Raw genomic sequence first — 55,865 nt, forward strand, 5'->3', positions numbered from 1 at the left:
ACTCAACAGTGTCGACCCGTACGCCTACCTCGCCGACGTCATCACTCGCATCGTTGCAGGCCATCCGCAAAGCCAGCTCGACGACCTGCTGCCCTGGGCCTATGCCCCCGCGCCACTCAAGGCCGTGGCCTGAGAACAGCGGTTACGATCCTTCAGCGGCTGGACTGGGCTGACGGTGACAGAAGAACTGGCGGCGCCGTTGGGGTTCGAACCCACACTACCTGCTTTCAACACACAATCCTCTAATCGGCAGGGGTGCTTCCATTACACTATGACGCCACACCCCGTTCTAACGCCTGCCGTTCTGATTGTCACGAATCGCGAACACGCCGGTAGTAGACTTTCAACGCTTCGACTGACGTGGGCGCCCGTGGCGCGGCCGACCATCATGATATGGTCGAGGTCGAAAAGCGCGCCTGCGTGCCCCTCAAGCATTATTTTATACCTGGGCAACTTTCAAACTCACCCAGCAATCACAGACCATCTGAGCTATTTTCAGGGAATAACCCAGGCTTCATAAGCAGAGATCCACTCTCGCCCAGATCTATAATCGTCAGAAGACCGGCATCCGCCAAGATCTTGCTGATGCGATTACTCGCACGACCGAATATTGCCTCCAAATAAAGCAGGCGGCGATGCATGATATTAGCCCCGCGTTCGTCAAGCTCGCCCGGCCATGCGCCATCGTGAAAGAGTCGATGGATAAAGAAATCTCGCTTGCTTTTGACCCATTTAAGATATTCGAGGTTGGATGTCTGGATTCCGTGCTTGGCAAGAATGGAAATCAAGCTGCCTAGCGTTGAGCTTTGTAAGTTCGATTGCTTTTCTAAAAGCTTCCGCCATGATTCTGCATCATCTCCCAATACTGTCGTAACTTTTATCTTATCGCACATTAGCATGACGCTAGTTATTGTACTCTCTAGATTCGATATTGCGATAAATGTAGAGCCGATTTGGTAGCAGTAATGAATACGTATTACATTCAAGTCGCTTTCGTCTGCCAACAGCGTTCGCAACATTTTTGCGGTCAGCGTTCGCGTTTGCATTGTTCAGACTTTCAGGCAATTGACGATCAAATTGGCTAACGCGTCCCATAGTGCCGTCAGATGCTCAGGTGAGGGCGCAAAGTCTTTCGAATGGATGTAGCGGTGCAGGGTGTCCGCTGAAAACAGGCGATCATCGTGCTGGAATTTCTTCATCTCCTTGAGATACTTGGCGTCGATCTTTCCCTTCTCGTGAAGGTCCTCCGCGACCTTTAGAGCGCGTGTCGCAAGCTTGTCGCTCAGAACGACCAGCTTCGTTTGCTCGATGTAATTATCAATCGAGAGTTCGAGCAGGACCCGCAATAGCACCGAGATAGCATTGGGATGCTCGGTGAGAACCAAGCGAAACTGCAATTCCTCCCAGATCGCGCGAACTCGCTGAAGGCGTCCCGGCCACGGAATCCCGTAGTCGGTTCGACTTATCAAGTTGACTCTTCGCATCGGTGCGGGCTCTGGAGCCGAACGGGGTGTTGGAGGATTTGGGGCGGGATGCGGCGCCACTTTCGGCTTTGGCTTTACAAGGCTATCTTTAGCGCTTGGCAGTAAGCAGTCCCCCTCCAGCCTATCCAAATAGGCTCGCTTGCCTTCGACGTCCCATATATCTCCCAGCACAATCTCGCGTTTCGCAAGATCGTCCGCAATGCGTTGCAGCGCCTTCAGTACGACAGGTTCTTGATGTGTATATTCGAAGCGCCCTCGGTTGATGCTGAAGCCAACTCGGTTGCGGAAGGCTTCCGACGACAGAAGCCGGTTCATTGTTGAACGTGGCAGTTTCCGACGGGATGGGGACATGCCTGCAGCTGCTAAACGCGTTTCGACTTCGTCAGCTACACTGACCGCATTTCCCTTCCCGGTGCGATTCACAAAGTTGGCCTTCATGCGGTCATCCCACGTGCTCTGACCTACACCGGATTGGCTGCCCGTGTGGCGGCGAAACAGGATGTCGTCGACACGGTCGCGGTCCGGTTCGATTTGACACATGATTTTATCGGACGGACCTCCTTTCCACTTCTCTTTGAGAGTAGAGAAAAACTGCTGAAGCTCCGCGTTTGGCGCGCGTCGTGGATCTTCGAGGACCTTAAGGCACGTAACCCGGCGATTGCCGTCGAAGACGACAAACTTATCTCCATCGGGCGATACGAGGGGCGACTCATACACCTCACCCGCCTCAACAATATCGCGGGCAAGCGCTTTCATGTGCGCTTCTCTGTTGTTGAATAACCAAGCAATGGCAGCGGTCTCGTTTTCGAGTTCACCATGCCTATCATTCGCCCGATTGATCGTCAGATCAACGACAGGCAGAAGTCTGTAAGCCATTCGCCCCTCATCTTATACATGTTATATCTATACTTTTATGATAGAAGATTAATACCGGGCAACAATTAGACGTCAGCGATACCGAGCTCAACACTTCAAAACTTAGGTGGTGAAATCGGGTAGACCGGCTGCTGGAAGGGTGCTGGTGCAGGGTCGGGATTCATTTCTTCCCAGATGGTCACGAAAACTTGTATGAGCGCGATTAACCCCACTACTGCCGTAAGTCCGGCCAAAATCCACTGAACCCGCCTGTTGTCTTCGTGTCGACGCTCTTCCTGCTCATACTGGTCAAGGGTCGTTAAACCCTTGCCGGTCAGTTTGTAGCCGCCTTGGGTGCGCTGCAGATCACCCGTTTCGGCGAGAGATCCGAGCACTAAGTCATAGTAGTTGAAGGATGCATCGCAGTTCGGGTGGTTGAAAGAACGTGTCCCATATAGGGCCGCCATAAGCCCGTTAGGGCCGGTCACGTAGCTTTCCTGGGCGACGGAGTTTTCGAGAAAGACCCTCAACACGCGTATATGGTCACGACGAGCCAAGCGACGGCGATTATAGAGTGCCTGTACGCTCCAGTACCACGCTACTTGTATTTTCGGGATACGTAACGTCGTGCTGATCAAAAACCAGATTGGCGAGTTATATCTGAACTCGAAACCATTGTAATAATACAACGCCTGCAAGGCGTATTTTCGTAACTCCGTATTAGATATGGCGTGATCGAGCCCCGTCTCTCCGGGCTTAACACCATCGAAGCTTAGGCCTCGCACACCATCGGGTAGTAATTCGCGAAAGAGGAATGCCCAGTGGTCGGGTGCGGCTTTGTCTAAGAGACCAAGTTTGAAAAAGTCGTTGTTGTAGGAATCCGGCGCAGAAACTGACACCTCCCCGGAAGCAGGCCGCGAAGCGACTTTCGCCATCGCTCGCCGATAGACCTTGATTTTGAAACACTCACTCCAGTCCATATCCAACCCGCCTATGGATCAAAAATGCTTCAAGATTAGCCGCTGGTCGCCCCGTCAAGCCTGGGAGGACAGCAATGATTGATATCGATGCTCTCAATTCTTTTCGCCATTGCTAAAGGATTTCTCTAGGTAGTCGAGAGAGATACGCAGAGCGTCGCTGCCGTTTCCTGTTAGGGAAGCTGGATCAGTCGAAGCTGCCGAGGAAGTGCAAAATGAATGCCAATCTTCCTGTACCGACAATCGAGCAGCTCGCACGGATGGCACCGGAATTGAACGCTTGGACCCGCATGGCCGCTCGCGCTTACGGCATGTATTCGGGCACCAACGACGCGTTGAAAAAACGCGAGACAAGATTGCAAATGCGAAAGAGCGCGACAACGAGATTCGACAAGAAATGATCATGATGACCGCGGTTCGGCTGTTCGCTGTCATGGACCGCGAGTCCGAAATGTCTTTGCAATCAGCTTACCGGTTTCTCAAGCACCCCAACGCCCTGGAAGAGTTGGCGCGGTGCTATTCCGGAAAGCAGCTTCCAAGCACAGACGTTAAGTCTACGTGCGCCCAAGCGCTCGATAAATTCTTGGCCGTTTACCGGCAAGTGGATTTCAAGAGCTTTGGCCGAATCCAGTCATTCCGAAATGGGCAGATCGCTCATCTGACTTGGCCGGAAGTGAACAAGGCAAATGTCACATATGGCGAAGTAGAAAAAATGGTGCGCGCGTGCCGCGAACTGGCAGGCCACCTAACTTTAATGATCTCTGGAAAAAATGACTGGCCTGAAGACTACCTCAACGAGGCGCACCATGAGACTTATGAATTCTGGGTTGCGGCCATTCAACAAGACGCCAACGGCCGACTGGATCCTAGAACGGGGAATTAGCTAAAGACTGCAATCCCAAACCAATGGGAATGTAACTCGGAACGCGGCAAGAAGACAGCGACTTGGAAGGGAACTACGGAGAGGGGAGATGTGCTTTCCGCAAGCACATTACTGGCTAATGGAGCTCTAAGCTCCAATAACGCCTCCATCAGCCCGTTCTAACCATTGAGGCAATTGTAATCCCCTATTTGGATCGAGGGGTCGACCAATTTCATCCTCTGGCCAGCGATGGGGAATCCAAGAGCGCACACCATTATCGTCGAGGACCGCAATCTGCACATATCCACCGATGGCCGCCAGTAATCCATTTTCGTCGCGACCGCAGTCTTGGCGTCCGGCACAAATCCATCGCACTGCGGCTTCGAGCAGGTCATCGCAATCATTCGCGCCCAACCGAGCCATGGTTGCTGTTGTAGGAGCACTTGACGCCCACATGAACTCGATCCGAGAAAGCGTCCACGGGGGAATGATCGTGACTTCCGTTTCGCCGGGGACCAGGCTTTCCTTCGGATAGCTCATGCAACGATATGCTTCATACTGCTGACGAAGGTCAGACCAGCCGCCAAGCGCAATGCACATTTTTGCGTAGGAAGCATGAGGAAGGTTCAACTCCTCAAGGGCTCGCTCATGAATTTCACGGCAATCATCGACCACGCCTTCGAGAAGCGAGTCGAAATCCACATACTTCCCTTCGGTTGCATATGCGAAAAACCGGCCTGCTCCCGCCATCCCCGTAAAACCCAGTATGCAAGGAAGCTCGGGCATGAGCACAAGCTTTGAAACCAAGCCAACGACGTTACCACTGACCGGCTCGGTCGCGACACCGTCACCTGCGAATACAATTGCCCCGGGATCAACCCCGACGAACACCATGCTCATGATGATTTCCTGATAGGGAGCTGAGCCGCCCCCTTGCCTTTTGGAACTGCGCAGTTGCTTGCAATATGCCGCGATTCTGGTTCATAGCCCACGGGCAATGTTGATCATGACGCCTTAACGCTCATGAATAGCGGACATGCAGCGTCTTGCTCTCGGGCTTCAGCCAATAGTTTTGGATGAAAATTGGAAATCTGCTCAGGGTGTTGGTCGATCGTGCGCAGCATCGAACGGCGTAAGCATGTGATAGGAACCTACCGGAAAACCGCTTAATGGATGCGGTACTCCTTCGTATCTTCGCCTATGTCATGGCCGAAACTTTGCAGGCACACACGAAGATGGTCGGTACGTGGCGAGGCGATGAAGGCCGACATGCGCAAAATCTGGCAGCCCGATCAGGTCTTCTTTGACCTGCTGCACGATAAGGAGGCGATCACCGGAATCGTCCGCGAGATCGCGGGAGATGCAGCAGCAAACGCGCACCTGGCCTCCCACGCCAAGGTGCAAAAGAAGATTGTTGGCGACTGCCTCTCCGGCGACCTCAGGAAGAAGGCCGAAATTGGTTTCCCCGCCACATGGAGTTTCCAGCGCGGAACTACCGATAAAAGGCTGCACGCAAAAAGGCCGCCTTTTCCTTGCCATTCGCAAACCCAGTTGGAGCGAAATATTCTAGGTCTTCAGTACAACTCGCGCAAATGGCGGTTGACAGTGAATCTCGGGAAATACGGAGCGCTGCGCATGCCGTTCATCAGATCCCAGTACATCGATCGGATCAGGGGATTGGTGATTTCGGCAGGTACGTCGTAACCGTACATTTGTGCGCCTGCCAGGACTTTCGTCGGCGTATGGGACCGCTCAAATTCCGCCCTGAGATAGCGATAAATCCCCCACCGTATTTCATTGAGATGCCATGCGACCGTGGTCGCAGATGCCATGAAGATGTTGTCCTGAAACCATTCCTGAAATTCAGGGATGACGAGATAGCATTGCCCTTCGTCGATGTCCGTTCCGTTGTCGGCGAGAATCCTACGTATCTTCCCCACGATGTCACCGAGCCGCGTGAAGCCGTGCTTGGAGATCGTCCCGCAAATCTTCAGGTAGCTCATACGCCGTACGCGCAGTGTTCCTTCACGCTCGATCGAGGGAAGCCAGACTTTTTCCACCACGGCAAACCCATCCAGCCATTGTGCGAACGTCTCGATCGAGGACGAAAGCAAACCGGTGTCGCCGGAAAAGCGGGGCGCGGATACCAGCCGGTGGAGATGGCCGAGATAAGTCTTACCGAGACTTCCTTCGCCCGTAAGTTTTACAAGGCCGAACGTTCCGTCGCGGGGAAGGGAAAGAAAGTCGGCAAGCATGATCAGGAAGAGCTTGCTGGCTTCCTGGGTTTTGAACATCAGGATCGCGTCTTCAACCCGATGGTTCTTTTCGAAGTGGGCATAGTGTACCATCGAGCCGATCAGGTCCCAGACGGCGGCCAGGGTGACGATCTCCCGGTCCAGTGGCGAGTAGGTTTTGGCTGAAGCTTCGGAAGATCCGGTCATGGCTGATCGTAACACAGCGCGGTTCGGCGTTTCTATCGAACGCGCCCTGCGGATTGCGCCTGCCCACTCATCCGAAACGATTGCGCAGGACCACGAAATCAGGCGGGTAGCAATAGGCCTCCAATGGGCAAAATCCCGCCAAGGCTAGGTGTAAAAGGCCAACTGATCCAGTGTCAGCAGGGCCTGTAGTGCCCTCACCTGCGTATAACTCTCGGCATCCGCCTCGCCATGCCCAACAGCGTGGCGCGAGCTTGCCTGGCCCGTCCGCGCCTCGGGATCGAAATCCGCAAAGGTGTGGGATTGCAGATAGCGGGCGAACGCTGCAGGAAAGAGTAGCGTATCAGGATGGCCCGATTTTCGTTCGGCAGATTCAACTGCAAATCTCAGGAGCGTCTTCAGCCTGGCTCCCTTCCCGTGCGTGTTACGATACGCATCCTGGAGGATGCCTTCAATCTCGGTCAGGGCGATTTTGAGTACGGCGACGGAATCGCCCGCGTCGAAATTGTTCAGAGCCGAGCGCAGGATGCGCTCCTTTCCGGCAAAATGCGGCTTTGCCATCCAACGGACAAACATCCGCTCGATGCGCTCAGTACCAAACGCCGCCAGCAGCTTGCTCTCGGCTTCTCCGAGCTCGAAACCCGCCTCGCAGGTTCCCACCAATTCGCCGAACTCCGCATTCAGTATTTCAACAAACGGAAACCAACCCGCGTCGATAAGCCGTCCGAAAATCGTCTCATCGGCAATGGCATCATAAAGATCACGGTACTTGAGGCGCCGAAAGAGCGTGCCAAGATCCTGCTCCATTTTCTCGATCGAAAGATCACCATCGGAGTTGAAATCGAAGAACAACGCAAAGCGCCAGCCCTCGCGGAAAATGCACAAGATCCTGTCCTCTTTGCCGATCTCTACAAGAGGAAAAGACATTGCGGTCACGTCCGCTATGTCGTTCTCAAAGACAGGCTCGCCAGCTTCAACCGCCCGTTTGGTCCGGATTTTGATCGAAACGGCGGCTTTATCCAGCCATAGATCGCCCGTGTTATCGGGATGAATAACAAGCAGCACAAAACTAGCCCTCGTCAGGCTCGCAACATGCCCGGCCTGGGCGGCGCGATACTCGATATGGGCGTTCAGGCTCTCCACGATCCGGTGAAAAGGCTTGTCGTCAGACGTGAGATAAAGCCGTGTCCAGATTTTGATGTTTGCCCCTCGCGCGCAGCTTCCGCGGTTACGCCGTTGAGCATCAACTCTGTCAGTTTGATCGGCTCGCCGACATTGCCGGTAAGTACTGCTGTGTGTCGCGGAACAGGCGGCGCGGAAGAATCGGTCATGCAGATCGCATCATATCCTTGCTTCGCTCCTGCGTAAGAGCCGCCGACCGTGTATCGCCTTCGAAAAACTCCGGGAGCATTGCCGTCGCAAGTGGAGGAAGATCGACTGGGGCAGCGATACTATCGCCAAACTATCCTCTGGCCGTGGCGCGCAAGCTAGCGGTGATCCGGCGATACACGCGGCAATATTCCGTGCGTGTCAGGCCGCTGCGCTGCCCCGCTTCGACGTGAACCACCCAATAGGATTGCCGCGCCTTGTTCTCGAAATGTCTCAATTCACCGGCGATCCTCCATGCCACGAATGAGCCCGACATGTCGCGCAAATGCAGTACTCAATCTGGGTGCAGGGACTCGACGCTTACCCCACGACCGAGGAAGGCAGGATAAAAGGGCGCACGGTGCGCTTCGGTTGGGCGGTTGTTTTTGCTCAGCTTTCTGCCGGGTTTTGCACGGCGCAGCGTATCCGTGCACCGTGCGCCTTCATATCAACGCTTTGAAATAACGGGCGTTTTTGCACGTTGTGGGCATGAGGGTCGGGGTAGAGTCCCTGGAGAAGGAACTAACGAAAAGCTCAGACTCCTCACCAAGGCGATGAGGCCTTGTGTTGAGTCCTGCCTTAGACAAATAGACCCGCTACATCGACGAGCGGTCCTGTTGTTGTCGCGCTTCCTAGGAACGGTTCCCAGGCAACCAGCTACTACCGATGAGGCATGAGCTTAGGTGGGTGCCCGGAATGCGCTTCTGTCTTTACGAAGCTCCAGAAACTCACCCTCTGCGCTTCGCGCAGTTCTGAAGCGGTTCTCTCCTTGACTTGTCGCGGCAGCGAGCTTCGATGTTCCCGAGCGACTCTGGGGACATGAAAGTATGGAGCAAACGTTCACGCGGCGGGAACTATATGAGTTGGTTTGGTCAACCCCAATTGTCACGCTTGCAGCGCGCTTCCAGTTGTCCGATCGAGGATTGGCCAAGACGTGCGCCCGGCATCAGATCCCCGTTCCGGGGCGCGGCTATTGGGCCAAAATCGAAGCCGGTCTGAGCGCCACGAAGACGCCTCTATGGAAGATAGACAATCCCGCGCTTGAGACGGTGCATCTAGGAGGACACCGGCCGGCTGTTAGTCCTTACGTCGCGTTCGCCATCGAAAGGGCGAACGACGACGTCGAGGCCTCGCGAAGAGAACGCAAACTCTCCCGCCCAACCGAGGAACCTCCCGAGAAATCTACAAGCATGCGCCAGCCGAAGCAGCTGGTCGCCTTCGAGCCAGTAATCCGACCGGATGCGGCGATCTCTGGACTTGTCTCGAAACTGAAATCCGAAGCTCCCGACAACAAAGGGGAGTTGTCGATTGCTGGCATACGGATTCACCACAGCTCGAAAACGCGGCTTGTTTCGATCCTTCATCACTTGGCGATTGCTCTGCAGGAAAGAGGCATCACATTTAGCCATAACGACAAGGGCGTTTTGGCAGCCATCGGGCCAGACGATATTCGATTAGAAATCACCGAAGAGCGGAAGAGAGAAAAGCACGTTCCGTCACCTGCTGAATTGAAAAAGAAGGCTGACTTTGAAAAGCGCCGCGAGATTGCCCAGCGAAGAGGACAGTGGCTCTTTCCGGAGAGTTTCTGGCCCGAGTACGACTACTTCCATTCGGGCAAACTAAGTTTCGACATCCAAAACTGGGCGCAGGGCGCTCGCAAGCGGTGGAGCGACGGGAAGCAGCAGAACCTGGAAGGGATGTTGGAGGGGCTTGCGGATGGCGTCCTTTTCCACTTGTCTTTTGAGAAAGCGCGGCGGGAAGAGCGAGAGGCTGATGAGCGGCGGCGCAAACACCTCGCTCATCGAAGGGAGCTTCACAAACAGCGCCAGGCGCGGGAGGAAAAGAGATTGCTTTTCCTTCGCCAACTCGCTGACGATCGAAGAGAGGCAGACGATTTACGCACCACCATCGATCATGCCTCGAAACTGATGGCGCAGGACAGTCCTGAGTACCGACGAATGATCACTTGGGCTGAGCAACGCCTATCGAAGCTGGAGGTACAGAACCAATTGGACACTCTTACGTCCAATCTGCGAGATCAGGACCTCTTTCCAGAACCGGACGAACTGTATGATCCGGAAGGAGACCCGCCTCCACCCAGATATGCGTGGGGTGACTGATGCGCTCGCCTTGCGCTACTCCTCGCCTGATCGGCGCGCCAGACGAACGCCAACACCACCGCCGTTTTCCGCAATGAATTTTATACCGGCATTTTCGAGTGCTTCACGAATGGCAGAGAGGTTGTTGCGATGGGGGACGCGCAAGCCTCGTTCAAAATCCACGACTGTAGCGCGCGACACCTTGGCGGCTTCCGCGAGTGCAGTTTGGCTCCAACCGAGCATCGCTCTGGCACCTCTGCACTGTTCGACGGAAATTTGGTCCATTGCTAAAAATCAGTCTTTTTGTTTGACTTCAGACCAGATGTCAGCTTAAATGACTGACATCGACGGATTTCGAATACACTGGCGGGACGGATGTTGACTGCATCTGCCCAGCCTGACCACGCTCAAGCTGTTTGGAAATCGGTTCATGGCTGATTCCGACAATAGCATGACTCTGCGCTTCGTCACCCGCCGGCGATTGATGATGGGAGCGGCTGCGGCAAGTACATCCGATGCTTCGGCAGGGGAGATCATGTCACACAAGTCACCGAAAGAAGACCCTTCCCTTCGTTTGTGCGAGCAGTGGCGCGAGGTTCACAGCAACACAATGGCGCTCTGTCGGAAGCAGCAAATGCTAGAGACACAACTCGTCGACGCGATTGGCTTTCCAGATAGAGATCAGGCGGTCGTTAATCTCGCCGCGCATCAAGCGCGCTGGGACGCCATGGATAACCAGATCGGCTATTCGAGAATGGACGGAATGATCCGGCAATCGGAAGCAGTCGAACGGGCTCTCCTGGACGACCTGCTGTTGTCGCCTTCCACGACAATCCACGGCGTGCTAGCCAAATTGTCGGTCATCCTGCGTGAAGCAGAACAAAGGGAAGACCCTGACGATTTTCCGTGGCCACACATCCGCGCACTGCGGCATGATCTCACCCGCCTTCATGGCTTAGACATTGCAACGGTCCTAAAATCAGAAGAGCAGCAAACCTCTCAGAGCAGGTGATGCCTTGCTGGAACGTTTCGATCGCTTTCGAACTGGTGTGCCATCTAAAGGCGAGGGCAGTCCCCATCCTGCCGACCAGCATGTCGGCAGGCAGATCGCAGCCGTGCGTATCCATTCGGACGTCTCGCAGGCGCAATTGGCCCGTTCGATAGGCATCAGCTTTCAGCAGCTTCAGAAATACGAAAACGCGCGCAACCGCGTCAGCGCTTCCATGCTCTACGAAATCGCCCGCTCGCTGGATGTTCCCGTGAGCCGCTTCTTCGATGGGCTGCCGGGCAATGACAAAGCTTCCGATTCGGTCCTGCCGGTTGACGAACGCCTGGAGTTCATCGCCAGCGCGGAAGGCAGGCGGCTTATCGAAGGGCTGATGCAGCTTCCCCCGCGCTTGCGCAATCGCGTGTCCTCCCTGATTTCTTTGCTGGGGGAAGAAATCAGGGAGAACACGCGCAGAGGATCAGACGCAGGCTAGGAACGTGGACGGGGCTTCCCGACAACACGGCAAAAGACGGTTGCTGGCGGCATATGCGCCCTTGGCGATTTTCGACGTGCGACCGATCCTTGGTGTATGTCCAAGCGGCACGCCTATCGCACCCCAAAAGTCGCAAGCGACCCGGGATCGGCGCGTTGCCTAAAGACCTCTACGCCTATGCTGAGGTCCGCGCCTTGCCGTGCATCGGACATCCTCCAAAGTTTGCGCCTGAGACATGGACAGTCACCGACGATTGGCCAAATCCGGCACCGGTCACTGAGGTCGAGATCAACCTGTTCGAGGCGTGGCTAGGCGGCCTGTTTGACGAATTCTTCGAGACCATCCCATGAAATCAGAAGGAGCAATACCCCGTGACCATGCCGCAGCGCGCCGCCCTCTACCTGCGCGTCTCGACGGCGCGGCAGGCAGAGCTTGACGTCTCTATCCCCGACCAGCGCAAGCAAGGAGAGGCGTGGTGCGAGGCACGAGGCTACAAGCTTGTCGAAACCTATGTCGAGGCAGGTGCATCCGCCACCAACGACCGCCGCCCCGAATTCCAGCGAATGATCGAGGCCGGCACCTCCAAACCAGTGCCATTCGATACTGTAGTGGTACACAGCTTCTCGCGCTTCTTCCGCGATCATTTCGAGCTGGAATTCTACGTCAGGAAGTTGGCCAAGAATGGCATCAAGCTCGTCTCCATCACGCAGGAGATGGGTGACGACCCCATGCACGTCATGATGTGTCAGATCATGGCGCTGTTCGACGAATACCATTCAAAGGAGAACGCCAAGCACGTCTTACGCGCTATGAATGAGAACGCCCGGCAGGGTTTTTGGAACGGAGCCTTACCACCGATAGGATAGCCGAAGCCATCGCCGCCGCCGAGAAGGAAACCGGCGGGAAGGCTGTCGAAACCGACATAAGGAACAGGGACGACAACGCGCACTTCGAGATCACCATCCAGAAAGGCATGGAACGACAGGAAGTTCTTGTCGACGGTCAGACCGGGCAGGTCGTGAAAACCGTCGCGAACGACGGTGACGGAAACGACGAAGGCTGATCAAGGGAATCGACCTGACCCGGCGCGGCCGGGAGACTGGCCGCGCTTTTTTGTGGAGGCAAAACGTCAAACGCCCTCGACCGACGCAATGGCAACGCAACCAAGTCGGCGAACGCTCATTTCCTCCTAAGTGTGGAGCGTTAGCGCCTGCCTGATCGGCGCGAGCCCGGCACGAGCAAAGCAGAACGATTCGGCCGTCAATAAGAGCCGCGGAGTCAATGATCGCGCAAACGGGACCCTATATTTTCGCCGAATAGAGACCTCGGTTTGGGGGGGTGATGAAGGGCACGCCGGTGAGCGCCCGATCAGGCGAAGCCGGTCGCGAAATCGATGTAACGACGCCCTTCCACGTCCCAGATCTCGGCGTTTTCCGCAAGATCTGCATGGACCTGCGTTGTCACACCAACACCGCGCGAAATCGCCTCGGATCGACGGGTGGAAATGTCTGCGTTCAACATGGATCAGTCCTTCAAAGGCAGTGCGGTTTGAGAGATGGCCGCCTCCGGCATTTTTGCTTCGTTGTTACGTCGTAAGGCCGGCGAGAGATGTTCATGGACCGCGAGCCAGCGGCCCGCGCGGTCGCGAGAGAACACGATTGTCTCGCGCTCATAGTTCGTCACATCCACGACACCGATCTTAAGTTTTGTCTCGATGGCGTGAGTGAAGATTGCCACATCGCCGAGGAGTTGGACGTTGCGGTCGGTTGAGTGGCAGCCGAGCACGCGAAAACCGTCGCGTTGCTCCCATAGCTCCCATTCTGCCTCGTAGGCTGCGCGGTCTTTCAGCACGGGCTCGATATTGTGGAAGAGGAAGGTCGCGTCGGGCGCGAAAGCTGCAAAATAGGCGTCGCGGTCATGTCGGGCGAATGCACAGACGAGCGCATCGGCGGCGAGAAGGACGGCGGATTCCATGTTGGTCATGCTGAGACGGTCTTGATGGTGCTGATGAGGGCGGCGATCGGCTCGTGCTGAGCATTGACGCGCGCCTTCAGTTCTTCGAGCGACATGGCGTCGACCTTGCAGAACTCGATGAACATCATGTTGAGGTTGTTGAAGAAGACCTCACCCACCGCTTGCGCGTCGATCGAAGGGCGCACTACGCCCCGCGCCCGAAGGGTTTCGACAAGTTGGACCACCTGTGCGCAGAGCTGCCCATCAAGTTGCGTATAGCGGCGGGAGAGCGGTGTTTCGGGCTGCTGGATGGAGATCGCCATCGCCGTGCGCCACATCTCCTTGGATAGATAGACGAGCGAGTGATCATAATACTGCTCGACCAATATGCGCAGCGCCTGTCCCACATTCAGCGGCGGGTTGGCCACGATCCGCACGCCTCCCTCAAGCACTTCCGTCACCTCCATGGCGACCGAAGCGACGAGGATGTCACCCTTGTTCTGGTAATAATTGTAGAGCGTGCCCACGGAGACCTCGGCCATCTCCGCAATGTCCTCGATGCGAGCGCTGTCATAACCCTGTTCGCGGAACAAGGTCGTCGCGGCTTCGAGAATGCGGCGGATCTTGTCCGCCTTCTGTTTTGCGCGCAATCCGGCCATCGATGCCTCTTTATGAATACACTCAAAAATAACATTGACTTAAAAAATGAACTCGTTCAATCTTTTTCTCAAGGCACCCACAAGAGTGTCTCCAACTGAGGGAGAGAGATGATGAACTCCGTTTCCGCCAACTTCGCCCGCGTCCTTCTTGTCGCCGCCACCGCATCCGGGATCTCCCTGGTCGATGCCAAGGCGCAGGAGGAATTGAACGCGCTCGTGTGGTGCGACCACACCGATCCGAGGCTGATCGAACCGTTCGAGAAGGCCAACAACGTCAAGGTCAACCTGAAGGAATACGCCGGCACGGGTGCCGCGATCTCGATCATCGAGCAGTCCCGCCCCGGCGATTGGGACGTGCTGGTGATCGACGGGGTCGACGTGCCACGCGCCATCGACATGGATATCCTCGGCGAAATGCCGGCTGACAAATTACCGCTCGGGGATCTTTTCCCGGAAGTGCGGATGAAACAGACCACGACAAGGAATGGCAAGGTCTATGCCATCACCGAAAAGTTCGGCTACAACACGATCGCGTATGACAAGACAAAGGTCGATCCGAAAGACATGGACGACTTGTCTGTCATTTGGTCGGAAAAATACAAGGGCCGCATCGCCCTCTACGACTACTACCTGCCTCTGGTCGGCTTGACCGGTGTCGCCATCGGCAAAAAGACCGCTGACCTGACACAAAATGACCTGCCTGCCATCAAGGAAAAACTGTTCGCGATGAAGAAGGTCGCCCGCCAAGTGAGCGATGTCGTCGCCTCGCAGACGGCGCTGGCAAGCGGCGAAGTGGACATCGTGGTCGGCGGCGGCGAATTCCTGACGGCGAAACTTTCGTCAGAAAAGCCCAATCTCGACTGGACGGTCCCGAAACAGGGCGCGCTGCGCTGGGCGCAGTCGATCGGCGTCTTCAAGGCTTCCGAAAAGCAAGACCTGGCCCTGAAATTCGTGCAGTATATCGTCAGCCCCGAGGGCCAGGCACGGCTTGCCACCTCGTCCTGCTACTGGGCAATGCCGGCCAATGCCAAGGCGGGCGAACAATTGACGGACAAACAAAAGACGGCTCTGCGCTGGGATAAGCAGCCGGATTACCTCAAGAATTCGCAGCTCTATCCCGTCGCCAATGCCGAAATGGACGCGGCCATGCAGGACATCTGGACGGAGATGCTGCAGCACTAGGGTTTTGACGCGGCCATCGGCGCTCCCTTCAGGGCGCGCCGATGGCCGCGGTTTTTGCTCTTAACGAAGACGGAATTGGCCCGCGCCCGACCAAGCTGGAGCGTGAACGAGTGTCATGTTCATGAACACGACTGCCCTGGAACAAGCAGAACGCCGCAAGGCCTGGGGCCTTGCCTTGCCGGCATTGCTCTGGACGGGGGCCTTCTTCGTCGTCCCCTTCGCCTATGTCGTGGCGATCAGCTTCTGGACGCGGCAAGGTCGCGAGATCGTCGCCACCTGGACATTGGACAACTACGCCGCCTTCTTTGAGAAGGCCCATTTCTTCAAGAGCCTGATCGTATCACTGGAAATCACGGCAGCGGTCACAATCATCTCGGTGCTGCTGGCCTATCCGCTCGCCTGGATCATCGCCGAGCGGGTACCGAAGAGATGGCAGCGCTTCGCTCTCATCGTTGCGATCCTGCCGTTCTGGACATCCTATGTGGTGCGCTCCTATTCGTGGCTTCTGGTGCTTTCCAAAGGCGGCGTCGTAAACCAAGCGCTGCTTGCAATCGGCGTCATCGCCGAACCGCTGGAACTTTCCGCCAACCGCACAGGCACGATCATCGGCTTCGTCCACTTCTTCGTCATGTTGCTGACGCTGACCATCTATGCCAACCTCGTTCAGCTGTCGCCGAACTATCGGCGCGCTGCTGCCGATCTCGGCGCAAACGCCTTCCAGACCTTCTGGCATGTCGTGCTGCCGCTGACCCTGCCCGGCATCATGGTCGGTGCGTTCCTGACCTTCGTTTTGTGCATCGGCGACTACATCACCCCGCAGATCCTCGGGGGCAACAACGAACTCGTGCTGCCGCAGGTGATCATGCTGCAACTCGGCAGGCGGGCCGACTTCCCGATGGCGGCCGCGCTCTCGCTGGTGCTGATGGTGATCGTCACTCTCGCCTACATCGTCTGCGCGCGCTGGCTGAAGATGGAAAGAACCTGACCAATGCGCCACCTTTCCACCGCGCTTGCCACGCTCTATGCAGGCCTGATCTATCTCTTCATCTTCCTTCCGGTCGTCGTACTCGTGCTGTTCTCCTTTCAGGACGGCACACTACCCGTGCCGCCGCTGAACGGCCTGACGCTGCGCTGGTACCAGGCGATCTTCGCCGACGGCAAGCTTATGGCAGCGCTCGGCAATTCGCTCATCGTCGCGGTCATTTCCTCTGCAGTCAGCTGTGTGCTCGGTTTCCTCGCAGCCTATGCCTTCGCCCGCCACACGCTGCGCGGCTCCGGCTTCTTGCGCGGCGTCCTCGTCGCACCGATGACGGTGAGCACGTTGATCATCGCCCTTGGTCTTCTTTCGATGCTGAACGTCACCGGCGTGCGGCTTTCGCTGTGGACGGTCGGCATCGGCCACGTGGTGATCAACATGCCGCTCTGCTTCGCCATCATCTATGCCTCGATGGGTGGACACCAGGCAAATATCGAACGGGCCGCGCGCGATCTGGGCGCAAGAGATTGGCAGGTCATCCTGCTGGTGACAGCGCCCATGTTGATGCCGTCGATCCTTGCCGCCTTCTTTCTGTCCGTCACCTTCAGCTGGGACGAGTTCATCGTCGCCTTCCTGCTGTCACGCTTCGACGTGACGCTGCCAGTCGAAATCTTCAGTTTGCTGCGCTCCGGCCTGGACCCCAAGACCAATGCGATCGGCAGCGTCGTCTTCCTCGTTTCGATTGCATTCCTCGTGGCGATGGAGATCGCCGTCTTCCGAAAGAGCGGGAGGTCCTCATGACCGCTGACGTTTCCATCCGCAACGCAACCAAGGTCTTCGGATCGTTTCGGGCTCTCGACGGGGTCTCGCTCGACATCGCGGCCGGCGAATTCATCGTGCTGCTCGGTCCCTCCGGCTGCGGCAAGACGACCCTGCTTTCCATCCTCGGTGGTTTCATAGAGCCGACTTCCGGCACGATTTCGGTTGGGGGGCGCGACATGACCCATGTGCCGCCGGCGAAGCGCCCCACCACGACCATGTTCCAGGACTATGCGCTCTTTCCGCATATGCGCCTTCTCGACAATGTCGGCTTTGGCCTCAGGATGCGCGGGATCGGCAGGCAGCAGCGGGACGAAAAGGCTCTTTCCTTTCTCGATCTCGTCGGCCTCAAAGCCTCGTCCACCAAGAAGCCGCACGAGCTTTCCGGCGGCCAGCGGCAGCGCGTGGCGCTGGCCCGCGCGCTTGCCGTCGATCCAGACGTGCTGCTGCTCGACGAGCCGCTCGGCGCACTCGACCTGAAACTCCGACGTCAGATGCAGGACGAACTGAAGGCGATCCAGAAGCGGATCGGCACGACCTTTGTGCACGTCACGCACGACCAGGAGGAGGCGATGGCGATCGCGGACCGGATTGTGGTGATGAACAAGGGGCGCATCGAAGATGTCGGCACGCCGGCCTCGATCTACATGCGTCCACGCTCCCTGTTCTCGGCCGGGTTCATGGGTGAGGCCAATTTTCTGCCGGCAGAGGTCCGCGGCACAAAAGGCAACGATACGGAGCTGGAAACCGCCCTCGGCACTCTGGTGTTGCCCGCCGCCGCTTTCGTTTCCGGTGTGCCGACGGCTGGCAGCGATGTCACGCTGTGCATCCGTCCAGAACATTTCAGCGGCGCCGGCACGCAGGTGGCGACTGTCTCGATCGGCCATGGCCGCATCACCGGCAGTGCATTCTTCGGCACGCATCACCGCTGCCATGTCGCGGCGGGCGGGTTGCAATTCACCGCGCACCTGCCGCAAGCCGACAAGCCTGACGTCGGTGCTGAACTCGAGCTGAGGCTGAAAGCGCAAAGCATCGTCGTGCTGGAGGACCGAGCAGAGGCAAAAGCGTGATGCAGCGCATCCGCCCGGTGGACTGGTACAGCGTGCGCCGCCTCGACGACGACGTGACCGCCATTTCAGAGCCTCACATCAAGGAATTCTACCGCTGCAACATCTGGCACGTGCGAGGTCGCGATCGCGACATGCTGGTCGACAGTGGCATGGGCGTCGTCTCGTTGCGCGAATGGGTACCGCTCGTGACCGAGCGCGATCTGATCGCGGTGGCGAGCCACACCCATTTCGACCATATCGGCTGTCATCACGAGTTCGACTGTCGCGCCGTGCACGCGGCCGAGGCCGGGCTTCTTGCCAACCCAACGCGTCAGAACACGCTTGCCGATCCCTACGTCACCGACGACATCTTCCACGCACTGCCGCCGGAGCCATATTGTTCGAAGTGCTATACCGTGAAGAAGGCACCCGCGACACGCATCCTTGCGGACGGAGACATCATCGACCTGGGCGACCGCCATCTCGAGGTCATCCATACACCAGGCCACTCCCCTGGAGGCATAGCGCTCTATGAGAAGGCGACGGAAATCCTGTTCTCAGGTGACATCATCTACGACGGTCCGCTGATCGAGGACACCTACCACTCCGACATAACGGACTACGTCGCCTCGATGGAACGTCTCATGGCGCTGCCGGTGCGGCTGGTGCATGGCGGCCATTTTCCGAGTTTCGATGGCGAACGTTATCGCCAGCTCATCAGGGCTTGGCTCGATGAAAAACAAAGTAGGTAACCGGAGACAACGATGCTCGACAAACGCAAGTTCTACATCGACGGCCCGGTGTGTGGACCCGCTGAAGCCAAATGACCACGCGGTGGTCAACCCGGCGACGAAACAGCCGGTCGCTGTCATCACCATGGGCACAACCGCCGATATCGACCGCGCCGTCGCAGCCGCCAGGAAGGCCTTCGCGACCTAAGAGCCCGGGAGAATTTCGTTCGGTGCCTGGCCCTACATGGAGGTCTGCTCGATCCTTGGGGGAAGGTAGGGGTCGAAGATCAGTACGGCAGGCGCAGGGACTTCGTCGCCGGACAGGCTTCATCGTACCGAAGGGCTTCAAGGCGAGTTGGATCACGCACGAAGCATCGAAGAAGATCTTCATGGCCATCGAATAGGCGACGGCGCAATTCAACAAGAGCGGCTTGATACATACATTGTGAAATTCGAACGATGCTCGATCGGGAGAATTGTCGCCGCCCACGAACCGGTTGATCCATTCTTCGCTGGTGGTCAGGAGGTTTCCTTGCTGTCCAGCCATTTTTTTGATGATCATCCTGTGTCGTTCGCGTCCGTAACTCCCGAAATGGTCGCCGTGAACCACGCGTATAGGAATCTCCAGCAAGCGCTTCATGCCGCTTACGCTGACGCCACTGCCTTCTCGACGTCCAACAGGCTGACGAGTTCGGTGATTTGGTTTGCAGCGATGCCTTGTCGGATCAGGCGCTCCACGAGGGAACGAACGAGAACTTCCATATCGTCGGCTTGTTTCGGCGTCTCACCAACCGATCGGCCTTGCGACAATAGAACATCGACCTGGCGCAACTTCGCCACGATCTCTTCAGGCTTGTGCTTCTTCAGGGGCATTCCAACGTCCTCGCTCTGGCTAAATAGCCTACTTCAGGGAGGACCACTTTTCAGGGGCAGGCCACGACAAGGTTAGCTGGAGAGCTGACCGGCGGCGGCATCAGCGATGCAATTGCTTTCCGATCGATGATCACAACTGCGCATTGTTTCAGTTTTGATGCACTCTGAAGCAGATTACACTGATGTGAATAGCAAACTGCGCTGCGCATTGAGAAGAACTGTCGACAGCTTCAAGAACCAGGGCTGCGGAATGAGGCAAACGATCATGAGCAAGCTATTCACAAACAAGGATGAGACGTCCGGCTCCCTAAGCGAACCGACCAATGACGCTGCACTCCTAGAATGGTTAGCTGCCTTAGGTAACTGGGATAGAGGCATGGGCGGACCGACTATGCCAGAACGTGTGGCTTACGGCTCTCATCCCGAACAGATTATCGATTTCTGGCTGTCGGAGCGAGGTGATGCTCCTGTCGTTATCACCATTCACGGCGGCTATTTCATGCCAGAATTTGACTTGAACCTTCAGGTGGCGATGATCCGCGCGCTTGTTCGGGAGGGGTTTGCAGTTTGCAATATCGAGTATCGCCGCCAGGGGCGTGGCGGACGGCATCTCGAGACAACGTCAGACGTGTGGTCTGCAACCGATTGTGTAGTCTCCCGTCTTGGCGTGAAGCGACTGGCGGTTATCGGCCATTCAGCAGGCGGTTATCTTGCCGAATGGATCGCGTCGCATCCTAGAGTCGACTTCGTCATGCCGCTCGGGTCGGTAACCAATCTCGCCAGTTGCGCCCAGTCGGGTCTCGATGAGGGAGCGATATCGATGTGGATTGGCGCGCAACCGCATGAAAGGCCGGATCTCTATGCAGTAGGTGATCTCACTACACGCTTCCCAACGGGCGCATCGCACGTTCTTATCCACGGTATGAAAGATTGTGTGGTCGATGTTTCGCAGAGCCAGGATTTTGCATTCCACGCCCGTCGTGCCGGGGAGGCATGCCGATTGGTAGAGCTGCCCGAAACCGGGCATTTCGGATTTCTCGACCCGCGCGATCCCGCATTCCGCGTGCTGATCAGAGAATTGCGCATCTGGAATTCCACTGAATACCCGGCGCGGTGACGTTCCGATCTGACCAGGCCAGTGCAGCTGGCGCGGTCAGGCAAAAGTCTGTTCAACGAGCGCGAACGTTGCCCGCGCAGAGGACGTCAGTGGCCGCTAGAGCTGCTGCCGAGCACGATCTGATCAGTTCGACAAGCTGAGACTCTTCATATTCTTTTCGGAATATGATCCCGACCGGATAGTCCGTCTCCGATAACTTCCACCCAAGGATCTTCAGCGTTCCCTGTTTCTCAAAGACTTCGGCAATGCTGGAAGGCATGATCCCGATCATGTTCGAATGTTTGAGAAACCCAACAGTGGCTAGCACGGAAATTGTCTCAACAGCGACCTTTGGAACACTGAAGCCAGCTTTCACCAAAGGATGTGACACAAGGCTGAACGCCCCCGTGCTCGAGGTCGGCATCACCCATTCGGCCTCGGCCGCTTTTTCAAGAAGTTCCTCACCTTTCAGATAGGCGATCGGATTGTCTGTGCCGCAGACGACGACAGTCGCTTCGTTGTAGAGGATGTGAGACGACATTTCGGACGTCATGCTGCTCGCATCGATACGTCCGACAATCAGATCAATCCGACCCTCAAGCAAGGCGTCCGTCAGATGGAGTTCGTCACCCTCTTCAACCGAAAAGCGCGTAGCCGGTCGAACCTTCTGAAATTCTCGATGCAGTTTCGGAATGAACTCAGACGTAACGACGGGAAAAGTTCCGAGCCTCACCCAACCTAGGCCGCCCGCACGGATGACCGCCAATTCGTCCCAACCCGCTTTCAACTCTGCGATAATCAGCCCTGCGCGTCGAATTAGAGCATCTGCCGCTACTGTGGGAACCAGGCCGCGCCTGTTCCTGGTGAATAGTTGGCAATCAACAATCTCTTCGATCTCTTGCAGCATTTTGGTTGCTGTCGATTGCGCCATGTTGAGCGAGCGAGCGGCGCGACCGAGGTTGGGATTGTGGCCGAGTTCAACCAAGAAGCTGAGATGCCGGAACCGCAGCCGATTTACGAACTGATTTAGTTTGCGATCCAATACTCCATACCTTTCAGGAAGAAGCGAAATAAGTTGTATATTAACACCTATGCTTTCGAGTAAAAAACCACAGTGCTGAGGTCGCAAAGTCCTTCCATCGACAAGACACGAGACCGTCCCCGCGCTTGTCGGTTTCTTGAGGAGATAATGAGATTTCCGCGCCATTGAAAGCAGCCGTCTCAGGCTGGTTCATTGCTATGATGAGCAGGGCGACGTCGGCGCAGCAGCAACACATTCTTGATTCCCTTTCGGTACGGAAACCGCCAGTGGTGACTCGTCAGGACGGTCTCCCAACCGGGGGCGGAAAAGCTGGCCGAAGCGTCGAGCGACGAGCTCGGCCAGCTGACGCCCAATGGCTACTGGCCAGACTCGATGGATGCGTCATACTCGATGACCTTCCCCTGACGCTGCCGGTATCCTGAAACAATCCAGCCTAGAACTGCGGCAATTGGAACAAGCACCAACAGCCACCGGGCGCGCTCATCCTGCGTTCCAAGGATCGAGTAGTTGATGATTGCCGTGATCAGGACGATTACGAAGGCGCCGATCGAAATCAATGGCGCCACTTTTGCGACCCAGACTCGCTGTTCCAAACCAGTTTTCACGAAAAAGGCGAAGATAGCAGCGCTCACCAGCGCAAGCATGCAAAGCAAGCCAACCGTACCCAGACCAACAAGCCAACCATAAACGACGAGCACCAAATCAGCACCGGAAATCGTGAACAGCGCGAGCAAAGTACCAACGATGACCGTGACCGCGACGAGGGCCGCGACGGGATTGCCGTGTGAGTTCGTTGTCCACAGGAATGAGGGGAGTACACCGGCGCGGCTGAGCGCAAAGATGTAGCGACCGATCATGCTTTGGAATCCGACGAAAACTGCGAGGAAACTCGACAACACCAGGATTTCCAAGGTGCGACTGTAGAAGTCACCGAGCACTTCGCGTCCGATCGTGAACAAGAAGCCAGCAGGGTCAGCCGCCGCGCGCGCTTGAACTGCATCCAGCCCGGTATAGTTTCCAAGCGCAAACGCCATCACCGTATAGAACAAGGTGATGCTAATGATCGAAGCAGCAACGGAGCGTGGTATCGTGGTTTCCGGCGTGCGGGCCTCTTCCGAAAAAACGACCGTGGCTTCCAGACCGCTGTAACAGATGATGGCGAGCAGCAACGCAACGCCAACGCCAGGGACAAAAATCGCTGAGGGGGCGAAACTTGCAAACGAAAGCGTTTGTGCCTTGAAAAGAAGCGCGATCCCCAAGGCGCCGAGAGCGATCGCCTCGCAAGCCAGAAGAGTCACAAGCAGCTTGATGCTGACATGGCCGCCGAGGACGCAGAGCACCGCGACGATTGCCAAAGCGATGAAAATGATTGTCGTTGGATTGGTCGAAATTCCGAGCGTTCCTGCCGAGACCACACCTGATATCGCGTAGAAGGCAACAAGTGAGCTTATGTAGAGAAGAAGGGTGACATAAGCTGCGGCTGTCGCAACTCGCGAGCCGAACGCCTTCGCAATATAGGAAACGTAGCCGCCGGCGTTCTTGACATGACGGCTCATGGAGACATAGCCGATCGAAAAAATGCCAAACAGCAACCCGGCAATCAAATACACCGCTGGTGTCGCCGGCCCGATCTGAGCGAATACGACGGGCATCGCGGCCGCTGTTACTGATATCGGCGCGACAGCGGAAATGACAACACAGCTGATGGCGATGACGCCGAACTGATTTCTTGCTAGGCTCGTTTTAGTGGAACCGATCGTTGTGTCTCCAGGTGATTCTTGAGCTAGAGGCGCCTGCCTCTCAAATGCATTTGACATTGATCCTCCCTACCTACCTTTTGGTAGCGCGCGATGCGCCACGTTCAAAACGCCGACGGCAGGATCAAACAATGCTGTCATCTGCCATCACCGGATGACAGGGGCAGCGACTGCGGGAGAAGGAGTGCAAGCCACAAGTCGCGCGAGGGCAACAGCACCCTCGATCACAACACCTCGAAGTATTCCTCCCCCGCAGCGGACCCGAACAGCTTAGAGGTCCTTCTGGCATTCAAGGCCAGTGTTGGTTCTCAATGACCTGCCACGTTTTTTAACGATAGATGGCGTTCTAATTTCAGAAAACTGAAACAATTGCCTTTTGTGATAGTCAAGTGGAATGTCTCAGAATCTCGGGACGCCTTCGCTCGCCCACCTAGAAAACAGCAGCAGCGCCGCTCGATGGGCACATTTTTCAGAACTGAACTTGTGATCTCGGCGTAAAGCGAAGCGGACTGGCCTTAGCCCATGAAGACCAGTCCGCTTCGCCAGGTTGACACTCGACGTTTACAAGGTCCGGTTAGCCTCAGACACCGAGGCTGACCACATTTCTCGCAATTTCTTCTTGTCCACCTTGCCAACGGAAGTCTTTGGGAGCGCGCCGACGAGCCAAACTTCGCGTGGCCATTTGTATTTGGTGAGGCGCCCCTGGAGATGTTTCATCACGCCATCATAGGTCAAGGAGTGGTCGGAAGGGACCACATAGGCGACGAGCATCTCGCCACGATACTCGTCACGAACCCCGAAGACTGCAGCTTCCTGAACCCCATTGTGCGCGTAGAGCACCTCTTCCACCTCACGGGGGTACACATTGTAGCCGGAGGTGATGATCATCTCCTTTTTGCGATCGCAAATCGTGAGATAACCATCCTCATCCACCCAGCCGATGTCTCCGGTGTACAGCCAGCCACCTTGCAGCGACTGCGCGGTTTCCGTTGGCCGGTTGCGATACCCGGTCATGATCTGAGGACCTCGCGCGCGGACCTCACCAATCTCGCCAGCGGGAAGTTCGATCAACCCGGTCTGGGTGTCGACAATCGAGACCTCCGTCTCCGGGACCGGAATTCCCACCGTCCCGACCTTGCGACGGCCTTCGGCGGGATTGTAGGTCAGCACCGGTCCTGCTTCAGTCTGGCCATAGCCTTCGCAAACCAGGCAGCCTGTGGCTTCTTCCCACTTTCGCAAGGTTTCCTCCGAAAGCGGGGCCGACCCGGACGAGCAGATCCTGAGCGACGAAAAGTCGGCGTCTGCAAAATCCTGGTGTTTCATGAATCCCAGCAGGATCGTCGGGCTCGCAGAGAGGAACGAGATGCGATGGCACGCGATATCGCGGAAAATTTCGCCCGCATCGAATTTGCGAACGATATGGAGTGTGCCTCGGCAATGTGCCGCTAGGTAGAGCCCCATTGAAACTGCATAAACATGGAAGAGTGGCGTGATGCACATCACCCGCTCGCCATCCACGGTCGGCACAAGTGCCTCTCGCTGAGCGATGTTCGAAACCACGGACCGATGCGTGAGGTTCACGCCCTTCGGGAGTCCTTGGGTGCCGCCCGTATATTGAAGGGTTGAAAGCCACTCCGGTTCCGGTAGCACGATCTCATCCCGCTCGGACGCATTGTCGCGATCAAGCAGAAGATCTCCGGGAGAGACAGTGATTCTCATCTCGCAGCCAGCGCCAGCCTTTTCGAGCGTCGCGGCAATTTCGACGTCACACAGCACGACGGTCGGGCTGGCGTCCGCAATGATGATGTCCAGTTCGGCGCTGGTGTAGGCCGGATTGAGTGGCACGAGTTGTGCACCGCTTGCCTGAATACCGAAGTTGGCGACAGCAGCATCTGCCGAATTCGCCATGATGGTGACGACACGATCGCCGGGCGCGACACCTGCCTCCCGCAGCCTGGCGGCAAGCGATGCGACGCAATTGAAATATTGCCCATAGCTAAGCGCGGCGCTGGCGCATCGAACCGCAAGCCGGTCAGGGCATTCCGCAGCCGCTACCGCTAACATATGGACGACGCTTTTCTCAATGTTCTTCATGCCCGTGACGTTCCGCTATCGACATGCACGATGAGCGCCATGGCGCTGTCTCCGGCCGCGCAGCCTGTAAACAGTCCATAGCCACCGCCACGCAGCGCAAGCTCTTCGATCAGTTCAATCACCGCCCGAAGGGCTGTCGGCGCCTGGGGGTGCCCCCAGACGAGCGATGAACCGAAATTATTCATGGTCGAGATCGGAATCCCGAAATCCCGTGCCAGGAGGACGTCGTTCACAATGAAGGGGTTGTGCGTCTTGATGCAATGAATCTGGTCGGGCCGCATCCCGGCGAGCTCGAGCGCTTTGCGCGCTGCAGGCACCGGCGCCGCCGGCATCCTCGCCTTGCCGGCCCGCGCGTTACCGAAAGACACGATCTCGATCTTGACGGAGGGGTCGCGCGAAATCTCGCGCGCCTTATCCTCGTTCGTGACAACCATGCCGGCGTTTCCATCGGCCGGATGTGTTTGGCCGCCGAAATTGACCGTGCCCTTTGGCAAAACCGGTTTTAGTGCGGCAAGCCCCTCCGCGGTTGTCGGGTAAATTCCGACGTCGCCGGAGAGAGTCGTTCTTACCTTCGTAAATCTTTTGTCCGGCACATCGAAGGGAAGGCACATGAACCTGCGCAGGAATGCGCTGTCGTCTCGCAGAGCCGCCTGATACTGCTCGTAGCGGCACAGTGTCGCTTCATTCTGCTCGGCGGTGGAAATCCCGTGCTCGGCCGCAACCGCCTCAGCGGTCTCGACCATTGCGACGTCGGCGTAAGGGTCCTTGGAGAAATTGTCGAGGATCCAGTTCTCCGCCTGCCCGGAACCGCCTTGTCCCTCCGGGTCCGGATAGTAGATCTGTGGACCGTTCGAGACTCGGTCCGCTGCAAGCACGAGAGCGGCTGACGCGTTGCCGCGCCTTATTTCGTCCGAAGCGACGGCAAGAACACGTGCGCCCGTGGAGCAGGCTTGAGTGATCGTCGGCCCCGGCACATGGTCGGCGCCAATCATGCCCAAAATCCAGGGCGCGCCATAGAAAGCGCCCTGCTGCGGAACTGTCGTTCCCAAGACGGAAAAGTCGAAAATCTCAGGACTGAGGTTTCTTGCTGCCAGTTCGCGTTGCGCAACGTGCGCCGCAAAACGCAAGCTATGAAGGTGAGCGAGAGCGCCCTGCCACCGCGCAAATGGCGTGCTCCACCAAAGACCGTAGGGGATGGCAACTTTCGTATTCGATGTCTGACGCATATCTACCTCGAATCCGCGCGGATGAACGCGCTCGTCTTCCACAGCGTAAGAACAGGTCAGATGTTACAGAACTGAAACTATCCCGCCTTGTGATCGAATTTGGGAAACACTGCCCAAAAGTTCGCAAATGGACGGCAAGGGCCGAAATATACTCGGCCCTCCCCCAGTGTCCGGGAGGAAAGCTCTTTCGTTCAGTGCACAGCGGCGCTTATTTGCCGGCCTTTTCGTCGGCAGCCAGACCGGCCTCATATTCTGCCATCAGCTTTTCACGGCGGATCGTACGCCGCATCAATCGGGTCAGGCGCTGCGGAACAAACTCAGCCGTATCTCCGGTCGAGCAGCAACCTGCATGCTCCTTCGCCGCCCTTCGGGCCGGAGGGAGGTCGATCGCCGGATTGACCCCGAAGAAGCCGCTGGGCTTGAGCTTGAACCCAAGTTTGGCGTTCGGCATCACCGGCCAATCTTCGAGCCGAGGGACATGGTGATGTCCGAAGACATACCAGACCACGATATCCTCGTTCTCGATGTTGCGGTCCTGTTCGATCCAGCGGGGTAACCCGTCCGGTCCAGGGTTCTGATTGGGGTAGCGTCCGGCGGCGAACATCTCCCCCTCGTCGAACTTGGTTACCCAAAGGTGGTTGTTCAGATAGCCGGCGCGCTTGGCGATCGACGAGTCGTCGTTGAAGAAAGGCAGAACGACTTCTGTCGGCTCGATCCGATACCCGACATTCGTACCCATGCGGTTCTTGGAGTTGGGGTTCTGGATGACCCAGGTCCTCACGGTCTCGTATTTGTGCCGACGTTGGGCTTCCTTCTCCGTCTTGAACACGGAGGTCTTGGTGACGAAGGCTGCGCCGCGCGGATTTTTCGGCCCGGTTGGTTCCGACTCGGACTCGACCTCGACCACCTGGTTTTTCGGGCCGTCCAGATTCATATCGAGGCGCGCACAGAAGAAGTGCTGATGGTAGGGGGCGTAAAGCCCCTCTTCTATCAACGTCCCGTGTCGCGGCTGCTCACCGGGAACGACCGCACCCGTCTGCACGATGCCATTAGCCTTCACCTCGAGCTCGAGCGAGCCATCCTGCCGGAAAACCCAGTAGAAGCCATATTCGTAGTTTCCGACGGTCGCGATGAAGGAGACGATCAGCTTGGTCGACCGCCTGTTTTCGACCTTTTCGGTACGGAGATCAGTGTGCTTCCACATGATCGAGTCGTCCTCCTCATGCATGCAGATCGCATTGGGGATCGACTCGATTTCGCCGAACGCATTGATGAAGTCGAAATCGAAGTATCGGATATCGCCAAGGCAATCGCAGCCAAGCGTCAGCGAATTGGTGAGGACTCCCAGACCGTATTCGCCGACGTCGAAAGCATTCTTAACCCCATTGGTGCTGGTCACGTCACAATAGGGCACAGTCATCTCGGAGATCGACGCCCGGAAACAGATCGGCCGCTCCCGCCCGGCTTCTTCGTCCATGTAGCGAACATCGTGAAGCACCAGTCCTTCACGGGCGTTAAACGACATATGGAAGCGCCAACGCTGCCAGGAAATCCCCCAGCCCTTGACGTCGAAGTTGACGCCCTTGGGCTGTGTGATGCGGATCGGCTTCAGATCCGGTCGCAATTTCTGGATATATTGCCGCTCATAGTTCCGCATGGTTTGCGGGATTGGCACCACGCCATCATCGCGCAAATCGACTACGACGCGATCGTACATGTCGACCAGGACCGTCAGGTTCTCGATCGGATGCGCGTAGATGTTGTCGTTCGCCTCTTTCCGCATCAGGAACATGCCGCGGATCAGTCGCTGGGTAGGATCCTCGTTCGAACCGAAATGCCCCGCAGTCAGCGGATCAATGCAAACGAGACCACGTTCGGCAAGCCCGAGACCTCGCTTTTCCAGCGCACGGATCACCCGTTCATCCTGTATCGCGATGAGGGTCATCTCGACGAACTCATCGGGGATGAGCATGGGTTGCCCAACTTCGCGGGTAACCTCCCATCTCGTCACCTTGCCTGAATTTAGCGACACCTCCACCTCGAGGGTCTGGCGTTGACCGCAATCGATCAATGTCACTTCGACCTCGCGGTCAAAGGCATTGCCGGTTTTGTAGCCGGCAATGAATTCCTTCGACACCTCCTTCGCCTTCATCATAACGAAGCGGGTGTCACGGTTGAACTTATCGTGCTCCTGAACGATCGTCACCGCCCGTCCGAGTTCTTCGAAGCTCAGCGGATCGAAGGGGTGCAGAACATCCGATTTCGGGTAGGTCCTGGTCTGGTTTTCGACGTCGGTTTTCATTATGTCCTCCCCTTCGGTGGCAAGGCATCGTCAGTAGGCGACGCAGACAGTCTTTTCTTCAGTAAAGAGATTAACGGCAGATCGACCGTGCTCCCTTCCAATGCCCGAAAGCTTTCGACCGCCGAAGGGCAGGTTCGGATCGAACACGCCATGGCAGTTCACCCAGACCGTTCCCACTTGGATGCGCGGGATCAGGGCGTTGATCGCCGATATGTTCTGACTCCAGATCGAGGCGGCGAGACCGTATTTGCTGTCATTGGCGAGCCCCACCAGCTCATCGATCGAGTCGTACTGCATCACGCAGATGACGGGGCCGAAGATTTCTTCGGACACGCATTCGAAGCTGTGGTCGACGCCGGTCAGAACCGTCGGGCGGATGAAGAAGCCGCCGTTGTCGGCGATGGGATCGGCACCTGCCGCAACCGTGGCGCCGGCGGCCTTACCGCGTTCGATAAACCCGCGCACACGATCATAGTGTACCTTTGAGACCATTGGGCCGACATGGACCTTCGGATCGAAACCCGAGCCTACCTTCAGATAGTCTGCAAGATCGATTATCCGGTCGAGATAGTCGTTGAAGCGCTTGCGCGGAAGATAGATGCGCGAGCCGGCGACACATTGCTGTCCATGGTTGAAGAACGTCGCCATGGCTGCGTTCGGGCCGAGAAAATCCGGATCGATGTCGTCGAGTACCAGGACCGGCGACTTCCCACCCGTCTCAACCGAAAACCGTGTCATATTTTCGATTGCGGCATGGCCGATGGTCTGGCCGACCTTGGTGGAACCGGTGAACGCAACCTTGTTGATGAGGGGATGACTGACCAGCGGCGAACCCACATCAAATCCTGTGCCGGTGACAACATTCACAGCGCCTGCGGGAAAGCCGACCTCTTCGATCAGCGTCGCAAGATAGAGCGCCGTGAGCGGCGTGTCCTCGGCGGGTTTCAAGACGACAGTGCAGCCGCAAGCCAGTGCGGGCACAATCTTCCAGAGAGCCATCAGATGCGGGAAATTCCAAGGAACGATAGCCGCCACGACACCGACGGGTTCGCGACGTGTGTAGGCGTGAAACTTCATCCCAACCGGTTCGCGGAGCGACAGGTCGAGCGTTGAACCCTCAAGCTTTGTCGCCCACCCCGCCATGTAGCGCACGAAATCAACGGCCATGTTCACCTCGACGGCTTTTGCGACCTCGATCAATTGGCCCTGATTCAGAGTTTCGATTTCAGCAATGGTATCGCCATGCTTTTCGATGGCGTCGGCAAGCTTCAGGAGCAGGCTCTGTCGATCGGCCGGAAGCAAGCGCGACCATTCGGAATCGACAAAGGCCCGGCGCGCTGCCTTGACTGCAAGATCGACATCAGTGGCATCACCGGCTTGAACCTCGCAGATCGTTCTGCCGCTGGCAGGGTCGACGCAGGTTCTGGATTTGCCCGATTTCGATTCAACCCACCTGCCGTCGATGTATATTCGCTTCGGCTTGCCGTGGACGAATTCCAAGGTCTGCTTGCTGACGACTGTTTCAAATTTCGGAACGAACATTGAACCAATTCCCTATCGCGGAGGCGGTACAGATGCTTGCGCCCCTCCAGCGGCGAAATCCACCTACAAGCGATGATTTGGTTCGTGTTGCCAGATCTATGTGTAGGCCCCTTGTTCAAGATAAGTAGTATCAACCCTGAACAAAACTGAAACTATTCGCTGTTGTGATCGACAAATGGAAAGTTGCTGGGTGCAATATCCGTTGAGGGGTTTCACACCTCGGCTGGCGATGAACATCGGACATCCGTGGGCGGGCGACACCAATGGTGGATTTTCAGATACTTGCGGAAGGTTAGGGCGATGATTTTTCACGTATTTTGGGCGCAAAATCCCTAACCTTTCCGCCCTGATTTTGCCAAGTGTCACCAACCCCCGCAAAATGGTATCGAGGGAGTTGGCGGTACGTTAGCGGCGGGATTTGCGTTTTCGCCTCGATGTCTCCGCAATGACGAACTTCATCGCGGCTTTATCCGCGATGCCGTCTTCAGCTGGATCTGCCTCTCGATCATGCTGCTCCTCGATCGGCTCTGGTTCTAAATCTGGGTCGCGGTCGATTTCGTCCAGCAGGGTAATCAGCCTCTCGACGGTGAACTCGATACGTAGCCGCAACACCTTGTCGATCACAAAGCGCTTATGGCTGTCCATCAGTTTTCCAGCGGCTCCCAGACAACGTCGAGCTCACCACCCATGTAGTCGACCGCTTGCTTGATCTTGCGGATGCATAGTTTCCGCGCCGGCGACCATCGGCTGAAGGGCTCGCCTTTTCCGCCACACACAGCATCCAGGTCACGTCTACTCATATTGAGATGGAAGGCGCGATGCAGAATCGCGTCCATCAGACGATGACCCGTAGGCGCCGGGGGGCGCCTGCCGTAACGTAGGCCGATGTATTGCTTGCGGTTGGTTACCTGGTTGATGTGCATCCTCAGCTCGGCTGCGATTGCCTTTGTGGCAACGCCCTCTTTCACGCGCTTTTTCAAGATCGCGTCCTCGGATGCGCTCCAGATGTGGATCTCCCTCCTGAGGTTACACCTACCGGCAAAGTTCTGGATCGCAGTTCTTGTCCTGTGCGGCAGCGACTTTTGAATGGTCTCTACGTCAGGCCAGTGGCTGACCACCACTTCGTGTTCCTTCAGCGTCCAGTCGTTCTGCTTGCGAACCACGCGGTGAACTCGGGTAGGTGCTGCATCAATGGTCGATAGCATTCGATGATCCTCTTGGAAGTGAAACCACCCGCGCCATCTAATGCTGATCGGCTTCTTTCTCCTGCGCCATTCGCCTCCTGGTTTTCTGCCCAACAATCCCGGTTGTGAAAAGAATTGAAAGGATTGAAGGGGACAGGCAAAGAGCCTCTCTTTTCGCTACACAATTTTCACGGCACCTGGCTCACGAGGCAGGACGCGTTGCAGATAAAAACAATCTTTGATGATTGACTAAGGTCCGTCGGCCGGGCGCACCCTAGGCGTCGGCGCTCATTGCGATGGCTTGAGAAAACCGCTTAAATCACCAATGGAGCGAAGGGGAGCCTCAGAATGTCCCGTTACAACTGGGAACGTCCACCGCGCATTTGGGAACGTCGGTGGTTTCAAGCACTGGCTGCAACGTTTGCAGTTTGCGCGATCGCATGGGCTCGCATGCACGCTTGATGCGCGTAGGATAACCGATGGGTGGAAAACTCCTGAAGGACGCTGGCGAGGCCCTATATGGACCTCGATGGCAATCCGACCTCGCTCGGGACCTGAATATCACCACCAATACAATGCGCCGCTGGCTTGTAGGGACGAATGATCTATCGCCATTTATCGCAGAACAGTTATCGTTGATTTGCCAGGAAAGAGCCGCGCTGCTCGACGACGTGGCCGAGAGATTGCAGCCCTTGGTACTTTCGACCAGGCGCCGGACGCCTACTGGCGCTTAGGCCGGCTGGCGCATCTCCCGATGCATTTACAACCAGCCGGTCGCTTCCCCAAAAAGTGATGCTGGCCTACAGCCAAAGTGCGAGCCTACACTCGGCGCCACCGCCCTACCGGACTTGATGTCGTTGTAGGAGATCATGCGACACCGCCTTCACGTCCAGTCAGCGAGTCAGCCTTTTCAAGGAGGTCTTTATGGGGGAGCAAAATATCGTTGTGGTCGTCTGGTATCGGGCGAATGAGTACGCTGCAGTCCGAGCGCTCGCAGCCGACGCTGACCGAATGGAGAAGACTTTTCAGGAGTGGAAGGTTTTCGCGGACGAAACGGTCCGCAGTCATGAAGCTGCCGGTAGAACTGTCTGGAAAGTACATTTCGACAACACCGCTTTCATGCGGTGGGCGAGCGCCAGAAACGTCCAGTCCACAGACCAGTCGCGGATTGACTGGTGCAGCCAGAAAGTCGGCAGGAGTAGCGAGCCCCCATTCTGACAAGAACAAAGCCGCAAAAAGACTGCGGCGTCGGCAGCAGGCTTGTCTAAGAAGCCCTAGTCTAGGGAAGACCTTTGCGAGAAGATGGATGCCGTCGCGCCGAAGCCAGGCAAGCGCGGCCCCTACAAAAAGGCAGTCGCCAAATGATGACTACGCCTATCGGATGGTATGTTCGGGTTTGGGTCGGCCAAGACGAAGCAGACGATCCCCCACATGAAACCGCACTCTACATCGCTGGCTTTCCAACCCCCGCCGAAGCTGAGGCGGCACTAAGGAGCGCTCGCATGAAACGAGACGAGCGGGTGGAGGTTCTAGAGGGGGAGATCATGCCGGGCATCGGTCCGCAACCCGAGCCGGGCGAAGTGAAAAGGCTTCGTGGCGCTGTCTGACTTCAAGATTAGGGTCACCACCGAATTTCAAACTGAGACATTACCCGTTTCTGGGTCTCGTTGCCGTAGCTGCAGAAATCAGCTTAGATCGCCGCTTATCCGCCCTGGGGAGGGCTTGGGGATGGAATGCGCATCACAATTGAACTGATGCTCGAGGAGTCCTTTGTGCTCCTGTGGCTTGCCGCTGGAGGAACGCAGGGAAGTCAGCCACATCGCTGCGCTGCTGAGGGGGCAGAAAAATGCTAGTTTGTTCACCTAGTCTTGACACATTTGTTGACTTATATGGCAACAATTGATGAACTATGCGGCCGTGGGAAACTCACTCCCATTGCCGTTAACTTGTCGCGACGAGAATTCGCAGAACGACGAATGTTCGGGACTCCTGAGTTCCACAGGTGGCTGAATGTCGATGTCAAGGGCGCAAAATCGATTGACCCACATGAGCTTCCGCCCAGACACCAGGCATACGATTTTATTCGAACCTTTCAGCTCGGCTCACCCTTCGCTATCGGTCGCGCGTTCAAACGCATGCGACCGCATGAAAGAGATGTCTTTGAGTTCTCGACCTACGATCTCCGCATTTTTGGCTGGTTCTATCAACGGGCGACATTCATCGCAGTCTGTGGAGACTTTATGGAACACACCCATTCGGAAGCTGGCATCTATGACAAACATCGAAGTTTTGTCGAACAGCTGCGCGCCGAGATAGATTTGGATCCACCAAAGTGGATTGTCGGAGGGAAAGAAGATGATGTCCTCAACCTTTGAACTTGATCACCCTAAGGAAGAGGCCTCCTCGCGTTTTGTGGCCGACGTGGGCCGACTTCTCCAGTCGGCGCTAGTTGAACGTAAGGCAATTTCAAAGCTCACACAGCAGGAAATAGCTGATCGCCTCGGCGTTGATCGATCGAGCGTCAACCGGAACTTTTCTGGGTATCGCAATCTGACTTTATCCAGCCTCGCCGAATTGTGCTGGGCTATGGATGTCGAGCCCCAGTTGGTCATTGAACAGATCCTGGAACCAGCTTCGTGCAATTTCCAACCGCCGAGGTCGGTACGCGTTCGCACGATGTCATCTGAGCCAATGAAAGCTGGTTCATCGGGCTCGAACACGCTGTCTTTCACTGTGCGTGAAAACGCAATTGGTGCTTGACGTGAAAAACCTGCGTTTTGAGATCTTGTTTTGCGACGATGTTCGTCAAGAGGCCAACGGAAAACACATACTCATAGGCGTGTTTGGCGCAGACATTTTACCAACCATGCTTCCCGGCGTATTACCTTTGGCTATTTATCTCCGAGTGTTCGGAATGACCAAGGGAGACCATCACTTCAGGATTACCTTGACAACAAATGACGGCGATTTGCTGGGCGAGATCGAGGGCCGAACAACTGTGTTCGACGATACAACCGCCTCGATTTTCCCATTCAGCGCTGTGGCAATTCACATTGAAAAACCCGTTGCAATTGTAGTGAACTTTTCGCTCAACGGGAGCGATCTGATACCGATTGGCGGCATCAATATTCGAGCCCCAATCGCTAATGTGTCTTCATAACCTCCCCGGCTCCGGCCAGGGTTTTCGTTTGACACCGCGACGGCTATATTCGCGCCATGTCGAAAGAGGTCTACAACCGCATCCGCGAAGGACTTGAGGAAGCTCTTGCCTGGAGCCGAGGCGAGATCGCGTTACCCGTCACCGACTATTCTACCGGATCTCCCATCACGACCGTGCGCCATCGGGGCGCACCGGTGAACATCGGAGATAGACATGCATCACAAGCGGAAGAAGCCCAAGAGCGCTAGGACCGGTTGCCTTATGTGCAAGCCGCATAAGGCGAATGGCATGTGCCCGCGACACCTCAATATGCGGATCGGCAATCTGCGGCGATATCAGGCCGGTACAGATGCGCTTCACTGCGAGCGTGTGAGCTAAGCCAGAAAAAAGAGCCCACCGGCCAAACCCAGCGTGCTTACGCAGGTTTCGCTGCAGGCGCCCCGACCGCGCCCTGCCGTCTTGATTGCACAACATCTAATGTATGCGCCGCCAGATTGCATGCGCCCCACTGTGCAGGCAGTATCCTTTTGCATACCGGTCTTGGGGGCAACCATAGACGGTTTGTGAAGCCCGCTCCTCCGTTGGATTGGAGCGGGCTTGTTGTCTAACTGTGCGTCCAAACTGTTAAGCGCGCGGCCGAATAGCTGCGATAAGCGAGCTACGCAATTGTACGGAACAACCGTCGACGCTATCAGAGATAGATAACGCGGTGTCCCAGGGCTTCGAAGAGTGCAAACTCTGCTTTGGCACCTTTGCTGCGTTCCCATCCCGGAAGAAGCGCGATCGTGTCGGCCTGCTCGCCGGAAAGCATGAGGCAGCGTTGTTTGGCACGAACTAAGGCTGCGTCTCTGGCGGCATCATCAATCGCACGGCCTCGCATCAGGCTTCGATCATCTCCGTACGGTTTCTGGCCGCCCAGATCTAAGCAGCCCCCCTGCACGTCGCCATGACGAACGGACGGTCCTTCCTCGTGCAACACTGTTGCCCACAACGATCGTTGCGATACCCCCCAGATGGGGGTTCCGACGCTTGATGGCGCCTCCTATAGTTTATCGCCTCTCAAACGTTCAGGCAGGAAGTGGACGACCGATGTATCTCTAACAGCTACTCAAGAAAAAGCTAAGTATATTGTTGATAACGATAAGGATTTTGGAGAACCTTGAGGAACGGAAATGGTCCATAAGCATTTGATTTCGACAGCAATTGTCTTTCTGGCGACTATTCCGGGAGCTCTAGCGGACGCGCCACCGACTTTGTGTGGCGCTCGCGGCTGTGACTATTTGGTTAGGAACCATGTGGGCTCCTATCCTAGCGAAAAAGAACGCTCCCAATGGGAATGTTACGATGCAAAAAGCAAAATGAGCATAAGTTGCGCGTTTATCAGAGGAGATAAAATCCGCAACTATTCAGACGTTTATCGCAAGAAGTAAGCGGTTGGGAGGCGAGAGAATGACAGCGAGCGATACAGCGCCAAAATTGCGTGTCAGCGGGTTAAGTATAGGCTTGATTGTTCTGGCCATCGCCATTCAGATTTCTCCTGCCGCGCGTGCAGGGGCCACGATTTGCGATGTCAACAAGCATGTGACGTATGGCTCGTGCAATTGCCCATCAGGAAGCACTTTGCGAACGACGTTGAATGGACAGCTGGTCTCGAATGAAATCACTTGCCTTTCCCACAAGTGCGATGCGATCTGTCTCCAAGGAGGCACCTCGACAGCCTCTGATCCCAGCTCCTCCAAGCATACGTCTCCAAACTCGGGCAGCGGGCCAAAGTGTCAGAGTGGCCGCGATCCAGGACAGTGCGTGTCACTCGAACAGAGAGGCAAAAGCGGTCGCTGGCACAACTATCGGCTGGTGAACTCGTGCAATACTCGATTTAAAGTAAAAGTGTTTGCTTGTGCGGCAAACTGGGCGGGTGGATGCAAAATTGAAGAAGAAACTGTAGGCCCTTGCGAAACGACAGGCTCTGGAAGTGAGGGCAAACAATCTTGGGATAAGGATGCACAGCTTTCACACTAGTGGCGGCAAGCGTATATTCCTTTCCATGGCGCTCAATCGCGATGACGGCCGCGTCGCTCAAAGACGCGAGAGCAGAGCCACAAGTTCGCCTTGCCGGTGGACATCCGTTTTCGCAAAGATTGTCTTGAGGCGGCTGCGGGCGGTTTCGAGCGTTATGGTGAACTCGTCCGCCGCCTCCTGGACCGACAGGCCTTTTGCCATCGCCTGTGCGAATTGTGCTTCTGAATGCGTCAATCTGAACAGGCCCTTGAGCGCCTCAATCGGCGGCGGCCGCAAATCCTGCAAGTCGATCAGGAGCAATATTACACGAGCTCCGATGAACGGAGTGCGTGCCGCCCCCGTGATCGGCAGCATGTCGATCAAGATGGGGCGCTGGCTCTCGCGTCTGATGACGATCGGCGCCGTCGGCAATGGCCTCAGGTCGCTGACACTGCGCATGCGCAGGATCAGGCGATCAAGTTCCCTTGCAGCAATTCTGTCATGAATGACCAGACGGCGATGATGAATGTGCAAATGCGGGCCGAGCAGCCGTTCGGCGGCGACGTTCATGTCGAGCACGTTGCCAAACAGGTCCAGCGCCATCGCAGGCTTGCGGACCAGCTGTAGCGCATTCGTCGTTTGCGTGAGGGCTTGCCGACCAACCGCCTTCGAAAGAGTGGCGGCTTCCGTCAGGAACTTCGGAAGCATCGCGAGAGCCGTGATTTCCCGGTCATCGAAAGGGCCTTTTTGAATCGTTCGCTGGATCGTTAGGCCCCAGATATCTGATCCCGAATAGAACCCAACACCGGCGAACCATCGCATCCTGTGGCGCTCGAAGTAGGCGTAAAGGGGATCGGCGAGCATCTCGCGCTCGCCCTGGAACAGGTCCTGATCCCGAATGACGGGCCTGCCCGAAAGAAGCAGCGGAACCCCGCGCCTCGCCCGAACGTCCGCGATATGAAGATTGTTCGCGAAATACCCGTCGACGAAGTCGCGAATGGATTCAGTTCGAGGCGCGTCCGCCGTCCGAATGTCGCCTTGCAGCAAGGTCGCGCCCGTGCTGTTCACGGCCCCGCTGATTTCCTCGATAAGAATAGACCACCGAGCGGGGTCGACAACGGCCTCTCCAAATCGCGCTGCTACGTCGTGGAGACGGGCCACATCCATCTTACCCAAGCCGGCCCCTTTCCAGCATGCGCAAGCGATAGTCTCATTAAATCAACGACTAAGCCATATTGCTCTCTGCTCCCCGAAAGTCAATTGCGCTTTTGGCACACCGTCTCGCCAGCGAGCCAAGGTGATCGATGAGGTAAGTGCAACGATCGGCAACAAAGCCGGAGGCAGAAGCGGATAGCCCGCCTTCTCGAAAACTACAAAAGGGCCATCTGGGAGAATTCATGAGACCCCCAAATGGGGGTTGTCCGATCCCGGCTCCTTAATTGACTATTCTTCAACAAAATTCCTTGCCGATGAGTGATCGGATTAAACATACAGGAGAAAAATACCATGCGCCTGAATTATAGCCATCAGTTGATTGCCGTATTTTCGGCTTTTGCTTTACTCGGTTTTTCACCGACGCCGAGCCTAAGTAAAACGTGTAGCGTCAAGTGCCTACAGAAACAGATCGGCGATCTCAAGAAGACGGTTTCCGGTTTACAAGAGACGGTCTCGGGTCTGCGGGGGGATTTCTCGAATTTGCAAGACAAGCGTGTCAAAGAATTAGAGGAGCTGACTTCGTATTTGAAGAAAACGCTCGACCATACGCAGATTAAAGAGTCCGACAATAACAATATTTGCCTCGCGCACAACACGCCCGGCCCAGGGTTCTCTACAAAAGATTGCTCGGGAGGCAGCGACGAATTCTTTGTGATCGGCTCACACTGAATCGAACGGGCATCAGCATCGACTAACGAACATCTTGGCGATTCAGAGGATTGGACGCGCGGGACAACAGATATTCTGCAATTCCGCGAAGGCCTTGCGCCATGCGATGCTTCGCTGGACGCGTCAATCGCTCGTCCGTTGCCTGCAAGGTTTCGCCCTAAATCTCTCCGCCGTCTAGCGGCGCTGATGCCAAACGCAAAAAAACCGCCCCGGCGAACCGGAGCGGGCGGATGGTAATCGGTCGCGCGAGTTGGCTACTGGTTGAAGAAATCGGCGATCTTGTCGAGCCAGTGCATGATTGCCCAAGTGATCGCCGAAGCACCGAAGCCCACAACCCCAAGGGCGCCGATGCCGCGCTGTTTCCACGCCCTGACCTCGTCAGTGACCTCCTTGGTTGAGGATACGGTAGTCTTCATGCCCACGACATCTGTTCGCAGAGAGCTGACATCATCGACAACAGCGTCCAGTCGGTGATGCATCGCCGCGCGCTGATCGTCAGCACGCGCCAATACCCGCTCGATCCCTTCCACCTTGGCCAGCAGAATCCCAAGTGTCCGCTCGTCGCTAGCTGTCATGGCTTCCACCCGCACCATTTCTCGCCCTTGGCATTGTGGGCATTGATTTCGTCAATCTCGGTGCGCGGCGTCTCGGGCTTGGCGTCTCGACGCGGCGAGTTCTGATCGCACCAGATGGAACGAGGGTCCGAAGGGAACGGGGCGTCGCGCCCGAGCGTGCAACCGGACAGCACCAGAGCGACGAAGAGGATTAGGGCTTTGCCCATCGCATCGCCTCCTTGCGCGCCTCGCCATCGGACATGCCGGTGACGCGCCGCTCGATCTCCGTTGCCTCGCGGTTCATCTCCAGCCGTTCTTCGACCGCTGCCAGCTTCTCTTTTGTCTGGCGCGAGCGCTCGGCGTTGACGCCAGACTGCCGAAGTTTCCAGCCGCCCAGAACGGCGAAGACTGCGGTGACGATGTAGGGCCAGAACTGGAGCAGGAAGGCGATCACAGCCCATCCTCCCGCCGGCGACGCAGATACTCCGTGAAGACGCCGTTGGCGACGAGCAGCCAGGGGAACCATGCCGGCGGCACGATCGGCTGCAGGATCGACGGATCAACGAAGGTGACGACAGCGGCAGCGATGCCCAGCACGGCTTGCAGTCGCGCCCAAAAGATCGTCTCGCTGTCCTTGAAGAAACGCTTGATACGCTGCCACATGACTTAGGCTCCTTTTCTGGAAAAAATCTTGGCGAGAAGGGATGCAAAAAACCCGGCTTCTGGCTGGGCTGGGATTGGGCCGCTGGTGCCGTTGGGGGGTGGAGGCGCCAGAACCGGCGGAGGCGCGCTGGTAGGCGCCGGTGGCGGCCAGGGCGTATCCTTGATCCGCGACCATTTCCGGAAAGCCTCGGCGAGCTTCCGGTCATAGGCGTTCCGGCGATACAAGGCGCCGTTGTAGCCCAGCGCGAATCCGGCCCAGTCATGGTTGCGAAGGTTATCGTCGAGCTTCTTGTCGATGATGAAGTTGATCGCGGCTTCGAGCTGGATTTCCTCGTCCTGCATCATGCCGTCAACCATGGCCTGCACGGTCAGAAAGCCGGCCGCTTCGAAGTTCTCGCCAAGAACCTGGCCGAGGCCCCACGATGCCGATTTGAGCGCGGCGGTTTCATCGATGAGCATCGCCGCCTTCAGGCGTGGATACTGGTCGCTCTCCTTGCCATAGGGGATGGCTCCCCAGGCCTTTGCGGCCAGACCAGCCCTGACGGCCTGAGCCCGTGTGGCTCCAGACAGGTTGCGATAGAAGACATGCGGCTCGAACAGGATGACCGGCCGGCCAAGTTCATCGAAACCATGGCCACGTGTCTCGACATCGAGGAAGGCATGGATTTCGTCCTCGCCGACACCGATCTTCGCGCCGAGCTTTGGCAAATCGATATCGTTCAGGCGCCGCGAAGCGCCCACGAACGTGATGTTCATGGTCTTTCCTTTCCAAGGTTGTTCGATTAGTTTCCCGACATCTCACCGAAATGCGGTGAGCTGGGGCGTGGAAACCCCTCCAAGCGACGCTTCCCGGCACAGGCTGGGGAGCGTTTCACACCCTCCCGATTGCAGTTCGGGTCGGGGAGGCATACGTGTATGTCCAGGGCGAAAGCCTAAAGGCGTATGCGGTCGTCGCTTGGCGGCTTTCCAACTCCCCGATCCAGATTGGGGGTGGGTATGCTTGAAAACCTCTACGAACTTTTCTGCCAGTGGCTTGACCATTGGCAGCTAGCGCATCCGAAGCATTGGTGGACGTGGTGGCGAACCGATCCTTTCGAGTGGTCGCCCTATATGCCGTTCGGACGAAAAGTCCGCGATGAAGCCGGCAACCTGATCGAAGGCAACTGCATGAGGCAGTTTCGTGACGGTTCCTGGACCTACCGGCCCTTTACCGAAAAGGAATCGGCCGAGGACGAGATGTGGCACGGGGTTCGCTGAAGCAGATCGGCCATTACCCCCTGTCGCGCAAATCGCGCCAACCCAGCACGTCGATGGTGGAGGAACCGAACGTTCCCGAAGTCAGCAGTTGCTCAAACTGAACTTGCCGAGCCGTGTTGGTGATGAACGCGCCGGGACCGCTCAGGTTGGTGAAGGTATTGGATGATGCGATATTGGCCCGACAAATGGCCATGGCGGCTGTCGTGCCCTCGCCATCGCCCATAAGCTGGACTGCGTTGCCGGCGGCCGACAGGAACATGTTTGACGACAGGATCGGGCTGACGCGAACACCGGGCGGCACATCGAGCGCTAAAGGACCCAGCGCCACCGCGTTGGTGTTCGTGAAACTTCGACGCGGGACATCCCATTTGAAGATGTCCCCAAACTGCCGGAACTTGACCAGGGAGCCGGCCTCGCGCAGCACGGAGCCAAGCCGGCGGAACATGGTGTAGCCGGCGGGTAGCGTTGGCGCGTTCACGGACAGGGAAGCCAGCACATCGGACGTGTGGGTTGTCGGGTTCAGGATGGCAAAGACGTGCCACCAACCATCGACAAGCGCTCCCGTGTCCAGCGCTCCGCTGCCACTGCCGGCGAACCAGTTGGCGTCGAACCGCTTTGTCATGGTGCTCGCCAGCGCAATGTTCGCGATGCCGCTGCTGTCCGAACAGGCCCCAGCAGACACGTCGATATCGTTCACCGCGTCGGCTGTATTGTTGGACAGGGCGAGGCCGAACAGATGCCCTGGCGGATAAGGTGCCGTTCCATAGGCCAACTCAAGTATCGCCCTGGCGTCGCTCGGGTTGGCCGCTTTGAGAAGCGCGATGCCAAGGGGCGAGATTTCACCGATGAGCTTCGGGTTGAGCAATGTCGTCATGGCAGCGGTCCTTATGGCTGGCACGCGCCGGGGGTGGCGCGGATGAGCGCAGCGACAATGTCGTGCCCGGCTGGGCCTATGTGCTGCACATCCACGAATAGGCTGGCGTAGCTGGGAGCGGGCCAACTCGCGCGCAGAGACATGAACGCCTCATAGACCGGCACATAAACGACCCCTGGCAGAGTGCCGCAGGTCTGGATGGTGTTCAGCCACGGGAAAGCGGTACAAGATTTATGTCGTCACGCTTTGCAGCACTCATGCTGTCGGCCAGAGCAGCACTCAATTTCAGGCACGTTGAAGTGCGGAAGTTAAGACCTGATCTGACAATTGGTGCCAAATAGCTGAAGCCGGTCGCGGAGTGGTCGGGGTTCGCAGCGAGCGACTTCAGCGTCGCCGTCGAGCCGAGCTCCTTCAGCGCCTTGCCGAGATTGCCCTGGTTGTTGACGAGCGCAACCGCGGCCTTGTTGACGATGGTCTGTAGCCCGGCCTGGATCGCTGAGTTGGCGATAATGCCGCCGGACAGGCCAAGTGACGATGTCAGGGTCCCGGCCAGGCTGCCGACCGTGATCGCGACTGTGACGAGGGTCAAGAGAGCGGCACCAGCCTCGGCCAAGCCCTGGCTCTTGTAGTCCCAGTCCTTGAAGGACGCATCGACCGCCTTCCAATCGACCTTGCCGGCGAGCGCCGGGTCGTCGCGCAGCTGCTTGACCCAGGCCAGGCCCGGTTTTTGGGGCGAGCTGGTCGAGCGAGGCCTCAAGCGACCCGGTCTTCTGGTAATCGGCGATGATCTTGCCGCCGACGATGATCTTGAGGCCGCCGCCGGCCTTCCTCGCGGCGGCCAGCGCCTGCGCGATGGAAGGCCGCGCCTGCTGTGCGCGGGTCGATCGGATGCGCCCCGGTCGGACACGGACCTCGCGCTCATCGGACATGACGCAGCCCCGCACCGTGCAAAACAGGTCAAAAAATCAGAGACATGAGCGTGCAATGCACGGTGCACGGATATGCTGCACCGTGCAAAACCCGGCAGAAAGCTGAGCAAAAACAACCGCCCAACCGAAGCGCACGGTGCGCGCTTTTATCCTGCCCCCTTATTTGGGGTGGATTTCGCGGAGGTATTCGCCATCGCCGTTTCTCCTTCATAGCAGTAAATCGCTTGATATCACACGCCAGGGCGCGAGGTTCTGCGCAGTCGTCGAGATCAGGTACGCCGTGCACTCTTCCGGGCTCATCGACGGGATAGCTGCGCTGCTTATTGTCAGCGCTCGAACCGTCGCGGCACACTTTTCCATCGGGCTGACGGAGCAGCGTCACAGGCAATCCGGCGCGGTCCGGCCGTCTCGCGATCGGCGCGGCCGCAGGCCAGATAACGTGCGTTCCGTCGTTCCTGGTCTGCATCGGTCCTCATCCACCCGAACGGATCTCCGTGTTCAGTCAGCGTCCGTCAAACTGCGGGCGCCATGCGTTTGAACTGCGCTCGCACCGCTCATCGATGCGCTCCGAGAAGCTTGCAGGCCTTGCCATGCGCGCGCTGCGCGGTGTCGGTCGCGGTTGCCGCCGCATCGCCAACGTAGAACGTGCCGTCGCTCCAGAGCGCGTGCATGATCACCGCCAGGCCCCGACTCTTGACCTTGTCGGAGCCCTTGAAGCGCGTCATCGGCCCGGAAGCCGCGTCGTAAAGCGAGCCTCGAACATCGGCGTCGCCGGCCTTCGAAATGCGACCCTGAATGTCGATCGTCGAGCCCGACTGCCAGCACCGCGAGATCAGCCCGAAGTAAGCCGCGACGTTGCGCGAGCGGCGGAAGCGTGATGGATTGTCGATGGCCGTCATGAACGAAAGCGTCGTCACCGGACCAACGCCGGGGATCGCCATGAAGCGCCGGCTCAACTCGCGACGGGCCACCATCCTCACGACGAGATCATTCAGCCGGCAATACTCTCGCCATAGCGCGTCGCGTGCCGACAGCATGGCGTCAATCAGCTCGGCCAAGAGTGGATCGTCCGCCACCGCGACACGCACTGCCTGGTCGAAGGCCCCGCGGCCGACGGCGGTCAGACGCTCGGCGCGCTGGCGACGGCATGAGCGCAACCTGAGCGACGAACGAACGGCGGTTTTACGGCCTGGCGCCGGAGATGGAGAAACGTCTGCGCTCGCAATGGCGTCGTCCGCACTTCAACGCGGCTGGCGGGTCGACGAAACTTATGTGAAAGTTCGCGGCGTGTGGGCGTATCTCGGAAAGTACACGTTCAACTGGCTCAAGACCCTGGTATAATTCGAGGTCGGAAATGTTCTCGGCGTTCCTGAAGAACCGGGCGCGCAAGGCGTTCGTGGATCGGCTCCGGTCGGGGAACTGGGAGACCGTCGAGCGTGCGATCGCCGAATTGCCGGGACCTCTGACCACAGCGGAGGCGCTCGCCGAGTTGGAGCCGCTGGCGTTGGGAGATGGCGCGAGCGGAATCGCCATTGGGGGATGGAACCGGCGGACCGAAAGGCTGACAGTGACTCAGGAAGTGCTCACCAACCGACATGTCCGCTCCGCGATTGCGGCGCTCGGCCGCCTGCCGTCTCCGGCAGCCAGTGAAGCCCTGTGCGAAGTGTTGCAGACCATGGGTGGCTATGCGGTGGAAGCGGTTGCTGCGCTGCGCTCGGCTCCGCATCGCGACGTCCCGGCCGGGCGTTTCGGCGCTCTTGCGACGACTGCGACGGATTTCGAAACGGCCGAATGGGCGGTCAAAGCACTTCGATCCTTGGGGACGCCCGAAGCGCAAGCCGCGCTCGACGCGTTCACCCGTCAACCTGCCCGCAAGTTGCCGAGCCAGGTGGCGGCGGCGCTGAGATCGACGGCCGCGCTCGGTCAGGTTCCCGACGAAGACTTCATCGCCGAGGTGCGCCGGCGGAAGGCGGCAGGAGAGCCATTTCGCTACGGTGACGAGGCAGAAATCGCCGCCGCACTGCGTCGATGTTTCGAAGACCCGTCGGCATCGGCCCGACTGGTCGACGATCTCGCCCTCCTGTTGACGCGCGGATGCCCCGATGCTGCCTCTACGAGATCGCGGTTTGGATCTCAGGCGGAGGCGGTCGTCTCAGAAAGGAGCCGCGCCGCCTGGCCTGCGAAGCTCGCAGTCATCCGCGCCCACTTCGCAACCGAGGACTCGGCCCGCCTCGAAACCTACCTTCTCAATCGATTTCTCGCAGGGTCGTCGCACGCATTCGAACTCTACCTGCAACTGCCCAATCCTCGCCCGGTCGCTGAACTGCCGGGGCTTTCACAATCCTTTCCAACCTTGCAGGACCTCCGCGATTTTGTCACGTCGAGGCCAATCCGCGAGGCGCTCGCCAAGATCGAATTAGCGCGATCGCATCCCGACAACGTCGACTTGCGGCTGCGTACGCTTGTCGAAGTCAGTCACGTCGTGACGCCTGAGGGACGCGAGGCACTGATCGACGAGTTCGCGGGCGCCTTGCTGACCCGACCGGAATGGGCTGTCCGACGCGCCGCCCTCAACGCGCTCGCGCAATTGCCGCATTCGGACGCAGAGCCTTTCCTGCGCGCGTTTCTGGCTAGCGAAGAGACGGACTTCGAGTTGCGCCAATATGCGCATGCCGCACTGGAGCGGTCCTGAGCCGTCGAGGCCGCACCGTCGTCAGGCAAAATCGCGCAGCGCGACGATCAAGGCCAATGTCATCGAAGCTGACAGCGACGGCTGAGATACCGTTGGCCTTCTACCCCAAAAATGATGGCGCCAGATCGCGCTGCGCTCGAGATCTCGAAAAGCGGAGAAACTGCAGTCCGGGCAAGCTGTTCCGGCAATTCTCGTGACAGTTTCGGTATCATTGTTGGCTCGAGCCTTACAAGGAACGCAGCCTTGAAGGTCAGGGCGTCGCGCTGTTTGTCGCATATTCCAACATAGACAAGGCGCGCGTGAGGATATTGATACCGGCGTTTCCGGCGCTGATCCCACCATTCTTAAGACACTCAAGGCGACCGATTTCACGGCGTATCTCGCCAACTTTTATACATAGCTCGATTATATTCATCCGTTTTGCGACGGGAAACCTTCTTTGCGACAGGCGCGGCGCACGCGCCTCGACGCCAGAAATTACGAGGCGCGATGTGCGACTGCGCCGCGGTCCTCACTGCGATGCCGGCGGGTCCTGAGACTTTGTTCGTCCAGGGTGCCGCTCTTTACAGCCGCAGCCGAGCGGCCGAGGCACGGGCCACTTTCGAAGAACTCACACGGACGCGCGCGAGTTCCGATCCCAGCTCTGACGCGCCTATTCCTACGCGCTCGACCTGACGACGAGTGGCGCGGCGAAAGAATCTCGAAGAAAATTTATTGGGAGACTGGGAAAAGCAAAGCCCCGTCCGTCTCACCTCATAACGGCGACGATCATCTTCGCCGCAGATCGGGAGAGTTCCATGACCCAAGCCAAACGTCTTATCCTTACCGCCTATGCTGGCGCCCTCGCCACTCGCTTCCGGAGTCGCGCGATGTCGCTGGCTCGCCTCGTCGTTGCTGTCGCCGTTCTTCTCACCGGCTTTGCCTCCTTGGCGCCCGCTTCCGCTTGCGGCTACAGCTCCGACACGGAAATCGGCAGCAACGATTGCACCGGCGGCGCCACCGACGATGATCAGGCCGCTATGAACGACATACGCGCCGCCATTGCGGCTCAACGCGCCGAAAACCAGGAATGAGGGCGGGCAAATGTTCTGTCGGCCTCTTCTTGCCCTCGCTCTCGTGGCCACCACGACGCCCGCCCTGGCGCAGGATCACGATCCCTGCGACTGGCAACAGCCCCCACCTCCGTGTTGGATCGAGCCCTGGTACTGCAACCCGCCGCGCGAACCGCCGCTCGACGATCGCCCCATGCCGCCGTCGCGCCCCTTTGACGGGCAAGAATGAACCTCAAACGGGCAGGCCCGCCGGTGCGGTCTGCTCGACCACGTCGCCGCCATGACTCGTCCCTTCCAATTCCTCAAATCCAGGCCGCGCCTGTTGCGGCTTGGTTTCGCGGAGGCGCCTGCGCTAAGCTTGGTCATTGCCCGTTCAACTGGAACAAACATGCGGACCGGCGCGGACCAAGACGCTCTGATCATCGCAGCTCTGGCGGAAGACAGCCCGGCCGCGTGGGAAGCTTTCCTCCGTTGGGCGAGCGGCCCGGTCTGGTCCGCCTGCCTGCACTCCTCGGCGCGGCGGAGCGCGGCTGAGAAGCTCTTCGCCGAGTTGACCGAAACGCTTTTCGAGCACCGCCTCGATCTGCCCGGCCGTTTTGCCGCTTCCAGACTCGGCGCCGCGGCGGCTTTCCTTATCAGCGAAATCGACGAATATATTGGCGCGCGCATCGCCGACGGTTTTCGTCGGGGGGATCACGCGGCAGCGGAAATTTTCGCGCGCTATTTTCACGGCGAGATCAAGACCTGGATCCAGCGCGCTACGCCGCCGGGAGAACGCGTCAGGATCGAGGATCGGGTCCAGGACGTCTACGCAATCCTGCTCGAAAACGACGGCCGACGGCTCGCCGCCTATCCCGGCGGCGGCAGCTTTCGCGTTTTCCTGCGCCGTCTGACGCTCAATGCCTCGACAGACTGCCAGCGCCGCGAGCAGGGGCGCTTTAGGCTCAAGGCGGCGATTGAAAAGCTCAGCCCTCTGGAAAGGAAGGCATACCGCCTTCTCTATGAATCCCGGTTGTCCCGCAATGAGGCGATTGCGCGGCTTGGCGATCCGCTGGCGGCCGCAGCGGTGAAGGTCGCGGACGCACTTGGAGACTTAGGGTCGGTGGTCGCTGGCGCGCGGCCGAAGATGATCGGCATCGAGGATGCCGGCCCATCCTTCCAGCCTCCGTCGCCCGATCGCGATCCAGAGGCTTTGCTCCTACATGTTGAAGAGATGGCGCTGCACGCCGAGCGCGAAAACGCGCTGCTCGCCGCGCTGCACGATGAACGTGAGGATGTGCAGCGAATCCTGCAAATGCGGTTCCTCAACGGTCTGAAGCCTGCGGAAATCGCCGAGCGCCTGGGCCGCGACCGCAAAGAGATCTATCGAACTCTGGAACGCGCTTTAGGGCGGCTGAAACAAATTCTGGCGAGGCCGTCATGAAGGACCCATCACGCTTGCAGTTCCTGAAGGACGCGCTGGCGCGGCTGCGCGATGAAGATCGCCCACCCGAAAGGCTCGTGCAAGCGGCCATCGGCTTGCGCGGGCGCGAGTCTTTTGTCGAAATCTTTCGCCTGCGCGCAGCTGCCAGCCCGTCGCTGGCGGGAGGATTTTCCTGTATTAGCCAATCCGGCATGCTGCGCCTTGATTTTCTAGCCGAGCGGAATTCGGGCAATCCTCCGCAGCGGGGTCAGATTTTGCTTTGCGTCCTCGTCGACCGTGAAGGGACGTTTGAAAAGAGTGCGGCGAAAATCTTCATCAGCACGGAAAGCGGCGAGCGCCTGTTAGCGGAATCGATTGTCCGCGACAGCAAACTTCTGGCCAATATCGAAACGGCGGACGTCGATCTTACGCGTATCGACGCCATCAGGATCGTGTTTTGCCCGCCGCCATCCAAATGAGCGACATCTGGCTTCTCGTCACCGCCGGCGCCGATCACGGCGAGGCGCCGCCGTTGGAGGCGGCACTGAGCGAAGGCGTGCATGGCCAAGGAGTGCTCCATGTCGACGTTGCCGGCGCCGGAAGCGAATTGATTCATTCGGCCGAACATGCCTGCACCGAAGTAGCGAAAATCCTTTATCGCGAACGCTATCTCGACCGGCTGATCCTGGTCCGGTTCAAGGCGCCCAACGCCGGCTCCATCCACGGGCGCAGCGCTGAACTGGCCTTCGCACTGGCTTTGGTCGGCGCCACGGTCAAGACGCCGCTGCCGCCGCTGGCGGCGACTGGCGCTATTGAAACGGGCGGCGCCATCGGAGCCGTCGAAGGTGTCGCGGCGAAAGCCGAGGCCGCCATCAAGACGGTGCCACGTGGAGGGCGCTTCATCTTTCCTTTGGCCAATGAAAGTGCTCTTACGTCTGATCTTCGTTCTCGGGCAGCGGCGGCGGGCGTAGAACTCACGCCGGCGCACAGGCTAGAGGACCTTTTGGCGAGCCTCGGCCTCGCCATGACCACGACCTGGCTTGATCAACCTTATCGCGGCCTCGAGCCTTTCGAGACAGCACATGCCTCGATCTTCTTCGGCCGCGAGGCCGAGGTCGAGGAACTTGCCGCGCTGCTGCAGCGACGACGAGCGGCGCTCGTGTGCGGACCGAGCGGGGCCGGAAAAACCTCTCTGGTACTGGCGGGACTGCTACCCGCGTTGTTGCGGCGCTCATCGGAAGGCCGGAGCCTGCGTTGGGGCTTGCTACGGCCGCGCGACATTGCGCGGGACACATCGCCCGAGCGGGAGGTCGAAAACCTGCATACGGCCCTTGCCGCCGCATGGCGACGCGGCGCCGACGGCGGTCCCGCCGCTCCGGCGGAAGCGCTGCACCAGGCGCACAATGCTGAAGCCTCGATCGCACGGCTGCGTGCAGCGGGTGTCGGCGAACTGTTTCTGGCGGTCGACCAGTTCGAGGATCTGTTTGAAGGCGGCCTTCACCCTGAAACCCAACAGGCTCTCGCTACTTTTTTGACACGGGTCAAAGAACTGGGTGTCAAGATTGTCGCGACGATCACCAGCGCCGCCATGCGCCATCTGGTTTCCGTGCCGCAACTCGCCGATATGTTCGGTGTCGAAGGCATCTTCGCGTTGGAGCCGCGACACGATGCCAAATTCCTTCAGGCGATCGTCAGCGGGCCGGCGTTGGCGGCGAATCTCCGTTTCGAAAACGGGCTCGATGCTGAACTGATCACGGCAGCAAGTCGCGGAAGCCAGGACATCCTGCCGCTGCTCGAACTGCTCTTGACGGAATTGTTTGAGCGGCGCGACAAGGCTGCGGGCGAACTGCGTTGGAGCGACTACAACGCGGTTGGTGGCCTGGATGGCGTGGTCAGTTCGCGCGCCGAAGCGGTTTTTGCAGGATTGACGCCGGAGCAACAACAATCCGTGCCGAGGATCGTCTGGCTCCTTTCCACGTCAGGGGCCGTCGAGACGCCAGACCGCGACCAGGATGATTCCATCGAAGGCGTGCTATCGGCTTTTCGAGAGCGCCGCCTGCTTGCCAGGGATGCATCGGCGGGCGGCAACCGCTTTCGAGCGGCTCACGAAGCCTTTTTGCGCCATTGGAGCCGCGCCCGGACGCAGGTTCAGGCTGATGATCGCGACATCGCTCTTTGGCACGAGCTAAGCCGAGAGGCGCGCCAATGGCGCTCTGGCCACCGGACGCTCATACCCCCAGGTCCAATGCTCGCAGCAGCGCAGGACTTTGTGATACGCAGGAGATCATTCCTCACGACCGACGACGCGGCGTTGACGACATATGTCGCCACCTCACGACGTCAACGTGATCGCCGTAGGTTTCTGGCCGGCGGCGGCCTTGGCGTTGCGCTTGCCGGCATAGGCGTTTTCGGTATCCTCAAATTGCGCGATGTTTATGAGGCTTCGCGCATTGTCACGGTCAATTTTGACGAAGCGGCGGTTCCGCCGGGAGACGACAAGATCTCCGCAATTCCCTGGTTGGCGCGATTTGGCCTGCGCGTCGGCGCGTCGGCGCCTTCGGATGCGGAGCTGGTTATTCTTAAAATCGACCGCGCCTCAGACCGAAGCGTGCCATTCTTCCCAAAATCACGACCGGTCCAGGCGGACGCTACCCCACGCCTGCCGCCGCTGGGAATTCTGACGCAGATTTCTCATCAACAGATCGATGATCTCAGCTTCAACCTCTTTTTCGAACAATCGGCGAACGCCTTTCGCGCCCTGTCATTCTCCCGCGCGGCCTTGTTCGAAGTCGGGTTGACGCAAGCCGCCGAATGGGAATTGATTCCGCTCTATTCTGATGGTCAGGAGTTCGACCCCGCCGACTATGCCGCGGCTCGCCAATCGGAGGCGGAAGGGAATCTTTGGCTTTCGGTCGAAGCGAAAGCCAGCAAGCGATTGCATGGCGTGAGAGTGTCGACCTATCGACACCCCAGGCAATTGTCAGATCCCGCTGCGCATCCTGCCAGCGAGGATTTTGATGGCGCCCACGGCGTTTTGATCCAAACGATAGAAATCCGAGCCTGAGGTGCAACCCCGGCCTTTGCCGGTTGGGCCGCGGATGCGACCGATCTGACGTTGACCGAGGCGTTGCGTCCCCATACCGATGAGTCAAAACCACCAGGAAAAGCGGCGTTGAACTGGGCTGTCATTAGACCGATTTAGCGCCCTTGACGCTGGCGACTTTCTGTCTGGGCCGTGGCGACTGTTGTTTCGCGCTGGGTTTCGTCGCCCAGACAGACCAGATGAGCGATACTTCGACTTCTATTCGAGCCGGAGATCTCCCAGTCTTCACTGCGATCGTCGAGAATGTTGTCGTGCCGAGCGGTTATGCGGCGGCGATCGCGCGCGCTTTTTCCAACACCTTTGCTGGAATCCGTCCAGTTGACCTGCCGACTGAAATTCTCGGCGCTCTCGTAGCCCTACTCCTTGCCGGATAGTTATTTGCCGACCCGAAACCCGCCTCGATCGCAATAGCGAAATTAGAAGCCGCCGAATGACCTGGCGCTAGGCCTTGACGCTCGCCAGTTCAGAGAGCGCCGTTCTGCTCGGCAGCGCTGGCCAACCACTAGCCTTACCCTCCGTTTCTTTCTGCCGCGAAGAGCCGGCTTCGAATATCCGGCGTGAGATCGCTTCCTGCTGCTGGCGCAGGTGATCACTCAGCAGCTTATTGCGCGTGATGTAGCCGGCATTAACGCCCGGAATCGAGTGGTTCATCAGAAGGTGCACGTCGAGCTCCGCTACTCCAGCGGCCTGGGCGATCGTGCGGAAAGTTTGCCGTAGGTCATTGCCCCATTTCGACAGGTCGTCGCGCTTCTCCTTGTGTTCGACCATGTGGCCGCTTTCACTGTCAGCTGGGAAGAGCCAGTCGCGTGACTGCTCTTCATAGAGGACCTGGCCAATGCGCATCACGCGAACCAGACAACGGATCATAGCTTTCGACAGCGGGATATCGAAAGCTTTGACCTCGCCACCCTTTGGCCTGGGTATGTGGAGTAAGCGCGCCCGAAAATCGACATGCTCAATCCGAACCTTCCTGATCGCTTCAGGGCGATGGCCCGACAGCAGCATGAACAGATGGAATTCCCGCCGGACTGGGTTCTTCAAAGCCTTGAGCTGGGTGAACCAACCTTCCAGATCGGACAGGCCAAGCGCGGAGTTGCGTCGGTGTTCGGCATTCCAGTCTATGGCTGATACCGGGTTATCAGCAGGCAGCGAGCGAGCGGCCTTCCGAGCATGGTTGTAGACGGCGCGCAATGTTCGCATGCAGCCATTGGCGATGTAGGCGCCGTTTTCCTTGGTCAGCTTCTCGTGCCGTGCCGTTACCAAGGCGGGATCGTTGCCAAACTTGGAAAGAGGTTCATCAAGCCAATCGGATAACAGCCGCTCGACATGGTCGCGATAGTTGTTGATCGTCCCGTTGCTCCGGCCCTTCTTCTTCATATGTCCGTCACGGTAGCGTTCCCAGGCAATGCGTAAGGTGGGGTTCCCGATCGACGGCAAATCAACCACGACGGTATCGGCGTCCGACTTTTTTCTAGACGCGCGGGGATCCACGCCGCTCGCGATTTTCCCCAGAATGTCCTTGGCCTTCGCCCTCGCCGCCCGCGTCGTGAGTTCCCCAACTTCAGCCACCTTCATTCGAACGGAAAGGCGCTTTCCCGCCTTCCTTCGCTCACCCTGGACAACGAATGTCTTTCGCCGTTTACCCACAAGCACCATGAAGCCCGACAGGTCAGTGTCTCGGGCAAAATATTGACCTGACGTCGCCAACTCGAGGCTAGCGACGGTACGGTCGGTGAGAGAGAGACGAAGGTCCATCATCCAACTAGTACGGCATTAGTACGGCAATTGCGCTGCATTCGATCTGTCAGTATGTCTTCTCCACGATAGCCGCGCAACACGAAAAGCGCAACAACTTGAATATATTATAGGAGGTTCGGTCGTGCAGTGGCGTGCAACGAGAAACATAAGGATAGAACCGTATGACAAATTCCTAATCTGTAGGTCACAGGTTCGATTCCTGTCGGGATCACCAATCAGGTGCCTCCCACCCGTCATTTCCCGGTTTCGCGCCGGGCTTGCCACGATCATCGCCTTGCGTGAATATGACGGCGTTCAACCTGCGGCTGCGCATGGTTTCCGGCCATGTCGCGCGGGCGTCGATCGAGCTCGGGAGACTTCCTAATGGCAGATGAAAGACAAGAACGCATCCGGCAACGAGCCCATGCGATCTGGGAACGCGAAGGCAGGCCGCACGGCGCCGACGAGCGGCATTGGCATCAGGCCGCGGGTGAAATCGAGGCGGAAGACAAGAAGCCCGGGAAGCGCGCCGCCAGCGCGAAACCCGCCAAGGCGGCTGCCGCGAAACCGGCGAAGGCTCCTGCCAAGGCCACAGCGGCCAAGGCTGCAAAGGCGCCCGCCGCGCTTGCGAAGGCTGCCCCAGCCAAGGTGGCAAAGGCGCCGGCGGCAGCGGTCAAGGCCGCCAAGCCGGCACCCAAGAAGGCCGCTAAGCCGAAGGTTCCCGCCAAGGCCGGATAATCTCCGCAACGCTGCATCCGTTCGCCTTCGACGCACTTTGGAGGCCGGCGGCCTTTGGCGGTCGGCTGGCTTCGGCATGGGCGCGCCGCGCGGTCGCACGCGCCCGGGATGGCGGGCGCGGAAGGCGCGTCATGTCGGCCTTTTCCCGTCGCCGTTCCAACAAAAATCCACGCGCGCCGGATGGCGATTAAGTGCCGGGAAAGACGGGAAAAATTCCCGTCGGCCGCCATTCACATTTCACGTGACTTGAATTCGAAATCTCACAACTCATTGCATTTCAATGTAAAATATGCTTTTATTGAATGAATATTCAATAAGAAAGCTCTCTCCATGAACCCGCATATCCGCGACGTAGCCGTCCCCAATGACTGGGATCGCAAGGGCCTGCCCGGCTGGAGCTATCACTCGGATGCGTTTCTGGAACTGGAAAAGCAGCATCTGTTCCGCACCCACTGGCAGATCGCCGGCCATGTCTCCGACATGCCAAACCCCGGCGACTATCTGGCCATGGATGTCATCGGCGAGCGCGCGCTCATCGTGCGCGGCAAGGACGGCGTCGTGCGCGGTTTCCACAATCTGTGCCGGCATCGCGGCAGCCGCGTCGTGGCCGACAGCCAGGGCCATTGCGCCAACGCGCTGGTCTGCCCTTTCCATGGCTGGGTCTACAATCTCGACGGCACGCTGCGCGGCGCCGCCCGCCCGCGCTCCTTCCCCGATCTCGACAAGACCGAGTTCGGGCTGCGGCCGCTCGACCTCGAAATCTGGATGGGTTTTATCTTCATCCGCTTCCGCGACGGTGGACCGCAGCCTTCGGTGGCGGAACTCTTGAAGCCGATCGAGGCCGAGATCGCGCCCTATTGTGCTGCCGACATGGTGCCGTCCTGGGGCATCTGGACCCAGAAAAGCCCGGTCAACTGGAAGTCGGTACGCGACGTCGACAATGAAGGCTATCACGTCGCCATGGCGCATCCGGCGCTGCAGGACCTCTATGGCTCGACCTACTACGACGAACCCTTCGTCAACGGCGTCTCGCGCTCCTTCGCCACCTACAATCCGCATGCCGGCCGCCGCTGGAGCGTGAAGAACTACGTCGCCATCGCGCCCGAGCCGGCGCATCTGCCCGACGCGCTGAAGAAGGCCTGGATCTATTACGGCATCTTCCCCAATGCGGTGATCGCGGTGACGCCGGAATCCGTGCAGTTCTACCAGGAATTCCCGCTCTCGACCGGCGAGACCCTGCTGCGCGGCGCCATCTACCGCCATGCCGAGGAAAGCCGCGAGCAGGCGGCGGCGCGATATCTCGCCTTCCGCATCGACCGCGACACCATGGCCGAAGACGTGCAGCTTTCCGTCTGGTCGAACGAATCCATGCAGTCGGAGGCTTTCGCCGGTTTCTACCTGTCCGACCTCGAATATGGCGTGCGCACCCATCACGACCATATGCGGGCGCGCTTGCCCGTGCTGTCCCTGGAAAGCCAGCCGGACGAGAAGGACATGGCCGCCCTCAACGACGCGCTGCTCAGCCAGGCATAGCCGCCCGGCCGTGCCATCTTCCGGTGCCGCGGCCTGTCGTCGATGAGCGTCCTTTAGGCGAAAAAGTCACGCCGCATGTCACAAAACGCGGCAGCCGGTCGTCATGTCTGTACGATTGCGACAGGAGACGACTATGGCACAAAGGCCGAACCCCTTTACCGCCAACCCGGCGGCTATGAAGCCCTGGATCGAGATTGGCAAAACCATCCAGGATGACGAGCTGGAGCCCTTGCTGAAGGA

General features: G+C 58.0%; 57 protein-coding genes, 1 tRNA gene and 5 pseudogenes (1 of these 63 running past the window's edge). 30 read left to right on the forward strand and 33 right to left on the reverse strand.

Annotated elements, in window-relative coordinates:
- Positions 1-133, forward strand: a 133-nt coding sequence (locus AB4136_RS27285; protein ID WP_441931251.1) for a transposase domain-containing protein, incomplete at its 5' end; no start/stop codon positions are given.
- A gap of 55 nt (positions 134-188) precedes the next feature.
- Here the strand turns inward: AB4136_RS27285 and AB4136_RS27290 are convergent.
- The 4 genes from AB4136_RS27290 to AB4136_RS27305 all read right to left on the reverse strand — a co-directional run bounded on the left by AB4136_RS27290 (position 189) and on the right by AB4136_RS27305 (position 3,319).
- A tRNA-OTHER gene (locus tag AB4136_RS27290) sits at positions 189-279 on the reverse strand.
- Between the two features lie 194 nt (positions 280-473).
- A complete protein-coding gene (locus tag AB4136_RS27295) occupies positions 474-1,046 on the reverse strand; it encodes a hypothetical protein (protein ID WP_441931843.1) in 573 nt (190 codons plus the stop codon).
- Between the two features lie 3 nt (positions 1,047-1,049).
- Positions 1,050-2,360 (reverse strand): hypothetical protein, encoded by a 1,311-nt coding sequence (locus AB4136_RS27300; protein ID WP_441931845.1) that lies wholly within the window; start codon positions 2,358-2,360, stop codon positions 1,050-1,052.
- 95 nt (positions 2,361-2,455) lie between these two features.
- On the reverse strand, positions 2,456-3,319 hold the full coding sequence (locus AB4136_RS27305; RefSeq protein ID WP_137900942.1) for a hypothetical protein: 864 nt from the start codon (positions 3,317-3,319) through the stop codon (positions 2,456-2,458).
- Positions 3,320-3,531: 212 nt separating this feature from the next.
- Here AB4136_RS27305 and AB4136_RS27310 point away from each other — a divergent pair, with 212 nt between their 5' ends.
- Both AB4136_RS27310 and AB4136_RS27315 read left to right on the forward strand, forming a co-directional pair.
- Positions 3,532-3,717 carry a hypothetical protein gene (locus tag AB4136_RS27310; RefSeq protein ID WP_137900941.1) on the forward strand — a complete coding sequence of 62 codons (186 nt, stop codon included), beginning with the start codon at positions 3,532-3,534 and terminating at the stop codon, positions 3,715-3,717.
- A 2-nt stretch (positions 3,718-3,719) separates the two neighbouring features.
- Positions 3,720-4,199 (forward strand): hypothetical protein, encoded by a 480-nt coding sequence (locus tag AB4136_RS27315; protein ID WP_137900940.1) that lies wholly within the window; start codon positions 3,720-3,722, stop codon positions 4,197-4,199.
- Positions 4,200-4,325: 126 nt separating this feature from the next.
- On the opposite strand, the gene AB4136_RS27320 is transcribed toward AB4136_RS27315, so the two are convergent.
- The 5 genes from AB4136_RS27320 to AB4136_RS27340 form a co-directional block, all read right to left on the reverse strand.
- Positions 4,326-5,078: a hypothetical protein gene (locus tag AB4136_RS27320; protein ID WP_137900939.1), complete on the reverse strand. Its 753-nt coding sequence runs from the start codon at positions 5,076-5,078 to the stop codon at positions 4,326-4,328.
- 303 nt (positions 5,079-5,381) lie between these two features.
- Positions 5,382-5,690 (reverse strand): hypothetical protein, encoded by a 309-nt coding sequence (locus AB4136_RS27325; protein WP_137900938.1) that lies wholly within the window; start codon positions 5,688-5,690, stop codon positions 5,382-5,384.
- 62 nt (positions 5,691-5,752) lie between these two features.
- Positions 5,753-6,619: a hypothetical protein gene (locus AB4136_RS27330; protein ID WP_137900937.1), complete on the reverse strand. Its 867-nt coding sequence runs from the start codon at positions 6,617-6,619 to the stop codon at positions 5,753-5,755.
- 144 nt (positions 6,620-6,763) lie between these two features.
- The gene (locus AB4136_RS27335) at positions 6,764-7,759 is read right to left on the reverse strand and encodes a hypothetical protein (RefSeq protein ID WP_441931847.1); all 996 of its coding nucleotides are present in this window, start codon (positions 7,757-7,759) and stop codon (positions 6,764-6,766) included.
- Positions 7,747-7,947, reverse strand: coding sequence for a hypothetical protein (locus tag AB4136_RS27340; RefSeq protein WP_137900936.1), 201 nt, complete (start codon positions 7,945-7,947; stop codon positions 7,747-7,749). The genes AB4136_RS27335 and AB4136_RS27340 overlap by 13 nt, the downstream gene beginning before the upstream one ends.
- Before the next feature lie 864 nt (positions 7,948-8,811).
- Between AB4136_RS27340 and AB4136_RS27345 the strand changes: the two genes are divergently transcribed.
- Positions 8,812-10,104, forward strand: a complete 1,293-nt coding sequence (locus AB4136_RS27345; protein WP_137900935.1) for a hypothetical protein — start codon at positions 8,812-8,814, stop codon at positions 10,102-10,104.
- A gap of 15 nt (positions 10,105-10,119) precedes the next feature.
- Here AB4136_RS27345 and AB4136_RS27350 read toward each other — a convergent pair whose 3' ends face one another.
- Positions 10,120-10,368: a helix-turn-helix domain-containing protein gene (locus AB4136_RS27350; RefSeq protein ID WP_441931850.1), complete on the reverse strand. Its 249-nt coding sequence runs from the start codon at positions 10,366-10,368 to the stop codon at positions 10,120-10,122.
- 145 nt (positions 10,369-10,513) lie between these two features.
- Here AB4136_RS27350 and AB4136_RS27355 point away from each other — a divergent pair, with 145 nt between their 5' ends.
- The 5 genes and pseudogenes from AB4136_RS27355 to AB4136_RS27375 all read left to right on the forward strand — a co-directional run bounded on the left by AB4136_RS27355 (position 10,514) and on the right by AB4136_RS27375 (position 12,627).
- On the forward strand, positions 10,514-11,095 hold the full coding sequence (locus AB4136_RS27355) for a hypothetical protein (protein ID WP_137900934.1): 582 nt from the start codon (positions 10,514-10,516) through the stop codon (positions 11,093-11,095).
- A gap of 4 nt (positions 11,096-11,099) precedes the next feature.
- Entirely contained in the window at positions 11,100-11,564 is a 465-nt protein-coding gene (locus AB4136_RS27360) for a helix-turn-helix domain-containing protein (protein ID WP_441931852.1), read from the forward strand.
- A gap of 155 nt (positions 11,565-11,719) precedes the next feature.
- Positions 11,720-11,914: a hypothetical protein gene (locus AB4136_RS27365; RefSeq protein WP_137900933.1), complete on the forward strand. Its 195-nt coding sequence runs from the start codon at positions 11,720-11,722 to the stop codon at positions 11,912-11,914.
- Positions 11,915-11,941: 27 nt separating this feature from the next.
- Positions 11,942-12,427: pseudogene (locus AB4136_RS27370) on the forward strand (recombinase family protein); the annotation flags it as partial.
- Positions 12,400-12,627: a PepSY domain-containing protein gene (locus AB4136_RS27375; RefSeq protein WP_137900932.1), complete on the forward strand. Its 228-nt coding sequence runs from the start codon at positions 12,400-12,402 to the stop codon at positions 12,625-12,627. The pseudogene AB4136_RS27370 and the gene AB4136_RS27375, both read left to right, overlap by 28 nt.
- A 308-nt stretch (positions 12,628-12,935) precedes the next feature.
- Here the strand turns inward: AB4136_RS27375 and AB4136_RS27380 are convergent.
- The 3 genes and pseudogenes from AB4136_RS27380 to AB4136_RS27390 form a co-directional block, all read right to left on the reverse strand.
- Positions 12,936-13,085 (reverse strand): annotated as a pseudogene (locus tag AB4136_RS27380) (4-aminobutyrate--2-oxoglutarate transaminase); the annotation flags it as partial.
- A gap of 3 nt (positions 13,086-13,088) precedes the next feature.
- The gene (locus AB4136_RS27385) at positions 13,089-13,547 is read right to left on the reverse strand and encodes a nuclear transport factor 2 family protein (RefSeq protein ID WP_137900931.1); all 459 of its coding nucleotides are present in this window, start codon (positions 13,545-13,547) and stop codon (positions 13,089-13,091) included.
- The gene (locus AB4136_RS27390) at positions 13,544-14,176 is read right to left on the reverse strand and encodes a TetR/AcrR family transcriptional regulator (protein ID WP_137900930.1); all 633 of its coding nucleotides are present in this window, start codon (positions 14,174-14,176) and stop codon (positions 13,544-13,546) included. The genes AB4136_RS27385 and AB4136_RS27390 overlap by 4 nt, the downstream gene beginning before the upstream one ends.
- 111 nt (positions 14,177-14,287) lie before the next feature.
- Here AB4136_RS27390 and AB4136_RS27395 point away from each other — a divergent pair, with 111 nt between their 5' ends.
- The 6 genes and pseudogenes from AB4136_RS27395 to AB4136_RS27420 form a co-directional block, all read left to right on the forward strand.
- Positions 14,288-15,358, forward strand: a complete 1,071-nt coding sequence (locus AB4136_RS27395; RefSeq protein ID WP_441931854.1) for an ABC transporter substrate-binding protein — start codon at positions 14,288-14,290, stop codon at positions 15,356-15,358.
- 121 nt (positions 15,359-15,479) lie between these two features.
- Positions 15,480-16,343 carry an ABC transporter permease gene (locus tag AB4136_RS27400; RefSeq protein ID WP_137900928.1) on the forward strand — a complete coding sequence of 288 codons (864 nt, stop codon included), beginning with the start codon at positions 15,480-15,482 and terminating at the stop codon, positions 16,341-16,343.
- Between the two features lie 3 nt (positions 16,344-16,346).
- Complete coding sequence (locus AB4136_RS27405) at positions 16,347-17,135, forward strand: ABC transporter permease (protein WP_137900927.1); 789 nt, start codon at positions 16,347-16,349, stop codon at positions 17,133-17,135.
- On the forward strand, positions 17,132-18,223 hold the full coding sequence (locus AB4136_RS27410) for an ABC transporter ATP-binding protein (RefSeq protein ID WP_137900926.1): 1,092 nt from the start codon (positions 17,132-17,134) through the stop codon (positions 18,221-18,223). The genes AB4136_RS27405 and AB4136_RS27410 overlap by 4 nt, the downstream gene beginning before the upstream one ends.
- Positions 18,223-18,954, forward strand: a complete 732-nt coding sequence (locus AB4136_RS27415; protein ID WP_137900951.1) for an MBL fold metallo-hydrolase — start codon at positions 18,223-18,225, stop codon at positions 18,952-18,954. The genes AB4136_RS27410 and AB4136_RS27415 overlap by 1 nt, the downstream gene beginning before the upstream one ends.
- A 12-nt stretch (positions 18,955-18,966) precedes the next feature.
- Positions 18,967-19,138, forward strand: a pseudogene (locus AB4136_RS27420) (aldehyde dehydrogenase family protein); the annotation flags it as partial.
- 440 nt (positions 19,139-19,578) lie between these two features.
- On the opposite strand, the gene AB4136_RS27425 reads toward AB4136_RS27420, so the two are convergent.
- Complete coding sequence (locus AB4136_RS27425; RefSeq protein WP_137900925.1) at positions 19,579-19,806, reverse strand: hypothetical protein; 228 nt, start codon at positions 19,804-19,806, stop codon at positions 19,579-19,581.
- 265 nt (positions 19,807-20,071) lie between these two features.
- On the opposite strand from AB4136_RS27425, the gene AB4136_RS27430 reads away from it, so the two are divergent.
- Positions 20,072-20,923 (forward strand): alpha/beta fold hydrolase, encoded by an 852-nt coding sequence (locus tag AB4136_RS27430; RefSeq protein WP_171020961.1) that lies wholly within the window; start codon positions 20,072-20,074, stop codon positions 20,921-20,923.
- 52 nt (positions 20,924-20,975) lie between these two features.
- Here AB4136_RS27430 and AB4136_RS27435 read toward each other — a convergent pair whose 3' ends face one another.
- The 8 genes from AB4136_RS27435 to AB4136_RS27470 all read right to left on the reverse strand — a co-directional run bounded on the left by AB4136_RS27435 (position 20,976) and on the right by AB4136_RS27470 (position 32,070).
- Positions 20,976-21,944 carry a LysR family transcriptional regulator gene (locus AB4136_RS27435; RefSeq protein ID WP_171020960.1) on the reverse strand — a complete coding sequence of 323 codons (969 nt, stop codon included), beginning with the start codon at positions 21,942-21,944 and terminating at the stop codon, positions 20,976-20,978.
- 356 nt (positions 21,945-22,300) lie between these two features.
- Positions 22,301-23,761 (reverse strand): APC family permease, encoded by a 1,461-nt coding sequence (locus AB4136_RS27440; RefSeq protein ID WP_137900922.1) that lies wholly within the window; start codon positions 23,759-23,761, stop codon positions 22,301-22,303.
- Between the two features lie 501 nt (positions 23,762-24,262).
- Positions 24,263-25,795, reverse strand: a complete 1,533-nt coding sequence (locus AB4136_RS27445; RefSeq protein WP_137900921.1) for an AMP-binding protein — start codon at positions 25,793-25,795, stop codon at positions 24,263-24,265.
- A complete protein-coding gene (locus tag AB4136_RS27450; RefSeq protein ID WP_137900920.1) occupies positions 25,792-27,021 on the reverse strand; it encodes a thiolase family protein in 1,230 nt (409 codons plus the stop codon). Before AB4136_RS27450 ends, AB4136_RS27445 begins: the two co-directional genes overlap by 4 nt.
- A 208-nt stretch (positions 27,022-27,229) precedes the next feature.
- Positions 27,230-29,323 (reverse strand): primary-amine oxidase, encoded by a 2,094-nt coding sequence (locus AB4136_RS27455; RefSeq protein WP_137900919.1) that lies wholly within the window; start codon positions 29,321-29,323, stop codon positions 27,230-27,232.
- A gap of 30 nt (positions 29,324-29,353) precedes the next feature.
- The gene (locus AB4136_RS27460) at positions 29,354-30,865 is read right to left on the reverse strand and encodes an aldehyde dehydrogenase family protein (RefSeq protein WP_137900918.1); all 1,512 of its coding nucleotides are present in this window, start codon (positions 30,863-30,865) and stop codon (positions 29,354-29,356) included.
- A 405-nt stretch (positions 30,866-31,270) separates the two neighbouring features.
- Complete coding sequence (locus AB4136_RS27465; protein WP_137900917.1) at positions 31,271-31,510, reverse strand: hypothetical protein; 240 nt, start codon at positions 31,508-31,510, stop codon at positions 31,271-31,273.
- Positions 31,510-32,070 carry a hypothetical protein gene (locus AB4136_RS27470; protein ID WP_137900916.1) on the reverse strand — a complete coding sequence of 187 codons (561 nt, stop codon included), beginning with the start codon at positions 32,068-32,070 and terminating at the stop codon, positions 31,510-31,512. Before AB4136_RS27470 ends, AB4136_RS27465 begins: the two co-directional genes overlap by 1 nt.
- A 1,955-nt stretch (positions 32,071-34,025) precedes the next feature.
- Between AB4136_RS27470 and AB4136_RS27475 the strand changes: the two genes are divergently transcribed.
- Genes AB4136_RS27475 through AB4136_RS27485 form a run of 3 tightly spaced genes read left to right on the forward strand, consistent with a single transcriptional unit; the run spans position 34,026 to position 35,209 of the window.
- Positions 34,026-34,424 (forward strand): hypothetical protein, encoded by a 399-nt coding sequence (locus tag AB4136_RS27475; protein ID WP_171020959.1) that lies wholly within the window; start codon positions 34,026-34,028, stop codon positions 34,422-34,424.
- The gene (locus tag AB4136_RS27480) at positions 34,405-34,809 is read left to right on the forward strand and encodes a helix-turn-helix domain-containing protein (RefSeq protein WP_137900914.1); all 405 of its coding nucleotides are present in this window, start codon (positions 34,405-34,407) and stop codon (positions 34,807-34,809) included. The genes AB4136_RS27475 and AB4136_RS27480 overlap by 20 nt, the downstream gene beginning before the upstream one ends.
- Positions 34,802-35,209 (forward strand): DUF6941 family protein, encoded by a 408-nt coding sequence (locus tag AB4136_RS27485; protein ID WP_137900913.1) that lies wholly within the window; start codon positions 34,802-34,804, stop codon positions 35,207-35,209. Before AB4136_RS27480 ends, AB4136_RS27485 begins: the two co-directional genes overlap by 8 nt.
- 691 nt (positions 35,210-35,900) lie before the next feature.
- Here the strand turns inward: AB4136_RS27485 and AB4136_RS27490 are convergent.
- On the reverse strand, positions 35,901-36,185 hold the full coding sequence (locus AB4136_RS27490; RefSeq protein ID WP_441931859.1) for a DUF4406 domain-containing protein: 285 nt from the start codon (positions 36,183-36,185) through the stop codon (positions 35,901-35,903).
- Positions 36,186-37,285: 1,100 nt separating this feature from the next.
- Positions 37,286-38,383: a hypothetical protein gene (locus AB4136_RS27495; protein WP_137900912.1), complete on the reverse strand. Its 1,098-nt coding sequence runs from the start codon at positions 38,381-38,383 to the stop codon at positions 37,286-37,288.
- Positions 38,384-38,713: 330 nt separating this feature from the next.
- On the opposite strand from AB4136_RS27495, the gene AB4136_RS27500 reads away from it, so the two are divergent.
- Complete coding sequence (locus AB4136_RS27500; RefSeq protein ID WP_137900911.1) at positions 38,714-39,091, forward strand: hypothetical protein; 378 nt, start codon at positions 38,714-38,716, stop codon at positions 39,089-39,091.
- Between the two features lie 254 nt (positions 39,092-39,345).
- Here AB4136_RS27500 and AB4136_RS27505 read toward each other — a convergent pair whose 3' ends face one another.
- The 5 genes from AB4136_RS27505 to AB4136_RS27525 are packed head-to-tail and all read right to left on the reverse strand — an operon-like array spanning position 39,346 to position 41,064.
- The gene (locus AB4136_RS27505; RefSeq protein WP_441931862.1) at positions 39,346-39,666 is read right to left on the reverse strand and encodes a DUF1515 family protein; all 321 of its coding nucleotides are present in this window, start codon (positions 39,664-39,666) and stop codon (positions 39,346-39,348) included.
- A complete protein-coding gene (locus AB4136_RS27510) occupies positions 39,663-39,872 on the reverse strand; it encodes a hypothetical protein (RefSeq protein ID WP_137900910.1) in 210 nt (69 codons plus the stop codon). Before AB4136_RS27510 ends, AB4136_RS27505 begins: the two co-directional genes overlap by 4 nt.
- On the reverse strand, positions 39,857-40,099 hold the full coding sequence (locus AB4136_RS27515) for a hypothetical protein (RefSeq protein ID WP_137900909.1): 243 nt from the start codon (positions 40,097-40,099) through the stop codon (positions 39,857-39,859). Before AB4136_RS27515 ends, AB4136_RS27510 begins: the two co-directional genes overlap by 16 nt.
- Positions 40,096-40,308: a hypothetical protein gene (locus AB4136_RS27520; protein WP_137900908.1), complete on the reverse strand. Its 213-nt coding sequence runs from the start codon at positions 40,306-40,308 to the stop codon at positions 40,096-40,098. Before AB4136_RS27520 ends, AB4136_RS27515 begins: the two co-directional genes overlap by 4 nt.
- Before the next feature lie 3 nt (positions 40,309-40,311).
- A complete protein-coding gene (locus tag AB4136_RS27525) occupies positions 40,312-41,064 on the reverse strand; it encodes an N-acetylmuramidase family protein (RefSeq protein WP_137900907.1) in 753 nt (250 codons plus the stop codon).
- A gap of 240 nt (positions 41,065-41,304) precedes the next feature.
- Here AB4136_RS27525 and AB4136_RS27530 point away from each other — a divergent pair, with 240 nt between their 5' ends.
- Positions 41,305-41,565 (forward strand): hypothetical protein, encoded by a 261-nt coding sequence (locus AB4136_RS27530; RefSeq protein WP_137900906.1) that lies wholly within the window; start codon positions 41,305-41,307, stop codon positions 41,563-41,565.
- 13 nt (positions 41,566-41,578) lie between these two features.
- On the opposite strand, the gene AB4136_RS27535 is transcribed toward AB4136_RS27530, so the two are convergent.
- The 3 genes and pseudogenes from AB4136_RS27535 to AB4136_RS27545 all read right to left on the reverse strand — a co-directional run.
- Positions 41,579-42,439: a hypothetical protein gene (locus AB4136_RS27535; protein ID WP_137900905.1), complete on the reverse strand. Its 861-nt coding sequence runs from the start codon at positions 42,437-42,439 to the stop codon at positions 41,579-41,581.
- A gap of 205 nt (positions 42,440-42,644) precedes the next feature.
- Complete coding sequence (locus tag AB4136_RS27540; protein ID WP_171020958.1) at positions 42,645-43,196, reverse strand: DUF637 domain-containing protein; 552 nt, start codon at positions 43,194-43,196, stop codon at positions 42,645-42,647.
- A gap of 726 nt (positions 43,197-43,922) precedes the next feature.
- Positions 43,923-44,495, reverse strand: a pseudogene (locus AB4136_RS27545) (transposase); the annotation flags it as partial.
- A gap of 227 nt (positions 44,496-44,722) precedes the next feature.
- On the opposite strand from AB4136_RS27545, the gene AB4136_RS27550 reads away from it, so the two are divergent.
- The 6 genes and pseudogenes from AB4136_RS27550 to AB4136_RS27575 all read left to right on the forward strand — a co-directional run.
- Positions 44,723-46,060: a HEAT repeat domain-containing protein gene (locus tag AB4136_RS27550; protein ID WP_137900903.1), complete on the forward strand. Its 1,338-nt coding sequence runs from the start codon at positions 44,723-44,725 to the stop codon at positions 46,058-46,060.
- 797 nt (positions 46,061-46,857) lie between these two features.
- Positions 46,858-47,133 (forward strand): hypothetical protein, encoded by a 276-nt coding sequence (locus AB4136_RS27555; protein ID WP_137900902.1) that lies wholly within the window; start codon positions 46,858-46,860, stop codon positions 47,131-47,133.
- 367 nt (positions 47,134-47,500) lie between these two features.
- Positions 47,501-48,535 (forward strand): sigma-70 family RNA polymerase sigma factor, encoded by a 1,035-nt coding sequence (locus tag AB4136_RS27560; RefSeq protein WP_171020957.1) that lies wholly within the window; start codon positions 47,501-47,503, stop codon positions 48,533-48,535.
- The gene (locus AB4136_RS27565; RefSeq protein WP_137900900.1) at positions 48,532-48,993 is read left to right on the forward strand and encodes a hypothetical protein; all 462 of its coding nucleotides are present in this window, start codon (positions 48,532-48,534) and stop codon (positions 48,991-48,993) included. Before AB4136_RS27560 ends, AB4136_RS27565 begins: the two co-directional genes overlap by 4 nt.
- Complete coding sequence (locus AB4136_RS27570; protein WP_137900899.1) at positions 48,972-51,578, forward strand: nSTAND1 domain-containing NTPase; 2,607 nt, start codon at positions 48,972-48,974, stop codon at positions 51,576-51,578. The genes AB4136_RS27565 and AB4136_RS27570 overlap by 22 nt, the downstream gene beginning before the upstream one ends.
- Positions 51,579-51,883: 305 nt before the next feature.
- Positions 51,884-51,991: pseudogene (locus AB4136_RS27575) on the forward strand (aquaporin family protein); the annotation flags it as partial.
- 67 nt (positions 51,992-52,058) lie between these two features.
- On the opposite strand, the gene AB4136_RS27580 reads toward AB4136_RS27575, so the two are convergent.
- Entirely contained in the window at positions 52,059-53,375 is a 1,317-nt protein-coding gene (locus tag AB4136_RS27580) for an integrase family protein (protein WP_137900898.1), read from the reverse strand.
- A gap of 363 nt (positions 53,376-53,738) precedes the next feature.
- On the opposite strand from AB4136_RS27580, the gene AB4136_RS27585 reads away from it, so the two are divergent.
- From AB4136_RS27585 to AB4136_RS27595, 3 genes are all read left to right on the forward strand, one after another.
- Entirely contained in the window at positions 53,739-54,092 is a 354-nt protein-coding gene (locus tag AB4136_RS27585; RefSeq protein WP_024922858.1) for a DUF2934 domain-containing protein, read from the forward strand.
- Positions 54,093-54,422: 330 nt separating this feature from the next.
- Positions 54,423-55,625, forward strand: a complete 1,203-nt coding sequence (locus AB4136_RS27590; RefSeq protein WP_137900897.1) for an aromatic ring-hydroxylating oxygenase subunit alpha — start codon at positions 54,423-54,425, stop codon at positions 55,623-55,625.
- Between the two features lie 133 nt (positions 55,626-55,758).
- Positions 55,759-55,865, forward strand: the 5' portion of a protein-coding gene (locus tag AB4136_RS27595; RefSeq protein WP_137900896.1) for a carboxymuconolactone decarboxylase family protein. 352 nt of this gene lie beyond the right edge of the window; the window shows 107 of its 459 coding nt (coding positions 1-107); it begins with the start codon at positions 55,759-55,761; its stop codon lies beyond the right edge, outside the window.

Origin of the sequence: Mesorhizobium sp. 2RAF21, from assembly GCF_052115345.1 — a bacterium.
Lineage (GTDB): Bacteria > Pseudomonadota > Alphaproteobacteria > Rhizobiales > Rhizobiaceae > Mesorhizobium > Mesorhizobium terrae.

Excerpts from the sequence above, each read along its gene's own strand:
- AB4136_RS27300 (WP_441931845.1), bottom strand. The coding sequence starts at position 2,360 with ATGGCTTACAGACTTCTGCCTGTCGTTGATCTGACGATCAATCGGGCG.
- AB4136_RS27400 (WP_137900928.1), top strand. The coding sequence starts at position 15,480 with ATGAACACGACTGCCCTGGAACAAGCAGAACGCCGCAAGGCCTGGGGC.
- AB4136_RS27580 (WP_137900898.1), bottom strand. The coding sequence starts at position 53,375 with ATGATGGACCTTCGTCTCTCTCTCACCGACCGTACCGTCGCTAGCCTC.
- AB4136_RS27480 (WP_137900914.1), top strand. The coding sequence starts at position 34,405 with ATGATGTCCTCAACCTTTGAACTTGATCACCCTAAGGAAGAGGCCTCC.
- AB4136_RS27525 (WP_137900907.1), bottom strand. The coding sequence starts at position 41,064 with ATGAACATCACGTTCGTGGGCGCTTCGCGGCGCCTGAACGATATCGAT.
- AB4136_RS27385 (WP_137900931.1), bottom strand. The coding sequence starts at position 13,547 with ATGACCAACATGGAATCCGCCGTCCTTCTCGCCGCCGATGCGCTCGTC.
- AB4136_RS27390 (WP_137900930.1), bottom strand. The coding sequence starts at position 14,176 with ATGGCCGGATTGCGCGCAAAACAGAAGGCGGACAAGATCCGCCGCATT.
- AB4136_RS27505 (WP_441931862.1), bottom strand. The coding sequence starts at position 39,666 with ATGACAGCTAGCGACGAGCGGACACTTGGGATTCTGCTGGCCAAGGTG.
- AB4136_RS27315 (WP_137900940.1), top strand. The coding sequence starts at position 3,720 with ATGATGACCGCGGTTCGGCTGTTCGCTGTCATGGACCGCGAGTCCGAA.
- AB4136_RS27535 (WP_137900905.1), bottom strand. The coding sequence starts at position 42,439 with ATGACGACATTGCTCAACCCGAAGCTCATCGGTGAAATCTCGCCCCTT.
- AB4136_RS27465 (WP_137900917.1), bottom strand. The coding sequence starts at position 31,510 with ATGGACAGCCATAAGCGCTTTGTGATCGACAAGGTGTTGCGGCTACGT.
- AB4136_RS27590 (WP_137900897.1), top strand. The coding sequence starts at position 54,423 with ATGAACCCGCATATCCGCGACGTAGCCGTCCCCAATGACTGGGATCGC.
- AB4136_RS27500 (WP_137900911.1), top strand. The coding sequence starts at position 38,714 with ATGCGCCTGAATTATAGCCATCAGTTGATTGCCGTATTTTCGGCTTTT.
- AB4136_RS27470 (WP_137900916.1), bottom strand. The coding sequence starts at position 32,070 with ATGCTATCGACCATTGATGCAGCACCTACCCGAGTTCACCGCGTGGTT.
- AB4136_RS27475 (WP_171020959.1), top strand. The coding sequence starts at position 34,026 with ATGTTCGGGACTCCTGAGTTCCACAGGTGGCTGAATGTCGATGTCAAG.
- AB4136_RS27330 (WP_137900937.1), bottom strand. The coding sequence starts at position 6,619 with ATGACCGGATCTTCCGAAGCTTCAGCCAAAACCTACTCGCCACTGGAC.
- AB4136_RS27415 (WP_137900951.1), top strand. The coding sequence starts at position 18,223 with ATGCAGCGCATCCGCCCGGTGGACTGGTACAGCGTGCGCCGCCTCGAC.
- AB4136_RS27510 (WP_137900910.1), bottom strand. The coding sequence starts at position 39,872 with ATGGGCAAAGCCCTAATCCTCTTCGTCGCTCTGGTGCTGTCCGGTTGC.
- AB4136_RS27340 (WP_137900936.1), bottom strand. The coding sequence starts at position 7,947 with ATGACCGATTCTTCCGCGCCGCCTGTTCCGCGACACACAGCAGTACTT.
- AB4136_RS27295 (WP_441931843.1), bottom strand. The coding sequence starts at position 1,046 with ATGCAAACGCGAACGCTGACCGCAAAAATGTTGCGAACGCTGTTGGCA.
- AB4136_RS27425 (WP_137900925.1), bottom strand. The coding sequence starts at position 19,806 with ATGCCCCTGAAGAAGCACAAGCCTGAAGAGATCGTGGCGAAGTTGCGC.
- AB4136_RS27350 (WP_441931850.1), bottom strand. The coding sequence starts at position 10,368 with ATGGACCAAATTTCCGTCGAACAGTGCAGAGGTGCCAGAGCGATGCTC.
- AB4136_RS27560 (WP_171020957.1), top strand. The coding sequence starts at position 47,501 with ATGCGGACCGGCGCGGACCAAGACGCTCTGATCATCGCAGCTCTGGCG.
- AB4136_RS27345 (WP_137900935.1), top strand. The coding sequence starts at position 8,812 with ATGGAGCAAACGTTCACGCGGCGGGAACTATATGAGTTGGTTTGGTCA.
- AB4136_RS27405 (WP_137900927.1), top strand. The coding sequence starts at position 16,347 with ATGCGCCACCTTTCCACCGCGCTTGCCACGCTCTATGCAGGCCTGATC.
- AB4136_RS27565 (WP_137900900.1), top strand. The coding sequence starts at position 48,532 with ATGAAGGACCCATCACGCTTGCAGTTCCTGAAGGACGCGCTGGCGCGG.
- AB4136_RS27445 (WP_137900921.1), bottom strand. The coding sequence starts at position 25,795 with ATGAAGAACATTGAGAAAAGCGTCGTCCATATGTTAGCGGTAGCGGCT.
- AB4136_RS27355 (WP_137900934.1), top strand. The coding sequence starts at position 10,514 with ATGGCTGATTCCGACAATAGCATGACTCTGCGCTTCGTCACCCGCCGG.
- AB4136_RS27395 (WP_441931854.1), top strand. The coding sequence starts at position 14,288 with ATGAACTCCGTTTCCGCCAACTTCGCCCGCGTCCTTCTTGTCGCCGCC.
- AB4136_RS27430 (WP_171020961.1), top strand. The coding sequence starts at position 20,072 with ATGAGCAAGCTATTCACAAACAAGGATGAGACGTCCGGCTCCCTAAGC.
- AB4136_RS27520 (WP_137900908.1), bottom strand. The coding sequence starts at position 40,308 with ATGTGGCAGCGTATCAAGCGTTTCTTCAAGGACAGCGAGACGATCTTT.
- AB4136_RS27450 (WP_137900920.1), bottom strand. The coding sequence starts at position 27,021 with ATGCGTCAGACATCGAATACGAAAGTTGCCATCCCCTACGGTCTTTGG.
- AB4136_RS27455 (WP_137900919.1), bottom strand. The coding sequence starts at position 29,323 with ATGAAAACCGACGTCGAAAACCAGACCAGGACCTACCCGAAATCGGAT.
- AB4136_RS27460 (WP_137900918.1), bottom strand. The coding sequence starts at position 30,865 with ATGTTCGTTCCGAAATTTGAAACAGTCGTCAGCAAGCAGACCTTGGAA.
- AB4136_RS27530 (WP_137900906.1), top strand. The coding sequence starts at position 41,305 with ATGCTTGAAAACCTCTACGAACTTTTCTGCCAGTGGCTTGACCATTGG.
- AB4136_RS27305 (WP_137900942.1), bottom strand. The coding sequence starts at position 3,319 with ATGGACTGGAGTGAGTGTTTCAAAATCAAGGTCTATCGGCGAGCGATG.
- AB4136_RS27410 (WP_137900926.1), top strand. The coding sequence starts at position 17,132 with ATGACCGCTGACGTTTCCATCCGCAACGCAACCAAGGTCTTCGGATCG.
- AB4136_RS27320 (WP_137900939.1), bottom strand. The coding sequence starts at position 5,078 with ATGAGCATGGTGTTCGTCGGGGTTGATCCCGGGGCAATTGTATTCGCA.
- AB4136_RS27310 (WP_137900941.1), top strand. The coding sequence starts at position 3,532 with ATGAATGCCAATCTTCCTGTACCGACAATCGAGCAGCTCGCACGGATG.
- AB4136_RS27550 (WP_137900903.1), top strand. The coding sequence starts at position 44,723 with ATGTTCTCGGCGTTCCTGAAGAACCGGGCGCGCAAGGCGTTCGTGGAT.
- AB4136_RS27585 (WP_024922858.1), top strand. The coding sequence starts at position 53,739 with ATGGCAGATGAAAGACAAGAACGCATCCGGCAACGAGCCCATGCGATC.
- AB4136_RS27440 (WP_137900922.1), bottom strand. The coding sequence starts at position 23,761 with ATGTCAAATGCATTTGAGAGGCAGGCGCCTCTAGCTCAAGAATCACCT.
- AB4136_RS27555 (WP_137900902.1), top strand. The coding sequence starts at position 46,858 with ATGACCCAAGCCAAACGTCTTATCCTTACCGCCTATGCTGGCGCCCTC.